Raw genomic sequence first — 57,671 nt, forward strand, 5'->3', positions numbered from 1 at the left:
TTTACCGGTTGCCGTGGCGTCACGCTGCTGCCGCACATGTGGACCCGGTTGCCGCGGCCGGAGCTGTTCCTCGCCGCGCTCAAGGAGAAAGCCGGCATTCCGCTCGAACGCCCGGTGGACGGGCTGATGGCGGCACGCTACGGCGTCAGCAGCTGGCGCAGCGACGGGAAGCCCGCATCGTGAAGCTGCGCCACACTCCGCTCAGCATTCCGGCGCATGGCGACTGGCTGACCGGCATGCTTGCCCACGCACCGGACGTGCGGGCGCTGGCGCTGTGCATCCATTCATCGGGCCGCTCGCTGGAGCAGTCTCCGCTCGACGGCGCACCCGGACCGCTGGGGCCGGCACTGCAGGCCGCCGGCTTCGCGACGATGACGGTCGAACTGCTGACCGGCGACGAAGCGCTGCACGATGCCGATGCCGCTTTCAACATTCCGCGCCTCACCGAACGCATCCTCGCCGCGGTGGACTGGGCCATCCACCAGCCATCGCTCGACCGCCTTCCGCTCGGCCTCGTCGCTGACGGCACCGGGTGCGCCGCGGCGATCCGCGCGGCAGTCAACGCACCGGAAAGCTTCACCTCGATCGCCTGCCTCGGCGGACGGCCCGACCTCGCCGGCGCAGCCCCGCTGCGTGCGGTCCGCACGCCGGCACGCTTCGTCGTCGTGCCGGAAAGCCCGGATGCGCCGATGCTGGCATCCGCCTACGCGCTGCTCCAGGGCGAGCGCGACTGGCTGGCGCTGCCGGCTGCCGGCGAGCACGATCGGCAGCGGCACGCCGCACAGGCCGCCAGCGACTGGCTGGCATCCCATCTCCCGCCGGCGGACGAAACCGATCCCGGGCAGCCGCCTCGGTCCGCCTGAGCGCCCGGCATCCCCCTCAGTCGCGGAAGCTGACCCACTCGTCGAGCGCCATGCGTTCCGTGCGCAAGGCATTCTCCGGCGCCTCCGGATCGGCGTGGCCCATCGACATCGCGCAGATCAGGACTTCGCTGTCGGGAATGCCGAGCTCCTGCTTGATGATGCGATGGAACTGGATCGGCGCGACCTGGGGGCAGGTGTCCAGCCCGCGCGCCTTTGCCGCCAGCATGACGTTCTGCAGCAGCATTCCGCTGTCGAGCCACGAACCCTGCTCCATGATGCTGTTGACGCTGAAGATCAGGCCGACCGGCGCGTCGAAGAATTTGTAGTTGCGGGCGAACTGCTCGTGCATGCGCTGCGCATCGCCTTTCTGGATGTTCAGCAGGCTGTACAACTGCCTGCCGACCTGGCGGCGGCGCTCGACGTAGGGCGACACCCACTCCCTGGGGTAATAGACATAGGGCTCGACGTGGGTCGCGGCCTCGCCGGGATCGTCGAACACGGCGAGTATCTTGTCGGACACCCTGGCCTTGGTTTCCCCGGTCAGGACCCAGACCTTCCACGGCTGGATGTTGGTGCCGGACGGCGCGCGCGAAGCCACGGCGAGGATCTCGGCAATCGTCTCCCGAGGCACGGCGCGCGGCAGGAAGGCGCGGCAGGAATAACGGCTGTTGATGACTTCGTCGACTGCTGACTGGAGGGAGCTGCTCATGCGAGGAACCTCGGGAACGGACAGGATTGTTGAAAGCCGCCGCCTTCAGGCGACGCCGTCGAGAAAACGCGAAACCAGTCGGATCACCTGCTCGGGGCATTCACGGTGAGGCACATGCCGTATGCCGGGCATGATCTCGACACGTGCCGGACCGCCGGCAAGTTCGCCGATCAGCTCCGGGTGGCGCGGGCTGCCGTATTCATCCTCCGCGCCATGAATGGCGAGCAGTGGACACTCGACCCGAGGCAGCACCGGCCTCAAGGACCAAGGCGCGAACACGGGGCTCAGCCAGGTGCCGATCCAGGCCTCCAGCACCCACTCTGCCTTGTCTCCATGGTATTTCGCCAGCCGTTCGCGCTGCACCGGGTCCTTGAACAGCTCGCGGGCCTCCTCGAGGCCCGCGACGGTCCGGTCCTCGACGAAAGCCTGGGCCGACTCGGTGATGAGCGCCGCACAATCACCGGCATGGCGGACGGCGCAATTCACCGCCATGCCGCCGCCGACGCTGTGGCCGAACAGGATGAAACGGCCGATCTCCAGTTGCCGCAGCAGCGCTGCAAAGCCCGTCTCCGCCTCGGCCGCGATGAAGTCCAACGGGAGTCTGCCCGAATACGCATCGGAACGGCCGAAGCCGAGGCGATCGTAGGCCAGTACCCGCCTGCCGGTGCCGGCGCACAGGGCCGCGGGGAAATCCCGCCACAGCTCCACGCTGCCGAGCGAATCGTGCAGCAGCACGATCGGGGTGCGATCGCGGCCCGACGGGGGCGGCGACCATTCACGTGCATACAGGCGGGCGCCGCCGGCCTCGATCCAATGGTCGCGGGTGTCGATGTCGTGAAGCACTCGAATCGTTCTCCTGGGCTGGGGGGTGGGGGGCCGCATGATGGCGCCGGCACATCATGCACCACCCTTCTTGTTTTCGTTCGCGGGATGATGTGTCGAAAATTACGTTAACGTCAACGTAATGAAAGCAGGCAATGGCCGCTCCATGATGAAAAACCCGCTGGCGGACGAAGGCGGCGGGCAACGGCCGCCCGGGCACTCTCTATAATCGCGTCTCCAGAACGCGCAACACCGGTGCAATGCCCTCCCCTCAGTCCCCTTCCCAGCTCCCCTCCCCCCTCGATCCGCTGCTGCCCCTGCTCGCCGCCTGTGCGCTGCCCAGGCCCGGCGCCCGCCTCGAGCTTCCCGCCTTCGCCGGCTCGGCCGATGCGCTGGCGGTCGCCGCGCTGGCGGCACGCGCCGGCCGGTTGCTCGTCGTCACCGCCAACCCGCTCGACGCCCAGCGCCTGCAGGACGAGATCCGCTGGGTCGCGCCCGAACTGCGGCTGCACCTGTTGCCCGACTGGGAGACGCTGCCCTACGACAACTTCTCGCCCCATCAGGACCTGATCTCCGAGCGGCTGTCCTCGCTGTACGCGATCAGCCGCGGCGAGGCCGACGTGGTGCTGGTGCCCGCCTCCACCGCGCTTTACCGCATGGCGCCGCCGTCCTACCTGGCGGCCTACACCTTCTTTCTGAAGCAGGGCGAGCGCCTCGACGTCGAGGCGCTGAAGGCGCAGATGACGCTGGCCGGCTACGCCCACGTCACCCAGGTGGTCAGCCCGGGCGAGTTCTCGGTGCGCGGCGGCCTGGTCGACCTGTATCCGATGGGTTCGCCGCTGCCCTTCCGCATCGACCTGTTCGACGACGAAGTCGAGAGCATCAAGACCTTCGATCCGGACACCCAGCGCACCGTCTATCCGACCACCGAGATCCGCCTGCTGCCGGCGCGCGAGTTCCCGCTCGACGATGCCGGGCGCACCCGCTTCCGCAGCCGCTTCCGCGAGACCTTCGAAGGCGACCCGACGCGCGCGGCGATCTACAAGGATGTCTCCAACGGCATCGCCCCGGCCGGCATCGAGTACTACCTGCCGCTGTTCTTCGACGAAACCGCCACGCTGCTCGACTACCTGCCCGCCGACACCACGGTGCTGCTGCACCGCGACGTGCCGGCGGCGATCGCCGAGTTCTGGCGCGACACCCGCTCGCGCCACGACCTGCTGAAAGGCGACCGCAGCCGGCCGGTGATGCCGCCGGAACAGCTCTTCCTCAGCGACGAGGACTTCTTCGGCGCGCTGAAGGCGCGCCCCCGCCTGGTGCTGGGTGCCGTTGCCGGCGCCGAAGGCGGCGAGGCCATCGCCCGGCCGCTGCCCGAGCTGTCGGTCGAGCGCAAGGCCACCGACCCGCTGCACAAGCTGAAAGCCTTCCAGGCCGGCGACTGGTACCAGCGCGGCGGCCGCATCCTGCTGCTGGCGGATTCGCCGGGACGGCGCGAGACGATGGCCGAATTCCTCGCCGAGTTCGGCCTGAAGCCCGAGGCGATGACGGATTTCGGCGCCTTCATCGAAGGTGACGTCCGCTTCGCGCTCGGCACATCGCCGCTCGCCAGCGGCTTCCTGCTGTCCGAGGCCGGGCTGGCGATCGTCACCGAAGCCGAGCTGTACGCCGCCACCGCCCGTACCCGCACGCGCCGCGACAACCGCAAGGCGGCGACGATGGAAGGCTGGCTGCGCGACCTGTCGGAACTGAAGGTCGGCGATCCGGTGGTGCACGTCTCGCACGGCATCGGCCGCTACCTCGGCCTGATCCACATGAACCTCGGCGAGGGCGACACCGAGTTCCTGCATCTCGAATACAGCAACGGCGACAAGCTCTACGTGCCGGTATCGCAACTGCACGTGATCACCCGCTACGCCGGCGCCGACCCGGAAGCGGTCGACCTGCACCGGCTCGGCTCCGGCCAGTGGGAAAAGGCCAAGAAGAAGGCCGCGATGCAGGTGCGCGACACCGCCGCCGAACTGCTGGCGCTGTACGCCCAGCGCGCCGCCCGTCCCGGCCACCGCTTCGACTTCCAGCAGCACGACCTCGAAGCCTTCGCCGAAGGCTTCGGTTTCGAGACCACGCTCGACCAGCAGTCTGCGATCGACGCCGTGGTGGCCGACATGAAGTCCGGCCGGCCGATGGACCGCCTGGTGTGCGGCGACGTCGGCTTCGGCAAGACCGAGGTCGCGCTGCGCGCCGCCTTCATCGCCGTGCAGGACGGCAAGCAGGTGGTCGTGCTGTGCCCCACCACCCTGCTCGCCGAACAGCACTACCAGACCTTCGCCGACCGCTTCGCCGACTGGCCGGTGCGCATCGCCGAGCTGTCGCGCTTCAAGTCGGCCAAGGAACAGGCCGAAGCCCTGCAGCAACTGGCCGAAGGCAAGGTCGACATCATCATCGGCACCCACCGCCTGCTGCAGAAGGACGTGCAGTTCAAGCGCCTGGGGCTGGTCGTCATCGACGAGGAGCACCGCTTCGGCGTGCGCCAGAAGGAGGCGCTGAAGCAACTGCGCTCGGAAGTCGACATCCTGACCCTGACCGCGACGCCGATCCCGCGCACGCTGGGGCTGGCGATGGAAGGCCTGCGCGAATTCTCGGTGATCGCCACCGCGCCGCAGAAGCGGCTGTCGATCAAGACCTTCGTGCAGCCCTCCAGCCGCGGCACGATCCGCGAGGCGGTGCTGCGCGAATTCAAGCGCGGCGGCCAGGTGTACTTCCTGCACAACGAAGTCGACACCATCGAGAACATGCGCAACGACCTCGAGGAACTGCTACCCGAGGCCCGCATCGTCGTCGGCCACGGTCAGTTGCCCGAGCGCGAGCTGGAGCGCGTGATGCGCGACTTCACCCAGCAGCGCGCCAACCTGCTGCTGTGCACCACCATCATCGAGACCGGCATCAACATCCCCACCGCCAACACCATCATCATCAACCGTGCCGACCGCTTCGGCCTGGCGCAGCTGCACCAGCTGCGCGGCCGCGTCGGCCGCAGCCACCACCAGGCCTACGCCTACCTGCTGACCCAGCCGGGCGCCAAGCCCTCGGCCCAGGCGCAGAAGCGGCTGGAAGCGATCACGATGATGGAAGACCTCGGCTCCGGCTTCTACCTGGCGATGCATGACCTGGAGATCCGCGGCGCCGGCGAAGTGCTGGGCGAGAACCAGTCGGGCGAGATCCAGCAGGTCGGCTTCAGCCTCTACACCGAAATGCTCAAGCGTGCGGTCAAGGACCTGCAGGCCGGCAAGGAGCCCGACCTCAGCCAGCCGCTGGAAGTGGTGTCCGAGATCAACCTGCACACCCCGGCGCTGCTGCCGACCGACTACTGCCCCGACGTGCAGGAACGCCTGACGCTGTACAAGCGCCTGGCCAACTGCGAGACCGACGAGGACCTGCGCGCGCTGCAGGAAGAGCTGATCGACCGCTTCGGCGAACTGCCGCCGCAGACCACCGCGCTGCTCGAAACCCACCGCCTGCGCATGCTCGTCAAGGACTACGGGGTACAGAAGCTCGATGCCTCCGACGCCCAGATCAGCGTGCAGTTCGCCAAGGACGCGCCGATCGACCCGGTCAAGGTCATCTTCCTGATCCAGAAGGACCGCAGCATCAAGATGGCCGGCCCGGAAAAGCTCGTGCGCCGCACCGCGCTGCCGAACCTGAAGGACCGCGCCAAGGCCGTGAAGGATCTACTCGACGCGGTGAAAGCCTGACCGACCGGAGGCCGCCATGCTCATCAACTGCACCGCCTACCAGCACGGCCGCAAGCTCGTCGACCTGCCGGTCGAGCGCATCGGCGACTACCTGACGCGGCCGGACACTTTCGTCTGGGTTGCGCTCGAGGACGCGACGCCGGACGAACTGGCGGTGATGAAGCGCACCTTCGACCTGCACGAGCTTGCCGTCGAGGATGCCAACCACGGCCACCAGCGGCCCAAGGTCGAGGAATACAACGATGGCGACGACGGCAGCACCAGCCTGTTCGCCGTGATGCATCTGATCGACGAGCGCGAAGGCAGCCTGCACATCGGCGAAGTCCATGTCTTCGTCGGCGCCAACTACATCCTGTCGGTGCGCAACGACAGCCCGCGCGACTTCGCCGGCGTGCGCGCCCGCTGCGAGCGCGAGCCGCGGATGCTGGCCAAGGGCCCGGGCTACGTGCTCTACGCGCTGATGGACGCGGTGGTGGATCGCTACTTCCCGCACATCGAAAAGCTCGAGACCGAAGTCGAGGCGCTGGAAGAACGCATCTTCACCAGGGGCGCCGCACGCTCCAACATCCGCCGCCTGTACCGCCTCAAGCGCAAGGTCACGCTGCTCAAGCACGCCGTCACGCCGCTGATGGAAGCCGCCGGCAAGCTGCACAGCGGCCGCGTGCCCGACGTCTGCAGCAAGAGCCGCCACTATTTCCGCGACGTCTTCGACCACCTCGTCCGCATCAACGCCTCGCTCGACGGCATCCGCGACACCATCGCCACCGCGATCCAGGTCAACCTGGCGCTGGTCACCGTCGACCAGACCGAGATCAGCAAGCGCCTCGCCGCCTGGGCCGGCATCTTCGCCGTCGCCACCGCGCTGGCCGGCATCTGGGGCATGAACTTCAAGTACATGCCCGAGCTGGAATGGAAGTACGGCTACCCGCTGGCGCTGGCCACGATCGCGGCGCTGGGCGGATTCCTGTACTGGCAGTTCAGAAAGGCGAAGTGGCTGTAGCGCCGGGCGAACTCATGAGTCCCGTTTCGCCACCGTCGCACCGCAGTCCTCGATATTGACGTAGACCTTGTCGCCGACCTGCAGGCTCGCATCTGCCGCTGCCAAAGGCGCGGCGCGTGCATAGGGCCGGCCGTTGCGCAGGAAGGCGACGACGACATAGGGTTCATCCGCCTGGCCGGCAGCCGGACCGCGCCGGCAATCGTAGTACGAGGGCCGCTCCAGCGCCCGGGCCGGGCCAATCTCGACCACCGTCCCCGCACGCCAGCCCGCTTCCCGCGGATGCTTGTCCACATCGGCTCCCGCGCCGGCATGGGCGGCGAGGCCGGCCAGGACAAGGCCTCCGATCATCGATTTCATCTGCATTTCCGTCTCCGGTCGAGCCGCCGCCACGGTGCTCGCGTAGCGGCGGCAGGTTCTCAGTTCAGCGAGAAGCGCGCCGTCGCCGCCGGCTTGCCCGGCAGGCTGAGGACGGCCACCAGCTTGGTGCCGGCGCCGACGTTGAAGGTGCCCGTCGCTTCCAGGTAGTCGCCGGCCGGCTTCAGTTCGACGTCCTGCTTGCCGGCGGCGGAAAGCAGCGTGAGCTTGGCGCTGCCGCTGGAGACATCGACCGGCGTGCCGTGGTCGCGGACGTGAAGCCGGATGCGGTCGGGCGCGGCGACGAGCTCCAGGTCGAGGCCGCGGGCCTCGGCCAGCACGCCGCCGTGCAGCGCCGCGTGCTCGTGCGGATGGTCGTGGTCGTGACCGTGGTCATCGGCGGCGAAGACCGGTCCGGCAAGCGCCAGGGCGGCGATGGCAATGAATTTCGAGAGTTTCATGTCTGCTCCTTTCGGGGTCGTGTGTCGTCGGGGGGTACTGCGCTCAGAATGCCTCGGCGTTCCGGTCGTCCAGCAGGCGCTCGACATCGCGCCGGCCGAAGAGCCAGAACATCGCGGGGGTCAGGAAGGTGTCCAGCAGGGTCGAGCTGATCAGGCCGGAGAAGATCACCACCGCGACCGGATGCAGGATCTCGGTGCCCGGCCGTTCGGCCTCGAACAGCAGAGGGGCCAGCGCAAAGGCCGTCACCAGCGCGGTCATCAGCACCGGCGACAGGCGTTCGAGCGAACCGCGCAGGATCATCGCGTGGTCGAAGTTCTCGCCCTCGATGCGCATCAGGTTGATGTAGTGGCTGACCTTGAGGATGCCGTTGCGCACCGAGATGCCGGCCAGCGTGATGAAGCCGATGAGCGCCGCGACCGACAGCGGCTGGCCGGACAGCCACAGGCCGATGACCGCGCCGACCAGCGCGAGCGGGATGTTGGCCATGATCAGCGCCGACAGCCGTACCGACTTGTAGCGGCTGTAGAGCACCACGAACATCAGCACCAGCGACACGATCGACAGCATCCCGACCAGGCGGGAGGCTTCCTCCTGCGCCTGGAACTGCCCGCCCAGCGTGATGAAGTAGCCTTCCGGCAGCGTCATGCCGGCCACCGCGGCGCGGATGTCGGCGACCACCTCGGACAGCGGACGCTGCTGCGCGTTGGCCGACAGCACGATGCGGCGCTTGCCGTCGTCGCGGCTGACCTGGTTCGGACCGTCGCCATCCTCGATCGATGCCAGCTTGGACAGCGGCACATGCCCGCTCGGCGTTTCGATGAGGATCTGCGCCAGGCCGTCGATCGAACGCGCGGATTCGGGCAGGCGCATGACCAGCGGGAAGCGCCGGCCGCCTTCGACGATCTGGGTGATGCGCTCGCCTTCGACCAGGCTTTGCAGTACAGCCAGCACCTGAGGTGCCGGCACGCCGTAGCGGGCCGCCGCCGCATAGTCGATGCGCACCTTGATCTGCGGCGCCAGCACCTGTTTCTCCACTTCCAGGTCGGCAACGCCGGGAATGCCGGCCAGCCGCGCCTGCAGCGCATCCGCCTGGCCGCGCAGCACGTCGAGGTCCTCGCCGAAGATCTTGATCGCGATCTGCGAGCGCACGCCCGACAGCATGTGGTCGATGCGGTGTGAAATCGGCTGGCCGATGGAGATCGCGGCCGGCAGATTCACCAGCCGCGAGCGGATGTCGGCGGTGATTTCCCCCATCGAGCGGGTCAGCTCCGCTGCCGGCTGGAGGCCGACGTCCAGTTCGCTGACATGCACGCCTTCGGCATGCTCGTCGAGCTCTGCCCGGCCGCTGCGGCGGCCGACGTGCGTGACCTCGGGCACCTGCGACACCAGCACTTCGGCCTGCTGGGCGAGCGCGGTGGATTCCGCCAGCGTCACGCCGGGGTTGAGGCGCATGCCGATCAGCAGGGTGCCTTCGTTGAACGGCGGCAGGAAAGTCGTCGGGAAGAAAGGCACCGCGGCCGCGGCGACCACGACCGCTAGCCCACCGGCCGCGACGGCCGCCCGCGGGCGATCGAGCACGCCTTGCAGCGCTGCACGGTAACGCGCTTTCAGCCAGGCCAGCAGGCGCGTATCGCCATGGTCGAGCGACTTCATCCGCGGCAGCAGATAGAAGGACAGCACCGGCGTCACCGTCACCGAGACCACCAGCGAGGCCAGCGTCGACACGATGAAGGCCACCCCCAGCGGCACGAACAGGCGGCCTTCCATGCCCGGCAGCGCGAACAGCGGCAGGAACACCAGCACGATGATGATGGTCGCGTACAGGATCGCCGAACGGACTTCCATGGTCGCGCGCGCGACGAGCTCGATCGGGTGCAGGCGGTGGGTCGGATGCCTTGCCCGGTCCTCCTTCAGCCGCCGCAGCACGTTCTCGACGCCCACCACCGCATCGTCGACCAGCCCGCCGATCGCGATTGCGAGCCCGCCCAGCGTCATCGTGTTGATCGACAGGCCGAAGTACTTGAACACCAGCGCGGTCATGAAGATCGATACCGGGATCGCGGTGAGCGCGATCACCGTCGGGCGCAGCGTGCCGAGGAAGAAGAACAGGATCGCCGCGACGAACAGGGATGCGGCGATCAGCTTGCCCTGCAAGGTGCTGATCGAGGCTTCGATGAAGCTTGCCTGGCGGAAGGTGACCTCCGGCGCTTCCATGCCCTCGGGCAGCGAGCGTTTCATCTCGTCGAGCGCATCCTCGATCAGCCGCGTCAGGTGGATGGTGTCGGCGGTGGGCTGCTTCTGGATGCCGAGGATCACCGCCGGCTTGCCTTCGAAGCCGGCATCGCCGCGCTTGAGCGCCGGCGCGAAGGTGACGTCGGCGATCTGGCGCAGCAGGATCGGCTGGCCGTTGCGCGCCGTGATGGCGAGGTTCTTCAGGTCGTCCAGGCTGGACGTGCGGCCGAGGTGGCGAATGAGGTATTCCCGCCCGGAGAGCTCCAGGAAGCCGCCCGAGGTGTTCGACGAGAAGCCGCGGATCGCCGCTTCCAGCTGGTCGAGCGAAATCTCCAGCGCCGCCATGCGCCGGGTATCCGGCTGGACCTGGAACTGGCGCACTTCGCCGCCGATCGGAATCACCTGCGCGATCCCCGGGATCGCCATCAGGCGCGGGCGCAGCACCCAGTCGGCGTATTCGCGCACCTGCATCGGCGTGCTCTTCGCCGTGTCGACCGGGATCGCGATCTGCATGATCTCGCCCATCACCGAGCTGATCGGCCCCATGCGCGGAATCACGTTCTCGGGCAGGCCTTCCTCCATCGCCGACAGACGTTCGGACACCATCTGCCGCGCCAGGAAGATCTCGGTGCTCCAGTCGAAGGTGACATAGATGAAGGACAGCCCCGCGCTCGACACCGAGCGGACGGACTCGACGCCGGGCAGGCCGTTCATCGTCGTCTCGAGCGGAAAGGTGATGAGCTGTTCGACCTCCTCGGCCGCCATGCCGCCCGCTTCGGTCATGATCGTGACCGTCGGCTTGTTGAGATCGGGGAACACGTCCACCGGCGTGCGCGTGAGCGTGAACGCGCCATAAGCCATCAGCACCAGGCTGGCGATGATCACCAGCATGCGGTTGCCCAGGCTGTTGTCGAGTAGCCACTTGAACATCGTGCGGACGCTCCGTCAGCGAATCTGGTTGATCAGCGTGGCCGCGCGCGTGGCGACGCGCTCGCCGGCAGCGAGGCCCGAGGTCACCGCGACGTTCGCGCCGTCGAGCGGCGCGATGGTCACGGTGCGCGGCTCGAAGCGCTCGGGCGCGGTCTTGACCCACACGATGGCCTGGTTCGCCGGGTTCTTCAGCACCGAGGCCGCCGGCACGCTCACGCCGTACTGGGTGCTGCGCGTCTGCACGATGACTTCGACCGGCTGGCCGACCGTCAGCGCATGCGCGGCTCCGTCAGCGACCGCGAAGCGCAGCGGCAAGGCCTGTTCGCGCAGGCTGCGGGCGGCACCGATGAACGACAGCGGCACGCGCCGTTCGCCGGCGGCGAGGCTCGCACCCGCGACGTCCCCGGCCAGTTCGGCGTCGTAGGCCAGCGCCTCGACGTGCAGGCGTTGCGGATCGACGATTTCGAAGATGAGTTCGCGCGCATCGACGACCTGGCCGGCCACCGCGCTGCTCGATGCCAGCACCCCCGAAACCGGCGCGGCCAGCACGTCGCGATTGCTGAGTCCGGCATTCAATACCGCCATGCGGGCGCCGAGGCTGGCGAGCTCACTTTCGGCGGCTTCGATGTCCTTGCGCGGAACCGTATCGGCCAGGGCTTGCAGCCGTTCGGCGCGCTTCTGCGCAAGTGTCCTGGCCGATTGCAGCTCGGCCAGCTGCGCAAGCTGGTTCGAACGTTCGATCTGCCCTGCCGACGGCAGCACGTAGGCGAGGACGTCTCCCTTCTTCACTGCTTGGCCGACGCTGGGCAGCCCTTTCGGCCCTGCTTCCAGGCGGCCGGCCAGCATCGCCTGCACCCGGCCGCCGGCATTCGGGTCCATGACGACGCGGCCCGCGAGCGCGATCGAGCGTGGCAGCTCTCCGGCTTCCGTCAGCTGCGTGAGGACGCCGATCTGGCGCTGTGCAGGCTTGGGCAGAAAGACGCTGCCGTCCGGCAGCCGCCGCGGGCCATTGCCGCTGGCCTGCACCGGGCCTTCGTCGCCGTGGTCGTGGCCGGGGCCCGCCAGGGCGTTCGACGACGCACCGGCCAGCGCCAGGCTCAGCATCGCGATCAGGATCTTCGCCTTCATGCCGCACCTCCGGCGGAACGCTTGGCCACAGCATCCTTGCGCAGCGCTGCCCGGGTCACGCCGCCGAGCGCCAGCAGGCCGGCCACCAGCCAGCCGGCGTAGCGGGTCATGTCTGCCGCGGTCTCCACGCCGTGTGCTTCCTCGTCGTCGTGGATGTCGAGCTCTCCGGCCAGCAGGTCGGCCTCGTCGCCGGCGACCACCATCGCGGTCACGGGCAGCACGCCCGGCGCCGGCGGCTCGGCCAGCACGGCTGCGAAAGTCCCGTCCGGGCGGGTTTCGAGGGGGACGGGCGCGCCGTCGATCTCCAGTTCCAGCGTTGCCTCCAGCACCGGAGCGTTGTCGGCGAAATGGTCCAGGTAGAGGGTGAGGTTCCTGCCGTCGACCACGCCGACCAGTTCGAACAGCTCGGAAACGGCGGTGAAGCGCGGCAGCGCCGGGCCGGACATCCGGGCCGGCTCGTCGCCGTGGTCATGGTCGTGTCCGGGGCCGGCCAGGACGGGGGCGGCAAAACCCGCCAACGCGGCAGCCATGCTCCAGGCCGCCAGGGTATGGACGATCTTCATGTGGGGAATTCCTGTCGTTTATCGGGGCAGCAGACCGAGGGCCTGGCGCTGGGTGGAAATGGCGGCAGCCAGATCAATGCGGGCGCGGGCGAGCTGGCGTTCGGCTTCGTCCGCTTCCAGCTCGATGCGCAGCCGGGTCGGCAGGTCGGCCTCGCCCAGGCGGAAGGCGTTCTGGAAGAAGCCGCGGGACTCGCCGGCAAGCCGGGCGCGCCGCTCGGCGGCCGTCAGTTGCGTGCGCGCCGATGCGACGCGTACCTGCGCCAGATCGAGGTCGGCGAGCACACGCTCGCGCTCGATCAAAAGCTGGGCTTCGGCTTCGATCGCTGCGACACTGGCTTCGGCGACACGCGCACGATGGCGCGAGCCGCCGCCGAACGGAATGCTTACGGCGAGCGTCACGGTCTGCTCCCAGTCTTCGCCTGCTGCGCCCCGTTCGCGGGTGGTCGTCAGGCTCAGCTCCGGGTTCGCACGCCCCTGGATGTTGGCCAGCTGCATGGCGCGTCGCGCGACTTCGGCCTTGTCCCTCAGCTCGGCCACGACCGGATGCGCGGCTTCGGCCATTCCGTCGACTGCGGCCGGGCCCGGGTCGGCCTCCGGCTGCGGCATGTGGCCCGCATCCAGCGTCGGCGTGATCCCGGTCAGCGCACGCAACTGCCGGATCGCCTCGGCTTGCGCACTGCCGGCCTCCGCCGCCGTCGCTTCGGCCGCCGCCACCGCACCGTCTGCCTGGTGCTGGTCGGCGCGCGCCAGTTCACCTGCCTTGACGCGGCGTGCCACATCCGCGGCCAGCTCACGCGCGCTGTCCAGCCGTTTCCGGCCCAGTTCGGCCTCGACCACGGCGCATTGCCACGCCCAGTACGCTTCCCTGACCTCGGCCGCCGTGCGCAGGCGGGCTGCGTGGCTGCGGCTCTCGCCGGCACTCAGCTCCGCCGCGGCGAGGCCGGCCATTCTGCCGCGTTCGCCCGGCAGCCAGATCGGCATGGCGATGCCGATCTCGTATTCGCGGCTACCGTGATTGCCGTCGAAGCGATCCGTCTTGCCCGCAACTTCCAGCGCCGGCGGCTCGGCCAGCCAGTTGTCCGCGCTCTCCCGCCGTGCGCGTGCCGCCGCCTGCACGGCGTCGAACGACTGCGCTTCGGGCTGCCGCGCCCAGGCGGCTTCGAAAGCCCGTTCCAGTGTCAGCGGCGCCTGGCTCCAGGCGCCGCCGGCGGCGAGGCTCAGCAAGAGCCCCGCGATCCAATCGATACGTTTGATTTGAAGCATCCAATTCTCCGCAAGGGACGAGGTACGGAAAATCGGCAAGGCACGATCATGCGGGCCGCGACGGACGCGCGGCACCACCGTCCACGACGGTCGAAGCACGGGATCGAGGAAAAAGGGATGCCCTGCCGATCAGGCAGAGCGGGACCACTTGGGGCGTTCAGGCTCGGAGAAGAGCCCGGCGGGCAGCCAGGTTCGCAACTCCCCGCCGGGGAGCACGGCGACGATGCTGGCAGGCACGACGCCCACATCGGCTGATGGGACCGTCATGCAACTGAGCGCATGGCAGAAGCTGCAGTCGGGGGCGACCCCGCTGCTCTCGCCGTCGGCGGTGCTGGCGGAGTCCGCCTGATGGGGATGGGCGTGATGCCCGAGATGGCTGGCCGCTGCGCCGGTTTCGTGCTGGCAATACGCACTGGCCGCGGCCCAGCTGAACTGGAGCGGCAGTACGAGCAGGAAAAGGATGGAAAGCCAGCGGCGCATGGTGGCGGATTGTAGCGGCAGGGACAGAAACAAAAAACTGAGTTGTCAGCGTAGTCATTACGGGTCGCCGGCAAGGCCCGGCACGTTTCCGCGACCCGGCTCCGCGCTTGTCGAAACCGGGCTACGGCACTCAGGAACCGACGTAGATGCCTCTCAGTTTCACACGCTCGGACGGCGGAATGCTCTTCAGTTCGTCGAGCACTTCCTGGCGCGTCTTCCCCGGACCGGCATGACGGGACGGCACCGGGAGGCCACGCGAGACGTAGAGATAGCTCCCGTCGGCCTTCGCCTGCTCCAGCTCGCGCATTACGTCTGCGCGGGTCTTGGTGCTCTTCACGTGATTGACGAACACATGCTCGCCATTGACGACATGCCAGTCGGAATCCGCCAGCGCAGTTCCGGGCAGCAGGCAGGCGGCAGCCAGCAGCGATACGAGAGTGGATGTTCGGGCTTTGGACATGACGGGGCTCCTTTCTTCGATATGAAATGTGCGTCGCCGGCCTGGCGGTCTCGAATGCCATGCGCTGGACACGGGTCGTACTGTAGGGAAGCGTCCACGTCGAAACGCGAACAGCCCGATTACGAATTCGTAATCACGAACGGCTGCATGCTCCGCGATAATCGGTGCATGAAGATCCTGGTTGTCGAAGACGAGCCCAAGCTCGCCGAATACCTGCGCAAGGCACTCACCGAAAGCAGCTACATCGTCGACGTCGCGCTCGACGGCATCGAGGGGCGCTACCTTGCGCTCGATGGCCATTACGATCTCGTCGTGCTCGACGTCATGCTTCCCGGCCTGGATGGCTTCGGTCTCCTGGCCGCCTTGCGCCGCGAGAAACGCGTCCCGGTACTGATGCTCACCGCGCGCGACAAGGTCGAAGACCGCGTGCACGGCCTGCAGGCCGGTGCCGACGACTATCTCGTCAAACCCTTCGCCCTGTCCGAATTGCTCGCTCGTGTGCAGGCCCTGCTGCGGCGCAGCGCGATTTCGCCGGCTGCACAGGATCCGACGACGCTCGAACTGGCCGACCTGGAGCTGGATCTCGTGCGGCGCAAGGCATCGCGCAGCGGACAGCGGATCGATCTGACCGCCAAGGAATTCGTGTTGTTGACCCTGCTGCTGCGCCATACCGGCCAGGTGATATCGCGCACGGCGCTGGCCGAACAGGTGTGGGACATGAATTTCGACAGCAACACCAACGTCGTCGAAGTGGCGGTACGCCGCTTGCGCGGCAAGATCGACGACCCCTTCGAGCTCAAGCTGCTGCATACGGTGCGAGGCATGGGTTACGTCCTCGAAGACCGGAGCGCCTGAGCATGCTCCCCCGGCGCTCCCTCGGCCGCTGGCTGTCGTCCTGGCTGGCGGTACAGAGCTTCGCTGGCCTCGGGCTCGTCTGCCTCCTCGTCTACAACGCCAGCAGCTTCAGCATATCCGCCAGGCAGGCCGAGGAGCTCCAGCACAAACAGGAGCTGGTCCGCCATCTCGTCGACGAGATGGCGAGCCTCGACGATCTCCCCAGTCTGCGCCACAAGCTCGACGATTTCTTCGTGGGGCATGTCGATATCGGCCTGAGCCTGGCCGACGAAACCGGTACGCCGGTGTACCTGATGCGCCCTGTCCGGAATGCAGGCAAGGATCTGCACCGGTTCGCATTCGAAATGCCTGCGCCGTGGCTGCCGACGTCCACGCTGAAAGCAGAGTTGACGCTCGACGTCAGCGCCGACACCCGTTTGCTGAATCAGTTGGCCTGGACCCTGCTGGCAAGTGCGCTCGTCGGCGCGCTGCTCATCTCCGCGGGTGGTGCATGGCTCGTGCGGCAGGCCTTGCTTTCCGTTCATGACCTCGCCCGCCAGACTGCCGCGCTCGCCCCGGAGAACGTGGGACGGCCGCTCGACGGCTCCGCTCAGGTGGAAGAACTGCAGCCCCTGGTCACCCAGTTCAATGCGCTCCTTTCCCGCCTGGATGGGGCTTATCGGCAACTGGAGGGATTCAACGCCGATGTCGCCCATGAACTGCGCACCCCGCTGGCCATCCTGATCGGTGAAACCGAGCTTGCACTGAACCGCAAGCGCAGCACCGAAGAACTGAAGGAGGTGCTCGCCTCCAATCTCGAAGACCTCCATCGGCTCGCGAGCCTCGTCAACGACATGCTGTTCCTGTCGCGCGCGGACCGGGGGGAGCGTGCCCGTCGCAGTCCGATAGAGAGCCTCGCCGCCCTGGCGACCGATGTCGTCGACTTCCACGAGGCTGCGCTACTTGAAGCAGGCATCCGTGCTCGCGTACGTGGCGACGCTGCCGGCACCTTCGATACGGCGCTGCTGCGCCAGGCCTTGTCGAACCTGCTCGCCAACGCGACCCGGTTCGCCCGGCACGGAAGCACGGTCGATATCGACATCGCCACGGATCTCGCGGGAAACGTCCAGCTCTCCGTCACCAACAGCGGCCCGAGGATTCCCGCCGAGCACATCCCCCGCATCTTCGAGCGCTTCTACCGTGCCGATCAGGCCCGCGAGCATGGCGGAAACAGCCATGGGCTCGGTCTGTCGATCGTTGCCGCGATCGCACGCATGCACGGCGGCTCGCCGTTCGCCCGCTCTGTTGCAGGCTCGACGACGATTGGTTTCAGGTTCCCTGCCCAGGCGGAAGAATCCCGTGGAGATCGCAGCCAGGCGCCCCGGCATGGCCAGGGTGCCTGAACGGTCGGCTCAAGGCTGAAGCTTCGCGACCTCCTCGGCCACCAGCCGTGCAAGCTGCTCCGGGCCGAAGCTGGGCAGGCTGCGTCCATTCACGAAGAAGGTCGGCGTCTTGCTGACCTGCAGCGCGTTCAGATCCTCGACGTCCTGCGCGAGCACGGCCTGGATCTCCGGGGTTTCCATGTCCTGCCGCGCCCGCTCCATGTCCAGGCCGGCCCGCGCCGCAGCCTCGAAGGCGACGCCGATGTCGGGCCTGGCGTGGTCGGCCCACTCCGGCTGCGCCGCCAGCAGCGCTTCGAGCACCGGGATGTAGAGGCCCTGCTTGCGCGCGGCTTCCAGCAACTTCACGACCTGGTCCGAACCGTGGTGGAAAGGCGCATAACGCAGCGCGAGCCGTACCTTGTCCGGGTATTGGGCCATGATCTGCTTGACGATCGGGTAGAAGGCGCGGCAGGTCTCGCAGGCGGGATCGAAGAACTCGACGATGGTGACCGGCGCGCTCCGCGGCCCGATGATCGGCGTATGCATTCTGATGAGGCGGCTTTTTTCCGCGCCGACGCGCGCATCCTGTTCGGCCTGTGTCTGGTCGCGGTAAGCCCCCATGCCGAAGTAGAAAGCCAGGCCGAGGATGAGCAGCACACCGAGTGCCACCAGTTTTCTTGCATTCACGGGCGCGTCCTTTGTAGATGAACCGTCAGCGAAACGGCGATTGCGAGGAAGGCGGCCAGCGACAGCCAGGGAATCTGGATGTCGCCGAGGATGACCAGCGCCTGCCGGCTGCATGAGGGGCCGGTGCCGCAGGGGACCCACCACTGCGGCACCCAGCCGGCAATCAGCGCGCTTTGCCAGGCCGCCAGGGCGGCGCCGGCCAGGGCAAAAGGCATCGCATACACCGCACCGCGCCGATCCCCGGCGAACACGGCGATGCCGAGGATGATGGCCAGCGGGAACATGGCGATGCGCTGGTACCAGCACAGCACGCAGGGCGTCATGCCCATCACTTCGCCGATGAACAGGGCGCCCAGTGTCGCGGTCAGCGCGACGGCCCAGGCGGCCATCAGCCACCACCACGTCCTTGATTTATCGTGCATCGAACCGCTCTCGCAGCTTGTATTGCGTACTGCCCTCCTCGGCATGCACGCCCCTCAGCAGGCGCAGGCCGTTGAACACCACCAGCAGGCTGGCGCCCATGTCGGCGAACACGGCCATCCACATCGTCGCATTGCCGAAGATGGCCAGCACGAAGAACACGGCCTTGATCCCGAGCGCAAGCACGATGTTCTGCCACAGTACCGCGTGGGTCTTGCGCGACAGCCGGATGGTCTCGGGCACCTTGCGGAGATCGTCGTTCATGATGAGCACGTCGGCGGCCTCCTTGGCCGTGTCGGTGCCTGCGGCCCCCATGGAGAAGCCCACGGCGGCGACCGCCAGGCTCGGCGAATCGTTCACGCCATCGCCGACCATGCCGACGGTCTCGCCGGCGCTCAACTGCGCCACGATCTGCTGCTTGTCCTGCGGCAGCAGGTTGGCTCGTACCTCGTCGATGCCGACCTGGCGTGCGATGGCCTGCGCCGTCGAAGGGTTGTCGCCGGTGAGCATCAGCGAACGCACCCCCAGGGCATGCAAGTCCTCGATCGCCTGGCGGCTCGTTTCCCGCGTCGTATCGGCCACCGCGAACAGCGCCAGGGCATCGTCGCCGCTGGCGAGCAGCGACAGCGTGCGGCCCTGGGCCTCCTGCGCCTGCATCAGTGCTTCCAGTTCCGGCGAACACAGGCCCCGCTCGTGAATCCAGCGATGGTTGCCGAGCACGTACTCCCGGCCATCCACCACACCGCATACGCCGCGTCCCGGCTCGGCGCCGAAGTCGCCGACGCTCAGTGGCTCGGTGCCCAGGCCGGTCGCGATCGCCTTGGACACGGGATGATCGGAACGAGCGGCCAGGCTCGCGGCGATGCGCAGCACCTGCTGCTCGGGCAAGCTGTCGGACAGGACTCGATGCGCCACCAGCGCGGGCCGGCCTTCGGTCAGCGTGCCGGTCTTGTCCAGGGCGATGACCTGCAGCTTGCGGGCCTGCTCCAGATGGACGCCGCCCTTGATCAGGATGCCCCTGCGCGCTGCAGCCGCCAGTCCGCTGACCACCGTCACCGGCGTCGAGATCACGAGCGCGCAGGGGCAGGCGATGACCAGCAGCACCAGCGCCTTGTAGATCGCCTCCAGCCAGGGCCAGCCCAGCATGAGCGGCGTGCCGACGGCCACCGCCAGGGCCATCACGAACACCGCCGGGGTATAGACGGCGGCAAAGCGATCGACGATGCGCTGGGTGGGGGCCCGCTGGCCCTGGGCCTCCTCGACCGCGTGGATGATGCGCGCCAGCACCGTGTCGGCGGCCGGCTTGGTGACTTCGAATTCCAGCGCGCCGCTCTGGTTGATGGTGCCGGCAAAAACCTCGTCGCCGGCCTCCTTGTCCACCGGGATGCTCTCGCCGGTGACGGGGGACTGGTCCACCGCGCTGCGTCCGGCGAGCACGCGGCCGTCCAGCGCGAAACGCTCCCCCGGCTTGACGCGCGCGGTCGCGCCGACCGCCACGGCCTTCGCATCCACCAGCATCCAGCTGCCGTCGGGCTGGCGCACTTCCGTCTGCGGCGGCGACAGCGCGAGCAGGCCGGCGATGGCGTTGCGCGCGCGCTCGACCGAACGCGCCTCGATGAGCTCGGCCAGCGAGTACAAGGCCATGACCATCGCGGCTTCGGGCCACTGGCCGATCAGGAAGGCACCGATGATGGCCACGCTCATCAGCGCGTTGATGTTCAACTGCCAGTGCAGCAGCGACGACAGGCCCTTGCGGAAGACCTCCGTGCCGGCCAGGGCGATGGCCGCGGCCGCGACGCCCATGCCGGCCAGCTTCCAGACCAGCGTCTCGGGCGCGAAAAAATGGAACATCTCGGCGGCAAGCGCCACGGCGAGCGCAGCCAGCAGGCGCTGCAGCTCGGTGCGCTGGCGTCCGGCGACGTCCTCCGCACGTGGCGGTGCCGCCAGGGTTTCCACCTTGAAGCCCAAGCGCTCGATCGCGGCCACGATGGTCGCCATCGTCCCGGCGGGCGCGTCGACGGCCAGCACCCGGGCAGGCAGGTCGAAGCGCAGGCGGGCGATGTCCGGCATGCCTTCCAGCGCACGCCGGATCTGCCCCTCCTCGACGGCGCAGTCCATCGCCGGAATGCGCAGCAGCTGCATCCCCTGGGCGTCATCCATGGCAGGCGCAGCGACGGTGATGCCAGGCGCTGCGCAGCAGTGATCGTCCGGGCAGTGATCGGCTGTCGAGGAAACCGTGGCCGCTGCGGTGCCGGTGCAGCAAGCCGACTCCTGCCGGGCACGCAGCCTGGCAGGTGCCTCGCCAGCGTGGCCACCGGCCGAAGAACCGCAGCAGGTGTCCTGTGAGGCGGAAGGCGTGGAAGGACGCAGCATGGGTCGTTCACAACACGCGTCGCCGGCATTTCCAGCCTGTGCGCCCGAAGCGTATTTCGAATCTGAAGTGGTCATGGCGAACTGATCCAGCCGTTTCGATGACAGCTATTGGAAACCCTGTAGCAACTAAAGAGTCAAGCCCTATAATCCAACAGTGGATTTCTGGAGAACGTCATGAAGATCGGCGAGCTTGCGGCCTCATCCGGTACGCCGGTGGAGACCATCCGCTACTACGAGCGCGAAGGGCTGCTCCCCGAGCCCGCGCGCACGGAAGGGAATTTCAGGCGCTACGAGCCGCCCCACCTGGAGCGGCTGCAGTTCATCCGCCATTGCCGCAGCCTGGACATGTCGCTCGATGAAATCCGTGTGCTGCTGGGCGTCAAGGATGGCGGCGCGGAAAACTGCGCCAACGTCAATGCGCTCATCGACGCCCACATCGGGCATGTCTCGGCGCGGATCAGGGAATTGCGCGCACTGGAGAAGCAACTGCGTGAGTTGCGCCGGCGCTGCTGCAGCCCGAGCACCGTGGATCAGTGCGGCATCCTCGCGGAGCTGTCGGTCGCCGCGCAGGAGCCTGTCGCCGTCACGCGGCTGGGGGTGCATTCCCGCTAGCATTGCGTTCCGCCGACGGCCTTGCCAGCCGGCCGCCGCCGATCGGCGCGGAATTGGCAGAAGCCTCGCCACCTGGGCGCCTTCATGTCGCGGCGGTTCGGGAGGGCGAAGTGGTTGCGGGAAGGAAGCGGGAAGAACGGACGGCGATTGCGCCGGACATCAGGTCCGGCGCGATGGGCGGAAAACTATTTCGCTGCCCTGTCCCACGCCGTGCCCGTATCGGGCGACAGCTTGTGCTTCTGGATGCGCTGGCTGGGCGTGAGATCGAAGCGGTCGATCTTCATGAAGTAGCGCGGCAGCTGGAAGGCCGCCAGGCGCGGCCTGGCCCATTCGACCAGTTCGGCCCAATCGACCGATTGGCCTTCGTTGAACTTCACGTACAGGAAGATCTCCTGCTCGCCGATGGCGCTCTTGACGCCCATCGCGGCCGACATCTCGATGCAGGGGTGGTCGGCGAACACCCGCTCGACCTCCCAGGCCGACACGTTCTCGCCGCGCACGCGCATGCTGTCCGATGCGCGGCCGATGAAGAACAGGTCGCCGTCGGCATCCTGGCGGGCCATGTCGCCGGTATAGAGCCTGCCGTTGCGCAGCGCCTTGGCGGTCGCCTCGGGGTTCTTCCAGTAGCCCGGCAGCAGCGTGCCCTCCAGACTGCTCTCCACCACGATCTGGCCCGCCGCGCCCACCGGCACCGGCTGGTCGTTGTCGTCGAGCAGGCTGAGCGTGATCCACGGCAAGGGGCGGCCGATGGAGCCCGGCTTGCCGGTCTCGTTGAGCGTGGCGAAGCTGGAGCCTTCGGTCATGCCGTAGCACTCGCGCAGCTCGCACCCCAGCCGGTCGCGGATGGGCTGCCAGTTGCTCGCCGACACGCCCGCGCCCCACGCGACGGGGATGTGCACATCGGCCGGCTTCGCGTCCTCGGGCAGTTGCATCAGGATGTCCAGCACCCCGCCCAGGTAGTGCAGATGGGTGGCGCGGGATTCCTGCCACTGGCTCCAGAAACGGCTGGCGGAGAAACGCTCGACCACCAGCAGCGTGACCTTCTCGAGGAAGGGCATCAGCAGCATCTGGGCGCCGCCGATGTGGCACAGCGGCTCCCACAGGAAGGCGCGATCGCCCGCCTTGATGTCGGCCACGCGGATCGCCGCCTCGGTGGCGATCCGCATCATGCGATGGGTGAACACCACGCCCTTGGGCGCACCGGTGGTGCCCGAGGTGTAGATCAGGCACAGGGTGTCGCCGACTTCGCAGGGCGTGTGCGTCAGTTCGCCGGGCGGGACGGCGTCGCCGCGGCTGGACACGCGCCAGTCCTGGTCTGCGACATTGACCACCCGTGCATTGCCTTCGAGACGCCCGCCGGGCGCCTCGGCTCCCTCGAACAGCGGCGCGAACTCGTCGTCGAGCATCAGCAGCGTCGGCTCGGAATGCTCGAGGATGTATTTCAGCCCCATTCCGCGCAGCTTGGTGTTGATCGGCACCCACACCAGCCCGGACAGCACGATGGCGTAGATCAGCGCGATGTGCTGCACCGAGTTGCCGAGCATGACCGCCACGCGATCGCCCTTCTCCAGGCCTTCGGCCGCCAGCCAGGCCTGGAAGGCGGCGACATCCTGGCGCAAGGCCTGGGGCGACAGCTGCTGTCCCTGGAAATCGATGACGGTATGCGGATCGTCGCTCAGCAAGCCTGCGTAAAGCAGCGGCGCGACGTCGAACCGGTCGTTGTCGATGCGCTGGGGTAGATATTGAAGTCGGGTCATCACCGGCTACCTTTGGATTTGATGTACGAGGACAGGAAGATGATCAGCGTGATCAGCAGAATCATGAGCGTGGAGACCGCCGCCAGCGTGGGCGATACCGCGAGCTGGATGTCGTCCCACATCTGCTTGGGCAAGGTGGTGTTGACGCCGCCGCTGACGAAGATGGCGATGGTCAGGTCGTCGAATGAGACGATGAAGGCGAACAGCAGCGCCGAGGTGATGCTGCCGGCCAGCAGCGGCAGCAGTACGGTGCGCAGGCGGGCGAAGCCGGAAGCGCCCAGAATGCGCGCCGCATCGTCCAGCCGCCAGTCGAACTGCCGGAAGCCGGCCGCCAGCGTCACGACCACGTAGGGGATGGCCAGCACGGTGTGGCCGATCACCAGCGCCACGTCGCTGCCGGTCAGGCCCAGGCTGGCGAACAGGTACAGCAGGCCGATGGCGACGACGATGCGGGGCACGATCAGCGGCGCCACGTACAGCGCGAACAAGGGCTTGACCCAGCGCGAGGACACCTTGGTCAGCGTATAGGTGGCGCCGAAGCCCAGGACCACGGCCAGTACCGCGGTGACCGCGCCCACGCTCAGCGAACGCACCATCGCGGCATGCCAGACCGGCGATTCCAGGAAGTCCTGGAACCAGCGCAGGCTGAAGAGCTCGGGCGGGAACGCCACCACCGCGGTCTTGCTGAAGGCGATGGGAATGACGATCAGGATCGGCAGCACCAGGAAGCCCACCACCGCCAGGCAGTAGCCCACCAGCACACCGGCCTTCTGCGCGCGGATGCTGCGCGCGGCGAAGGCCCGGTCGATCAGCCCGCCCAGCGCATAACCCAGCCGCGAGAACCAGCCTGCCCCGCCGCCGCCGTTCTGGCTGGTCTCGCCGGCCAGCGAGGTCAGCCCGGCCAGCCGGTCATATACGTAGAACACGATGATCGAGCACACCAGGATCAGGATGGACAGCGCCCCGGCCATGCGCATGTCGAGCAGCTCCAGCACCGAGGAAATGACCATCTGCGCGATCATCGATTCGCGCGGCGTGCCCAGCAGCGCGGGCACGATGAAGAAGCCCAGGCAGGTGATGAACACCAGCAGGCCGGCGGCCGCCACGCCGGGCAGCGACAGCGGGAAGAACACCGTCAGGAAGTTGGTGGCACGGCCGGCGCCGAGGATTTCCGCCGCGCTGCTCAACTGCCGGTTGATGCCCTGCATGGTCGGCAGGATGGTGAGCACGGCCAGCGGCAGCATGGCATGCACCATGCCGACCAGCACGCCCAGCATCGAGGGCGCCAGCGTATCGTTGCCGTCGATCAGGCCCAGCAGTGTCGCCACCGTGGTCAGCAGGCCGGTCTTGGACATCAGCAGCATCCAGGCATAGGTCTTGACCAGATAGCTGGTCCAGAACGGCAGCAGGATCCACAGCACCCAGCGGTTGCGGCGGCGCTCGCTCAGCATGCTGAGCAGGTAGGCCAGCGGATAGCCGAGGGCCACCGACAGGAAAGCGGTGGCGAATGAAATGCCGAAAGTCGTCCACAGCACCTTGACGTACACCGGCGCGGACACCAGCCGCTCGAACGGCGACACGTCGAAGCCGCCCTCGTCGGCGACGAAGCCGCCCCACAGGATCTGCAGGACCGGAATCAGGAAGAACACCGCCAGGAAGGCGATGGCGGGAACGGCAGGCAGCCAGATCCGGGCGAACTGGCGCTGCGGCGAGGCCGGCGCGGCGGCCGGCGGCAATGTGGTCGTCTGCATGCGAGTCTCCTTGCCGCGCTCAGGCGCGCAGCACGCGCGAACGCGCCAGGTCCCAGTGCAGCCCCACCCGGTCGCCCAGCGCCAGCTGGCGCTCGCGGCCGCAGCGGGCGATGAAGGCCGCGGAGGTCGCCGCATCATCGGCCTGTTCCAGCGTCACCACGGCACGCACTTCGCTGCCCAGGAACACCGCCTCGCTGACCGTGCCCGAAAGCCAGCCCTGCCCCGGCGACACCAGCTCGACCGCCTCCGGGCGCACCATCAGCGTGGCTTCGCTGCCGGCGGCAGGCGCGTCGTCCTGCGGATGGACGGGAATCGTGGCCTGGCCGACCTGGAACTGCCCGGCGGCCTGCATGTGGCCGTCGATCAGGTTGGACTGGCCGATAAAGTCCGCCGCGAAGCGCGTCTTCGGCTGGTCGTACAGGTCCATCGGCGTGCCGAGCTGCTCGATGCGCGCGTGGTTCATCAGGCAGATCCGGTCGCTCATGGTCAGCGCCTCTTCCTGGTCGTGCGTGACGTAGATGAAGGTGGAGCCCAGTTCCTGATGCAGGCGGCGGATCTCCAGCTGCATGTGTTCGCGCAGCTTCTTGTCGAGCGCGCCCAGCGGCTCGTCGAGCAGCACCACCGAGGGGTTGTAGGCGAAGCAGCGGGCCAGCGCCACGCGTTGCTGCTGCCCGCCGGACAACTCCTTGGGATAGCGGTGCCCGTACTCCTTCATCTTCACCATGCCCAGCGCGTTCTCCACCTGCCCGGCCAGTTCGCGTTCGGGCACCTTGCGCATGCGCAGCCCGTAGGCCACGTTGTCGCGCACCGTCATGTGCGGGAACAGCGCATAGCTCTGGAACACCATGCCGATGCCGCGCTCGCCCGGCGGCGCGTAGGTGGCATCCTTGCCGTCGATGAGCAGCTTGCCGCCGGACGGGGCGACCAGTCCGGCGATCATCATCAGCAGCGTGGTCTTGCCCGAGCCGGACGGCCCGAGCAAGGTCAGGAACTCGCCTGCACGCACCTGCAGGTCGGTCGGCAGCAGCGCGTCGAAGTCGCCGTAGCGCTTGGCCAGGCCGGTGGTTTCAAGCTTGAACATGGCAAAGACCCCGCGCTCAGGAAATCAGGAAGTTGTTGAAGCGCTCGGTCACCGCCTGGCGGTTCTCGGCCCACCACTGCGGGCTGGGCGACACCATGCCCTTGATGTTGTCCGGCGCGCTGGGCAGCACCGTGGCGCGCTGGGGATCGATGAATTCCATCGACTTGGTGTTGGTCGGGCCATACGGCAGGTCGGACGTGAACTCGGCCTGGCGCCGCGCATCGGCGCAGAAGCGCACGAACTGCTTGGCCAGCTCCGCGCGCGGCGTGCCGCGGGGGATGCCCCAGCCTTCGATCGCGTAGAGGCCTTCGTTCCAGACGATCCTGACCGGTGCGCCATTGTCGATGGCAGTCTGGGCACGGCCGTTCCAGGTGGCCACCATGTCCACGTCGCCGTTCTGGATGATCTGCATGGCCTGCGCGCCCGAGGTCCACCAGATGCTGATGTGCCGCTTGATCTTTTCCAGGCTGCGGAAGGCGCGGTCCACGTCGAGCGGATACAGCTCGCTGGCCGGCACCCCGTCGGCCATCAGCGCCTGCTCGAGGGTGTCGATCGGATTGCGGCGCAGGCTGCGGCGGCCGGGGAATTTCTCGACGTTCCAGAAATCGGCCCAGTTCTTGGGGCCGTCGTCGCCATACTTGTCGGTGCGATAGGCCATGATCGTGGCGTACACATCCACGCCCAGCCAGTTGGGGGTGATCGCATCCGGCATCAGCTCGGGAAACTCGGCATTCGTCAGGCCGATGGGCTCGAGCAGGTTGTTCGCTTCCAGATAGGGGATGTCGGCCGACAGCGTCAGCGTGGTCACGTCCCAGATGTAGTTCTTCGACTTGACGATGGCGCCGATCTGGGCGGTGGGCTGGGCTTCGCGGGCGACGTTGACGACCCTGATGCCCGTGGCCTTCTCGAACGGATCGTAGAAGGCGCGGCGATAGGCGGCGGTGTACGGACCGCCCGGGTCCGATACGACGATCTGCTGCTTGCCTTGCGCGAAGGCGAGCGGCGCGACCTGGGCCAGCACCAGGCCACCTGCGGTGGCTTTCAGGAATCGACGACGATCACTGCTGTTGAGAATTTTGCTCATGGCGTACTCCTATCGACGCAAGACGTCCGGGGATCGGGGACGGCGTGGCGGCCCGCGGGCCGCCGCTGGTTGTACCGCCGCCCCGCCAGGGGGCGGGATCGGCGGCGGGTCCGGAGGATTACTTTTGGCGCTTGGCCAGGAAGGCGGCCATCATCTGCTGCGGCTCGCCGGACCTGTAGGCATCGGCGTGGATGCGGATCGCGGCGTCGATGGTCTCGCGGAAGCTCGCCTCGCTCATCTCGCGGAAGCGCTGCTTGTCCAGACGCATCGTGACGGGCGGCTTGGCAGCCAGCTCGCGCGCCACTTCGAAGGCACGGGTCATCACCTGATCCTGCGGCACCAGATGGTGCAGGATGCCGATGTGGCGGCATTCCTCGGCATCCATCAGGCGGCCGGTGAGGGTCAGCTCGATGGTGCGCGACATGCCCAGGACCAGGTTCATGATCCAGGGGCCGGTAACGCTGGCGATGCCGGAATTGATCTCGGGCTGGCCCATCTTGACGCCGGGGTGGCCGACGCGCACGTCGCCCAGCAGCGCCACCTGGAAGGCCGAGCCGGCGGCGGTGCCGTTGAGCGCCATGATCAGCGGCTTGTCCAGGCTGCGCAGGGTGTCGTAGTACTCCTCCCAGGTACGGATCCAGGCTTCGGAGTCGGTCTCGTCGAAATGCTGGGCCTCCTCCAGGTCCTGGCCGGCGCAGAAGGCACGGTCGCCGGCACCGGTCATGATGATGGCGCGGGTGGCCGCGTCGGCATTGAAGGCGCGCAGCGCCTGCATGATCTCGGCGCGCATGGCGCCGTTCCAGGCATTGAGCTTCTCTGGACGATTGAGCCGGACCAGCCCGATGTTGTCGTGTTGCTCGGTTTCGATGAATTGATAGGTACTCATGTTTGCTTCTCCGTTGCGCCGATAGAACTGTATTTTTATAAAATATAAATCTGTGTAATGGAGATAGAAAATAAGTGAATACCCTAACGAACGGTGCGCAAAACAGGAAAACATCGCCTCACTTCGCGCCTGACAGGCATCTCGGAGGCATCTCCGTAGCCAGGAAATCCGCTAATTTATTTCTATTCACTAAAACAATACTGAATTTTCCGATGGAACAGGACATCCTTAGCACGAGCTGTGCCAGGCCTTGAATCGGCTTGAAAACCCCGTTTTCAGGGGTCGGGGCCCTGGTTCGCCAGGTGACCGATGCACCTGAGAGGTGAGTTGCAGCTCGACCGTGCCTGCTCATGGTGCAAAGGCAAGATTTATTTATTTTTATGCAATAAGATACGCACCAAGAAAGAACGCCCGATCCGAGCCCATGCCAAGAAAGCCTTCCTCCCCTCCCCCCACGCTCTTCGACCCTGCCGCCGGCGCCGAGGAAAAGCGCAGCAAGAGCGGCGACCCGCGGTCGTCGCCGCTCTTCGTAAACTCGGTGGAGAAAGCCTTCCAGATCCTGGCCGTCTTCGGCCCCAGCCGCAGGCAGCTCACGCTCACCCAGATCGTCGCGCAGTCGGGCATGGACATGAGCTCGGTCCAGCGCTTCACGCACACGCTGGTCACGCTCAACCTGCTCAGAAAGGATCCCCGCAGCAAGTCGTACGAACTGTCGCCCGGCATCCTGAGAATGGCGCACCAGTACATATCGTCGAACGACCTGGTCAGCCGGGCCATGCCCTACCTCCAGCACCTGGCCATGGAAACCGAGGCGGCGGTCAACCTGACCATCCTGGACGGCACCGACATCGTCTATCTGCAGCGCATCGTGAGCCGCTACGTGCTGTCGCCGGAAATCATCATGGGCACGCGCCTGCCCGCCTACTGCACCTCGTCGGGCCTGGCCATGCTGGCCGCGCTTCCCCGTCACGAGGCCGAGGCCATCCTGGACCGCTCCCAGCTCATCAAGTACACCCGCCACACGGTCAATGACCGCGAGCAGATCCTGGCCCGGCTCGACACCATCCGCGACCTGGGCTATTCCCACGTGGAAGACGAGATGTACCTCGGCGACATCGCGCTGGGCGTCGCCATCACCGATTCGAGCAACAAGGTCGTCGGCGCGATCAACATCGGCATCGCCCGCCCGCAATGGAAGGGCGAGGAAGACAAGGAGAACATGCTGTCGCTGCTGATCGCGGCAGGACGCGCGATTTCCAGCCGGGGATGACGCCGGAGGCGGCGCGTGGATGAATCTGGCGGCCGCTTGCCGACCTGCCTGCGCTCAATTCACGGTGGCGGCGTCAGAAGTTGTGTCGCAGCATCAGGCTGGCTTCGGTCTGGCGGAAACCGAAGGCCCAGTCCAGGTTGCTGCGGTTGATGCTGTGGCGCAGCCGCAGCTCGGGCACCAGCCCGGCGACCTTCCAGCCGTTGGCGCCCAAGCTGACGATGTAGACCTGCTGCTTGTCGTACCGCCGCTCGCCGAGAAAGCCGTCGAAGGCGTCGTTGCGCAGCGCGCGGTAGATGCCCAGCACGTTCATGAACAGGCCCGCCTCGCCGGCAAACTGGTGGTAGATGCCGGCGCGCAGCGCCCAGTCCTTGCTGCTGGCCTGCGCCACCTCGTATTTCTTTCGTGTCAGGTCCAGCCCGCCATAGAGCGCAGTCGCCGGCTGCGGCGAAAAGCTCGCGCTCACACCCCACTGGTACTGCTTGTAGTCCGCGCCGGCCAGTTGTCCTCGCGACGTGTACTCGTAGCGCTTGGCATCCAGGCTGGTGCCCACCTGCCATCGCGGGCTCAGCGCATGGCGCCACTCCAGTTGCAGGCCGTGCGCCAGATATTCACCATGGCGGTTGCGGTAGTAGTGCTCCAGGTAAGGCGTCAGCGTGACGTTGTCGCGCGCGTCCAGATACTGGTAGCCCGCCTGCAGGATCGCCAGGTTGGTGCTGTAGTCCTCGATCCTGGCCGTGTCCGAAGGATTGGCGCGCGAGTAGTAGTTGCCATAGCTGAGCGGACGCACATGCAGATTGTGATTGCCCCGCAGGTTGAAGCGGCGCTGCATGGACAGCTCGTAATTCACCATCTGCGAACCGATGGCCTCCGGCATCACCCGCTCGAAGGCGCAGACGTTCCATATCGGAATGTAGCTTTCGCAGCTTCGGTGGCCGTTGGCCTGGTTGATGTTGTCGTTGTAGCCCCAGCCCACTGCTGCGGTGCCATGCCAGCCGGCGCGGATGTCCAGGGCCTGATGGTATTGCTGCACCATCGCCTGAGCATCGGGCGGCAGACCGGCTTCGAGCGCGCGGGCAAAGCCTGCCTGCGCCCGCTTGTCCTGATTGTCCTCGAACCACAGCCGCGCCAGTTCGAGGCGGATGCGGGCATCGTCGGGCTCCAGCGCGCTGGAGTCCTGCATGCGGCGCACCGCCGTCGGATAATCGCCCCGGAAGCGCGCCAGCAGGCTGTCGGCCATCGCCACCAGGGCCGGGCGGTGCCCGCGCAGCAGGCGGTAGCGGGAGATGAAATCCGGCAGATGCGACCATTGCCCGGTGTTGATGGCCACGTAGATGGCCGGCTCCAGTTCTTCCAGCGTATTGCCGACTTCGTACACCTTGCCCTCGTACAGCAGCGAGCCCGGCGGCGCGGCCAGCGCCTCCTCGGCCTGCGACTGCTGCCCCGCAGCGCGCTGGGTCTGCTCGAGCAGAAAGCGGGTATCGTCGTCATCCGCCCAGGCGGGCAGCACGAAAGCGGCCGCCAGGGCGAACCCCAGGGCCTTGAAGCGATGGAACATCGGAATTTCCCTGACAGGAGGATGGTTGGGAAATAGAATCGAGGCCGGCGGGGCCGGCCTCGACTTGCTTACATCACTTTCCTAGTGGCGCACGCCTCACCGTCTGCCACCGAAAGCGACGTTGCCGCCGGCTCCGCCACCCGTGTAGATGCCGGCCAGGGCATTGGCGTTGTTGTAGAAGCGGCCCTGGATGGTGCTGCCGTTGCTGAACGTGCCGGCGGCAGCAATGCTGGTGCCGGCGAAGTTCACGCTGTCGCTGCCACGCACAATGGAACCGGTGATCGTGCCGCTACCGCCAGCATAGTTCGCCACCAGCGCGCCGGTGTACAGCGCAGGCGCATACGGCTGGTTGCCAGCGCTGGTGCCCACGCCGCGGATGCCCACCACGTTGTAGGTCACATTGGCCAGCGTCGGCATGCTGGTCGTCGGGTTGTCGCCCACGTACCAGACCGTGCGGCCGCTGCTGCCCATGTTCAGGTCGGTGCTGGGCGCAGGCAGCGCGCCGCCGGTACGCGCCGGCGACCATTCGCCGAAATATACGCCGTTGGTGTCGCCGGTGCCGGCCACACGCCCGATCACCAGGCCGCCGAAATGCGGCCAATTGGCTGCCGTCGGATAGCTCAGTTGGCGCAGGCTGAAGGTTTCCGCCGTCGCGTTGTAGCTGGTGTTGGTACGCCACACTTGCGCGATGTTGGGCATCAGGATCGGAATGCCGGCAATGTAGGTGCCGTTGGTATTGGCCGTGGCTGCGCCGATGGCGAGATTCACGGGCGCGCGCAGCGGGATGGTCTTGGACAGAACACCATCATTGCGCTTCATGGCGAGGCCGGCGTAGCCATTGGGTGCAATCGGCAGGTTGGGAAAGTCCGAGGTCCCGGGTTGGACATTGCCTGGAGTCGATGAACCGCCTGCGGGGGCGGCCCAAGCGGCCGACGTACCAATCACGGCCAGGACGGCTGCGGCAATCATTTGCTTTTTCATCGAGAAAAGTCCTTGTAGGTTGGTTGACGAACACACTGGTTTTTCCAGAAAAACCAGCAAAAAGCCTTCAAATCCGGTCGAAGTGTCAGAAGCGCACATTCAGGTCGAGCATGGCGGTGCGGCCGGGCGCTGGCGCAGTCAGGCGGGTCAGCGGGTCCATGTAGTAACGGTTGGTCAGATTGTCGACCGACAGGCGCACGGTGGCGTCGCGGGTGATGCGGTATTCGGCATACAGGTCGAGCAGCGTGACCGGATCCCAGAAATAGGGGCGGTTGTTGCCATTCAGGCCGACGATGGGGTAGTCGTAGCCATGGGCGCTGAAGCCGCCGCTCTGGTGCCGGGCCAGCATTCGATCCATGGAATCGTTTTCGGCCTTGCTGTGGTGGCGAACGCGCATGCCGAGGTCCAGCTTGTGCTCCAGCAGACGCGTGCCGAGGTCGAGGTTCACCGAATACTTGGGTTGCAGCGTCGAGTAGCTCAGGGTGCCGATCAAGCCGCCGTCCATGCACTCGGGCACGCGGTTGTAGTGCGGGTCGAGCTGGACGGCATAGTCCTTGTCGCACATCTCCTGCTTGAGGCGGTAGGTTGCGCCCAGGTTGCCGTAGAAACGTCCGGTGTCGAAACGACCCTGCAGTTCGATGCCGCTGCTGATCTTGCGGTCGAACTGAATGGTGGTCAGCGCGATGCTGCGGTCGTAGTAGTCGTGGATGGTGTTGCGGTACCAGGCCAGCTTCACGTCGGCGCGCTGCAAGTCGAACAGCAGGCCGCTCAGATCGTGGTGGTAGCCGATCTCCCAGGCCTTGTTGCGCTCCGGCCGCAGCTTCATGTCGGCGAATTCCATGTCGCCGAAACCCAGCCGGTTGGCGGTTTCGAGCAGGCTGGCGAAACGCGCCATGCTGGCATAGCGGACGTAGACGCGGGAACGCTCGGTCAGCAGGTAGGAGGCCGCCAGTTGCGTGCTCCAGGCCGTGGCTTTCTGCGTTTCCGGGCGCTTCCAGGGATCGGTATCGCTCTTGTAGGCGTAGGAGTCCTGAACGTTACTAATAGCTATGTATTTTTTATAGATGCCGGGAACGATAATGGCGGAGGAATCACTCCCTTCCATTCCCGTGGGGTTGGTGACGGTTTCCTTTATGTCGATGCTGCCGTTGTGGAACGGGTTCTGGCTGCGGTCGGCCTTGCCGTTGTTCAGTGGGATGGGGGTATTGATGCCTGCGTACAGGAGGCCGTTATTGTTCCCGTCGTTGTCGGCGCCCCACTGTATAGCTCCGGTCATGTTGTTGGCGGCCTTGTAGGCTTCCCATTCCTCATACCTGCCAACGTCGGAGTACATCGCCAACTCGTCAGCGTTCATCAAGCGCATCATCTGCGGATTTTGCGCTACCGCTTCGTTGCGCACGCGCCATTCTTCGGTTTTGGCGGCGCGCTGCCTGGCGGTTTCGTCGTCGAAGCCCCAGTAGCCGCCGTAGCGTACGCCGGCACTCAGTTGCAGACGGTCGGTAGCCTGCCATTCCAGGTTGCTGCTGACGCCGTATTCGCTGCGCCGGCCCGAGGCCGGCCCGTAGGCCTGGGCCAGCGAGCCGTTGAGGATGACGGCCACGTCCTTCACCGGCTTGTTGTCGCGCACTTCCTCATACTGGTAGTCGATGGCGGTGGTCAGGCTCAGGCGCTCGCTCAGGCGGAAGCGGTTGCTGAGGTCGAAGCCGGTGCGCACCGCGTGGCTGTCGATGCGGTTGCCGATCTTCAGGTTGTAGCGGCCGTCGGTGTTGGGTTGGCGCTCGGGGGCCGGCCCTCCGGGGGAAATGCCGGGGCAGTACATCTCGTAATACCAGGGCATGCTCTCCCTGACTTCCAGCAGGCTCTGGTCGTAGTTGCATTGCACGTGCTGGTCCCAGGCCATGTCGCGATCAGTCACGCCGTAGGCGTAGTCGCCGGTCTGGTAGCGGCTGCTCCTGCTGTCGGTGCGCCACAGGTTGGCTTCGAGGTCGAGCAGGCGCGAGCCCGCAGGCTTGAGTTCGTAGCCGAGACGCCAGATGTCCTGTTTGACCGTGGTGTCGGGGTTGGGGTATTCGAGGTGAGTGTTGGCGCCGTCGATGCCCCGCCAGTCGTCACCGGCGGCTTGGTTAACGAAATAGTCCACCACGGGCACCGGCAGTTCGCCGAACTGAAGCTTGTTGCGGGTGTAGCCGAAGCTCAGCTTCTGGTCCTGGTCGATTTTCCAATTCGACTTCAGCAGATAGCTTTCGGTATGGCTGCTGGTATAGGGCACTTCGTAGCCGGCGGGGAAAACCTTGCCGATGTCCGGATACATGTTGCGGGTGTTGTGCACGCCAAGCTGGTCGCGCGCGGTGTTGTCGATGTACTTGTCCGCGCCTTTTTTGCCGGCGTAGTAGTTGCCGCGTTTCTGGTCGCTGTAGGCGGCCATGACGTCGAACGCTTCGTGTTGGTAGCCGCCAGCCAGGAAAACGTTGTAGGCATCGCCGTTGAAGCTGGAGCCGCCTTTTTCGCGCGGCCGCGTCGGCGACCGATAAAACCCCACGCCCGGCGTGCCGAACAGGGTACTACCGCTTGCCGCGCCTTCGATGTCGCGGTAATCCCGGCCTTCGTAGCTGTGTGCATTGAACGATGGCTCGCGCGAGTTGTTGGCGGTGCCGGCCTTGATTTCCAGCCCCCAGCTCTTGCCGGGTTCGATGATGTCCGTCGCATCGATGGTGCGGATGTTGACCGAGCCACCGACGCCGCTCTTGATGCCGCGCGTCATCGACGGCCCTTTCTCGACCTCGATGCTGCGGAACAGGTTGGGGTCGACGTAGCTGCGGTTGCTGATGCCATGCACCGCCTGCCACACATCCAGCGTCTGCACCGTGCCATCCACCGTGATCGGAATGCGGCCGTTGCCCGAAAAGCCGCGGATGATTGGCGACAGCGCCGAGCCGTTGCGGTTGTCGATGTTGTACACGCCGTTGGTACCCGCGAACACGTCGCCGGTGGACACGCCCTTGTAGCGGTCCATGTACTTGCGGTCGACGTACAGGTTGGAGATGTCCTTCTCATACACGTTGTCATGCCCCACCTCGTCCTTGGTCCGTTCGCCCGTCACCAGAACGCTTTTCATCTCGGTCGCATTGCGGGCGGGGTCGTCTTCACCGGCAATGTCGGGCAGCAGCGGGCGCAGCATGTAGCGGTTCGCTCCGGTGGCGACGGCCTGCAGGCCGCTGCCGGCAAGCAACTGGCGGAAGCCCTCGCCCACTGCATGGCTGCCCTGCACGCCGCTGGAATGCCGCCCCTGCAGCGCCTGGGCATCGAAGGACAACAGCACGCCCGCCTCGCGCGCGAAGCGGTTGAGCACCTCGGCGAGCGGCCCGGGGCCGATGTCGTAGCTGCGCACACCCTGTTGCTGAGTCGTGCCGGCGGTTTGCGCCTGGCTGGACTCCGGGGCCAGGAAGGCCGCCAGGATGCACAGCAGCGTGGCATTGAGGCGGAGGTTTCGCCGTCCATGGCTGGAGAAGCGGCGGGACGAAGGGTGGTGTTTGCGGACTTGGGCGACTCCGGGCATCTCGATTCCAGTGAATGAGTGAAGTTAATGAGAACTATTACAACTGAAAGGACACGCGAGCTGCACCGAAAGTGCACCCGAAGGCATCGATGATTCGAGCGGAATTTTCTACGGCCCGGCGACGGTGCCGGGATGAGACCGCGAACCCGGCCGGCCTGCGCTGCAAAATGGTCCGGGAGACCTGCGCAGTTGCGTCAGGGTTTTGAAGCGGGCAGCACGGTTGCGTAATAGCGCGTGAAGCTTCGCACCCGGACGGGGAAGGCATCGGCCAGCATGGCGAGCGCCTCGTCGGTGTCGTCCAGCGGGAACACGCCGGATACGCGCAGCGGGGCAAGTCCGGAATCGAAGCCCAGGTAGCCCTTGCGGTGGCGCGAGAGTTCGGCAATGAAGTCCGGCAGCGGCATGTTCACGACACTGAGCCGCCCCTCCCGCCAGTCGCCCGCCCCTGCCGGCTGCATGTGCGGTGCGCCGGCACTGTGGCTGTCGAAGACGATCTCCTGCCCTTCGGACAGGCGGACGGGCTGCGCCATCGACAGCAGTGGACGCACTTCGACCGCGTCCTGCAGCACCTGCACGCTGGAATGGTCGCCATGCAGCCTGACCACGAAGCGCGTGCCCAGGGCCCGCACCCTGCCATGCGGGGTATGCACGACGAAGGGGCGCGCGGCGCCGGGGAGCTTGTCGGGCCGCGTCTCGACGAGGATTTCGCCCGCACGCAACAGGATGCCGCGCTCGCTGGGGCCGAAGGCCAGGTCCACGGCGCTGCCGGTGTTCAGGTACAGCAGCGAGCCGTCGGCCAGCACGTGCCGGCTGCGCTCGCCGGTGCCGGTGCGCAGGCCGGCATGCAGCTCGGGCGAGGACAACTGGCGCCAGGTCCCGGCGCCCGCCAGTCCGGCACAAACCAGCACCACCGCGCTGCGCAGCACCGCGCGCCGCGAAGTCTTTTGCGCCAGCACCGGCGAGGCAAGCCTGCCCGGGACCTTGTCGAACAGGCTGCGGACCTCCTGGATCCGCGCCCATGCCTGGCGGTTGGACGGACAGGCGTCGAGCCAGCCCTGCCAGCGGCGGCGATCCTGTTCGGTGGCGTCTTCCGCCTGCAGGCAGGCATACCAGAAGGCGGCTTCTTCGATGGAGCTGGAGGACTTATTCACACCCTGCCCCGCTTTCACGCCGGCATGCGGGAGCGCTGCGCGAGATGGCTTTGGTATTCAAGGCATCATCTCGCAGCAATGCACCATCGCGCGCGCCACGTAGTTCTTGACGGTGCGCAGCGACACGCCGAGGCGTTCGGCGATCTGCGCATACGGCATTTCCTCGAACTGGGCGAGCAGGAAGGCCTGCTTGACCTTGATGCCCAGGCCATCGAGCATCTGGTCGATTTCCAGCAGCGCTTCCTTCATCAGCGCCTGGGTTTCGAGCGAAGGGATTTCGTCCTGCGGCAGCGTCGCCAGCACTTCGAGATAAGCGCGTTCGATCGACTGGCGGCGGTAGAAGTTGGCCATCAGCCGTCCGGCGACGGTGGCGAGGTAGGCCCGTGGTTCGCGCAGCGCCATCTGCACATTGGCATGTGCGCACAGCACGCGGATGAAAGTGTCCTGGGCCAGGTCGTCGGCATCGGCCTTGTTGCCCATCCTGGCGCGCAGCCACGCACTCAGCCAGCGATGATTGTCGTGGTAGAGCGTTGCGACATCCTGCGCGGGCGCGCCAGCCTCGGTCATACCCATGATAGGACTGTATCAGGCCATCAAGATGATAACGCTTCTCATTATATATCCACTTGCCGCCGCCGGCTCCTGTTTTCTTTGGCTGGAAGCCCGCCGGCAGTGTTGCAAGGATCGTACAGCAGCCACATCCGGGAGTTAGAATTTGTGGTTTTCCGTCCCAGCCGTACACCGGAGTCTCAGCAATGCCCGCCGCCCTGACCGAAAACCTCAACATCGCCGCCTTCGATCACATGCCCTCGCCGGAGGAGATCAAGGCCAGCGTACCGCTCACCGAGCAAGCCGCCGCTTCGGTCGTGGCCGGACGCAGAGCGCTGATGGACATCCTCGACCGCAAGGATCCGCGCGTCTTCGTCGTCGTGGGGCCGTGTTCGATCCACGACCCGGTGGCCGGGCTCGACTATGCGCGCCGGCTGAAGAAGCTCGCCGACGAGGTGTCGGACGTGCTGCTGCTGGTGATGCGGGTGTATTTCGAGAAGCCGCGCACCTCGACCGGCTGGAAGGGCTTCATCAACGATCCCTTCATGGACGACTCCTTCCGCATCGACGTCGGCATGGAGCGTGCGCGCAAGTTCCTGCTCGACGTCTGCGAGACCGGCCTGCCGACCGCCACCGAGGCGCTCGACCCGATCGCGCCGCAGTACTACGGCGACCTGATCTCGTGGACGGCGATCGGCGCCCGGACCTCCGAATCGCAGACCCACCGCGAGATGGCCTCGGGCCTGTCGACGCCGGTCGGCTTCAAGAACGCCACCGACGGCGACCTCGACGTGGCGATCAACGCGATCATCTCGGCGGCCAGCCCGCACAGCTTCCTCGGCATCAACAGCCACGGCAAGTCGGCGATCACCCGCACCCGCGGCAACCGCTACGGCCACGTCGTGCTGCGCGGCGGCGGCGGGCGGCCGAACTACGACACGGTGTCGGTGTCGCTGGCCGAACAGGCGCTGGCCAAGGCCAAGCTGCCGCAGAACATCGTCGTCGACTGCTCGCACGCGAACTCCTGGAAGAAGCCCGAATACCAGCCGCTGGTGATGAAGGACGTGATGCACCAGATCCGCGAAGGCAACGAGTCGGTGGTCGGCCTGATGGTCGAAAGCAACATCGAGGCCGGCAACCAGCCGATTCCCGCCGACCTGTCGCAGCTCAAGTACGGCTGCTCGGTGACCGACGCCTGCGTGGGCTGGGACACCACCGAGGAGATGATCCGCAATGCGGCGGCGATGCTGCGCGAAGTCGTGGGCAGGCGCGGAGCATGCGCATGAATCTCGTCGTGCTGGCCGAGGACGTCGACAGCATTGCGCTGAAGAACGTCGCCAAGCTGACGGGCGCGCGCGAGATCGAGCAGATCACGCCACGCTCGTTCCGTCTGGTCGCCGCCCAGGCCCATCCCGACCTGGCGAAGACCTGCGCCGCGGGCGGCCTGGACCATGCCTGGCTGCCCGACGGCCGCCAGTTGCGCGACTTCGGCCTGTTCGTCACCGACATGGATTCGACGCTGATCAACATCGAATGCATCGACGAGATTGCCGACATGCAGGGCCTGAAAGCCCAGGTCGCCGAGATCACCGAAGCGGCGATGCAGGGCGAGATCGATTTCCGCGAGTCGCTGACCCGCCGCGTGTCGCTGCTGGCCGGCTTGCCCGAAAGCGCGCTAGAAGAGGTTTACGTCCATCGCCTGCAACTGAACCCCGGCGCCGAACGGCTGATGAAGGGCCTGCAGCGCGCCGGCATCCGGACGATGCTGGTATCCGGCGGCTTCACCTACTTCACCGAACGCCTGAAGCAGCGCCTGGGCTTCGACCATGCCCATGCCAACGAGCTCGAAGTGGCCGGCGGCCGCCTGACCGGCCGCGTGGTGGGCGGGATCGTCGACGGCGAGGCCAAGGCGCACCATCTGCTGCGCCTCCGCGATGCGCTCGGCCTGGAGCCGCGGCAGGTGATCGCGGCCGGCGACGGCGCCAACGACATCCCGATGCTGAAAGCCGCCGGCTTCGGCGTCGCTTTCCACCCCAAGCCGGCACTGCGCCAGGTGGCGGACTGCTGCATCGAGCACAGCGGGCTGGACGGGGTGCTCGACCTCTTCGGCTGAGGCGCTTCAGCCTGCGGCCAGCGCAGCGCTGGCCGCTTCCTCGCGCAACCGCCCCGCCGTCATCCGCAGCACGCGCCCGCAGCGGCGGGCGAGCGACTCGTCGTGGGTGACGAGGATCAGCGTGGTACCGGCTTCGCGGTTGAGCGCGAACATCAGTTCGATGACGGCGCGGCCGGTTTCGGCGTCGAGGTTGCCGGTCGGCTCGTCGGCCAGCAGCAGGCGCGGATCGGGGGCGAAAGCCCGCGCCAGCGCGACGCGCTGCTGCTCGCCGCCGGACAGGTGCTTGGGATAGTGGCGCAGCCTGCTTTCCAGGCCGACGCGCTGCAGCCATTGCGTGGCCACTTCGCGCGCCTGCGGCATCCCGGCCAGTTCCAGCGGCAGCATCACGTTCTCCAGCGCGGTCAGCGCCGGCAGCAACTGGAAGGACTGGAACACGAAACCGATGGCCTCGCCGCGCAGCGCCGCGCGCGCATCCTCGTCGAGGGCGAAGAAGTCCGTGCCCTGCAGCCTGACCGAACCGTCCGATGGAACGTCCAGCCCGGCGAGCAATCCCAGCAGCGTCGATTTGCCCGAACCCGACGCGCCGACGATGGCGACCGACTCGCCCGCGCCGACAGCGAAGCCGACATCCTGCAGAATGTGCAGATCACCCTCGTCGTCGGCCACCTTCACGCGCTTCGACAAGCGCTCGACTTCGATGACCGGAATGGAGATTTCAATGCCGCTGCGATCCATCGCTACCTTCTTTGTCATGCTGCTGTTCATGAGTGCCGCCCAGGCGGCGACGATCCTGGTGTGGGGCGACAGCCTGTCCGCCGGCTACGGCCTGAAACCCGGTGAAGCCTGGCCCACCTTGTTGCAGACGCGCCTGGAGGAAAAAGGGTTCCGCCATACCGTCGTCAATGCCAGCGTATCCGGCGAGACTTCGGCCGGCGGCCGCTCGCGCCTGCCGGCCGCGCTCGAACGCCACAAGCCCGACATCGTCATCCTCGAACTCGGCGCCAACGACGGCCTGCGCGGCCTGAAGCCGCAACTGCTGGCCGAGAACCTCGAAGCGATGATCGCCGCATCCCGCGAAGCCGGTGCCCGGGTGCTGCTGATCGGCATGCAGATGCCGCCGAATTATGGTCCCGCCTACACCCGCCGGTTTGCCCAGGCTTTCGACGAAGTCGCCAAAACCCAGCAGGTGCCACTCGTTCCCTTCCTGATGGAAGGCTTCGCCGACCAGCCCGAGCGTTTCCTCGCCGACGGCATCCATCCCACGGCCGACGCGCAGCCGCTGGTGCTGGATACGGTGTGGAACGGCCTGGAGCCGATGCTGGGCAAGCGCTAGCGCAGCCTCAGACCACCGTCACGATCGCTTCACCCGCCACCATCCGCCCGATCACCGTGCCGGGCTCGCCCTGCGCGCCGGCGATCGCGGCCTGCACCGCGTCCAGCGCGCTCTCGTCGCAGGCGATCAGCAGGCCGCCCGAAGTCTGCGGGTCGGTGACGAGCTTTTGCTGCCATTCCGGCGCGTTCTCCGGCAAGCGCACACCGCTGCCGTAGCTGGCCCAGTTGCGCGTCGAGGCGCCGGTGGCGATGCCGTCCCTGACCAGGGCCGCGGCTTCGTCGATGAGCGGCAGCGCGTCGATGCGCACTTCCGCGCCCAGCTTGCCGCCGCGGCACATTTCCAGCAGATGGCCGGCCAGGCCGAAGCCGGTGACGTCGGTGACGGCATGCACGCCGTCCAGCTCGGCAAGCGCGGTGCCGGCGCGGTTCAGCGTGGTCGTCCAGCGAACCATCTGCCGATAGCCCTGCGGCGACAGCAGCCCCTTCTTCAGCCCTGCCGACAGGATGCCGATGCCGAGCGGCTTGGACAGCACCAGCACGTCGCCATCGCGCGCGCCGGCATTGGTCTTGACCTTGGCCGGATCGACCACACCCAGGCCGACGAGGCCGTAGATCGGCTCCAGCACGTCGATCGAATGGCCGCCGGCGATCGGGATGCCGGCCTCGCGGCATACCTCCGCTCCGCCCTGCAGGATCTCGCCGATGACTTCGCGCGGCAGCTTGTCGAGCGGCATGCCGACGACGGCCAGCGCGAAGATCGGCGTGCCGCCCATCGCATAGACGTCGGACAGCGCGTTGGTGGCGGCGATGCGGCCGAAGTCGCGTGGATCATCGACGATCGGGGTGAAGAAATCGGTGGTGGCGACGACGGCCTGGCGCTCGTTCAGCCGATACACCGCGGCGTCGTCCGAAGTATCGGTGCCCACCAGCAGTTCGGCCGGCACCAGGCCGGCCGGCATCGCCGCGAGCAGTTCGGTCAGCACTCCGGGCGCGATTTTGCAGCCGCAGCCGCCGCCGTGGGAAAATTGCGTGAGTTTGATTTCGTTCATATCCGGAAAGAGGAGCAGCGGGCGCGCGGGGAGGATTGGAAACGTGCCTGCGAAAACATGAGAAAAGGCGTCACGACCGTAGCACAGCTATCCGGCTTTGACGAGATCATCGATGCCCGCAGCCCGGCGGAGTTCGCCGAGGACCGCATTCCCGGCGCAGTCAACCTGCCGGTGCTGGACAACGAACAGCGCATCGCTGTCGGCACCTTGTACAGGCAATCCCCCTTCGAGGCCCGCCGGCTGGGCGGTGCGCTGGTCGCAGAAAACATCGCCCGCCATCTCCAGGGCCATCTCCAGGACAAGCCGAAAAAATGGCGGCCACTGGTGTATTGCTGGCGCGGCGGACAGCGCAGCGGCTCATTCACGACCTGGCTGCGCATGGTGGGCTGGGACGCCCATCAACTGGAAGGCGGCTACAAGGCCTTTCGCCACCACGTTATTTCCGAGATCGAACACTACGCCTCTGCGCTGCGCTGGCGGGTCGTCTGCGGCCCCACCGGCAGCGCCAAGACGCGGGTGCTGGAAGCGCTGGCGCGCGCCGGCGCCCAGACGCTGGATCTGGAAGAGCTCGCTGCCCACAAGGGTTCGGTGCTCGGCGCCCTGCCCGGCCGGCCGCAGCCCGCGCAGAAGCACTTCGAGACTCGGTTATGGGCCAGGATGGCGGCGCTCGACCTGGCACGCCCGGTGCACGTCGAAGCCGAAAGCCGCAAGATCGGCGCAGTCTTCGTGCCCGAACCACTGATCCTCGCGATGCGCCGCGCGCCCTGTATCGCCATCGAGACCAGCCGCGGGGCGCGGCTGGAATTCCTGGTGCGCGACTACGCCTACCTCGGCGACGACATCGCCCGCCTGCGGGCCAACATCGACCGCCTGACCCAGTTGCAGAGCCGCAGGACCATCGAGCACTGGCATGCGCTGGCCGAAGCCCGCGCCCTGCCCGAGCTGTTCGGCGAACTCATCGACCTGCACTACGACCCGCTCTACCGCCGCTCGCAGCACGGCAACTACGCCGGCTTCGGCGATGCGCCGCGGCTGGAAACCGATGACCTGAGTCCAGCCGGCATCGATGCGCTGGCGCGGCGGATACTGGCGCTCGGCAGCGTGGGCGATCCGCGTTCGGCCTGAGCAGCCGGTCACGGCGCCTCCCATGTCCCGGCCGCAGATCCCGCCAGTGCGGGGCCGGCGGACATCAGCGGGGAACTTCGAAGCTGAGCGTGGCCGTGTGGCGCACGTCGTCGTACTTCCTGCCGTCGACCGTCACGCTGCCGTTGTTAACCCGGGCGGTGACTTCCAGCACGTACAGTCCCGGGAAGGCAGGCGTGAAGCTCACCGTGCCGTCCTTGGCCGGCGTGAGCACGCGGTACCAGCCTTCGCTGGTATCCACGTTCACCTGGCTGGCTGCCACCGGACGGCCCTTGAACATCAGGCGGAAGGTGTTGCCGCCCGGCTCGGTGGGCACGAGTTCCAGATCGTTGACGGCCTGGGTTTCCGTGCGGCCGAAGCGGGCCTGGTAGTAGGTCAGCACGCCGTCCGGCCCGGGGCGCGTCGCGGCGAAGCGCACATCGCCCGCGCCAGCCTCGGGAAGGCTGAAATGGTCGGCCGCCTGCTCGTAGGCGGCACTCCTGCCCTCGGCAAGCACTACCTTGGTGTCCTGCAACACAGGCAGCCTGCCGAGCGGCTTGTGCAGTTCGCCCGCATAGACCGTGGTCCGGCCGCCTTCGGATTGCAGCCAGAGATAGTCCGCGTGGGCGAGCGAGGCGGCAAGCGCACCGGCGGCGATGGCAAAGCACACGCCGATCCGGCGAAGAACCTTGTGTTTGGGCGAACGGGACTGCTGCATGGGCTCTCCTGCCTCCTGTTTTTACTGCGTACGCATCCAGCGCGGCACGCGGCCGGGCGGCGGTACGGTGATCTCTTCCTGTTCGACCGTGACCTGCAAGCCGGGGCCGATGTCGAACAGCACGTAGAAAGGCTGTTCAGGCTTCTTGAATGTCCACGTGGAATTCGCCCCCAGCTTGCCTTCGAGCAGCGTGCCGCCATCCACGGCGATGACTTCCATGCGCGAATCCGGCATCTCGTCGCCATCGTTGGTCGCGCCCCGGCAACGCACGCTGCCCTCGTCGAGCAGGAAGCAGCGCGCCACCGGCTCATGGGCAGCAGCTCCCGCGCAGCCCAGCGCCAGGCCGAGGGCCAGCAGCCAGCGGGGGATACGGTGTTCAGTGCCTTGCATGTCTGCTCCGCTGTTCGTCGAACCACGCCACGGTGGCGGGAGAGGCCCGGTCCATGCGCATCATGGTCTGGTGGACGCTGCCGTCCTTGCCCACCACGGTGAGCCACAGTTCGCTGTCCGCCCGTGTCGTCGACGGCAGCGGAATCTCCACCCGCCGCTCCCAGCGCTGCCCCATGAAAGCCATGCCGGTCGCGCGCTCCGAGCGCGGCTTGTTCACCTTCAGGTAGACGCGCTGGATGTCGTCGTCGCAGGCCTCGCAGAAGCGCAGGCGGAACTCCTTCATCGGCACGTCCATCTCCATCACCTCCGGCACGTCGCGATGGGCCTCGGCAAAGGTGAACTGCCACGGCCCCACTTCGCCCTGGATCGCATCGGTGCGCTTGAGCAACTGGACTTCCTCACCGGCGAGGCCGGCCGAGAACACGGCGACCGTGGCGACCAGCAAGCCGGCGGCGATCCAGCGGCGGATACGAGGCTCGGCAACGACATCCGCCTCTGTCGGCTCGAGTTTCGCCCTGCCGCGCCCGGCGTGCTCACGTGGCTTCGGCTGCCAGGGCCACTTGGGGAAGGCGAACACCAGCGCCAGCGCCGCCACGCTCAGCCAGCCCAGCCACAGCGTGATGCCCACACCGCTGCCCAGCTCAGCAATGCCCAACACCAGTGCGACCACCAGCAGCAGCCAGCCCAGCACCCGCGCCGTGCGCTGCCAGTTCGGTGCAGGCGGGCGCCCCAGCAGGTGCCTGCCATGCCGTTCCGTGGCGAAAGCCAGCGCGAAGAAGCCCAGTCCGCTCAGCAGCAGGATGCCCAGATGCATCCCGCTCAAGCTCCATACGGCGTTCATGCGCCACCTCCCCGCTCTGCGAGCCAGAGCAGCCAGGAGATTCCGGACAGCAGCAGCGTGCCGAAAACCATGCCTGTCCAGGCACGGGCTGCGCTACGCGTGTGGAAAGCCCAGATCACCGCCACGGTGTAAACGGTGAAGCTGATCATCGTCGCCCACAGCACGCCCTGCGCCCGCGGCGCCGGCCACAGCAGCGACATCAGCACGGTGGCCGCGGAAGTGAGCGCGTAGCCGCCCAGCGCGGCGGCAGCCACGCGGGAGGCCACCGACCAGCAATAGGCCGGCGTCAAGGTGCTTTCCTTTTTCATGCCACTCCCTTCCTCGGCATGGCGCCCGCCGCAGCCTGCACGGCCTGGCCCGCCGGGGCCAGGCGGCGCCGCACCTTGATCGCCGTATAGGCAAACATCGCCGCCAGCGCCCACATCGTCAGATCGAAGCCCGCCAGCACCCAATCGCCGGACGGCAGAGTCTGGCCGAGGTGGCGATCCGACGTCAGCGCATTGATCACCGGCACCAGCGCATAGGCTGCGCAGGCGCCCCACAGCAGTTCGACCCAGGCGCGGGCAAGCGGCCGCGCCCGGGCATAGAACAAGGTGCCCAGCCACACCGCGAACAGGGAGTGAAACTCCCAGGCCGCCCGATCCGCGATGTCGACCGGCAGCAGGCGGTTCGCCCAGAAGTAGGCCGCCACCGCCAGCGGCAGGCCGGCAATGGTGGCGACGTTGAGCGCCTCGACCAGCCGCACGCCGAAGTGCTCGGCACCTTCGCGGCCGCTGCCCAGGTGATGCCTGCGCCGCTTGACGCTCCACAGCACCAGCCCGGTGCCGATCATGGCGCAGCCCAGCAGGCCGGCCACGAAATACAGCCAGCGGCCCCAGATATCGGCAAACAGGCCTTCGTGCAGGTTGAACATCACGCTCTGGGTCAATCCGGCGCTGCCGCCGGGGCGGGGTTCCGGCTCCAGCCGCTCGCCCGTCCCGGCATGGAAACGCAAGGTGGCCGGATTCCAGAAATCCAGGCTGCCGCCGGGAACCTGCGCGACGAGGATTTCGGGCGGCTCGCCTTCGTGGCGCTCGATGGTCACCGAAGCCACCCGGCCCGCCCCCCATTCCGCCTCGGCCTGCGCGACCAGCGGCGCCAGCGCCACCGCCGGCTTGCCGATCGGCTCATGCTTGTGTTCGCCGCGCTCGAAAAGCTCGTCGTAATACGCCGACTGCTCCGCCGGGCCGGTGCCATACAGCACGTCCCGGCCGGCCGGCATGTAGGTGAACAGGAAGAACACCAGCCCGCTGTAGGTGATCATCAGGAAGAAAGGCAGCGCCATCACGCTCACCGCATTGTGCGCATCCAGCCAGCTGCGCTGGCCCTTGCCGGGGCGGAAGGTGAAGAAATCCTTGAAGATCTTCTTGTGCGTGATCACGCCGCTGACGATCGCCAGCAGCATCAGCATCGTGGCGATGCCGACAATGCGGATGGCCCAGTCGTAGGACATGTAGTGCAGCGCGTAATGCATCCGGTACAGGCCGCGGCCGCCCGCGGTTTCGCGCGGCTCCGGGCCGGCGGGCAGCAGCGCGCCGGAGGCCGGATCGAGCTTTTCGCTGCCGCTCGCGCCCCACTCATGGCCCGGCAAGGGCATCTCTTCCCAGCGGATTTCGAGGCCGCGCCACTCGCGCGGCGCCATCGCCTCGTGCGGCAGGGTGATGCGCCAGCTCGCGGCCACCGGCGCCACCTGCTCCAGGCGCTGCAGCGCGAGTTCGAGCATGTGTCCGGTCGCGACGCCCTCGCCCGGATTGTCCAGCTGCATGGTGCGCTCCGGCTCCATCCAGCGGGTGATCTCGTACTGGAAGTAGCCGGCGGTGCCGGTGACGAAAACGAAAAACAGCAACCAGCCGGCCACGAGGCCGACCCAGGTGTGCAACCAGGCCATCGACTGGCGGAGATGCTCTTTCATGCCTGTCTCCAGGCATGGCGGGCACACCCGCGTGGGAAGAGAAATTGTCTGTGCATCGGTAATGGTGAGAAAAAGGAAGGGGCATGAACGCCCTGGATTCGCGCGGCGGGCTCGAAGGCGACTCTTTTCGCCGTCTTCTGCGCTCTCATCTGGTATGTCGTTTGAGGCGGCAAAAAACGGACATTTCTTACTTATTGTTACAAGTACACTAGAAAAGGAATGCCTCGATGCGTATGGCAGGCGCGATTGACGGCCCCGTCTCCAGCAAATGAAAATAAGAAGGATTAACAACACCCTTCTGTGCTCGTTCGCACCGAGCAAGGGTCTTCGCCCACCGGAGCACGCCGTGCCTGTCGCCCCAGCCCACCCCGTTGCCAAGCTGTACACCGAGCATCACGGCTGGCTGCACGCCTGGTTGCGCAGGAAGCTGGGCTGCTCGAACCACGCGGCGGACCTGGCCCAGGACACCTTCCTGCGGCTGCTCAGCCAGGAGCGCCGCGGCACGCCGGTCGAAACCCTGCGCCAGCCGCGCGCCTACCTGGCGACGGTCGCCCATGGGCTGGTGGTCAATCTGTGGCGCCGCCAGGAGATCGAACGGGCCTGGCTGGAAACGCTCGCCAGCCGGCCCGAGCCGCTTGCACCCTCGCCGGAAGAGCGTGCCCTGCTGGTCGAAGCCCTGTGCGAGCTCGACGCCCTGCTCGATCGCCTCAACCCCAAGGCCCGCAGCGCCTTCCTGATGGCACGGCTCGACGGCCTGAGCTACGTCGAAATTGCCGGGCAGCTGGGCGTTTCCGAACGCATGGTGAAGAAGTACATGGCGCAGGCCATGCTTCATTGCCTGCAGTCGGGGCTGGCACCATGAGCCCGGCGGCCGGGAGCAGCGGCAATCCGCCGGATGCTTCCGACTTCGAGGTACTGCAGCAAGCCGCCGAATGGTTCGCCGTTCTCGGCGCACCTGCCGTCAGCCCCGCCCAGCGCCAGGCCTGGCAAGCATGGCGGGACGCCGATGCCCGCCACCAGGCTGCCTGGCAGCAGGTCGAGAACATCTGCGGCGCCTTCAGCCATCTCCCCACGGCCGACAAGGCCGGCGCACGCTGCGCCCTCGACACGGCCTCCGAGCGGCAATTGACGCGCCGGCGAGCCGCCAAGATGCTGCTTCTGCTGTGCGGCACCGGTACCTTGGGCTGGGCCGCCGTGCGCCACACCCCCTGGGCCACCTGGAACGCGGAATACAAGACCGCCACCGGCGAACGGCGCCAGGTCATGCTGGCGGACGGCGGCGGCATCTGGCTCAACTCCGCCAGCGCCATCGACGTCGATTACAGCGGCAGCCTGCGCCGCATCCACCTCCACGCCGGTGAAATCCTGATCCAGACCGCGCTCGACCTCCACCAGCCGCCGCGCCCCTTCGTCGTCCACACCACCCACGGCCGGATGCGCGCCCTCGGCACCCGCTTCAGCGTACTGCAGCAGGATGCGGCAACCCAGGTCACGGTGTTCGAGGGCGCGGTCGAACTGCAGCCGAAAGCAGCCAGCGCACCGGCCCTGATCGTGCACGCCGGCCAGCAAAGCCGGATGAGCCGCCACGGCGCCTCCCCGCCCGCCGACGCCGACAGCGCCCGCCAGGCCTGGAGCCAGGGCCTGCTGCTGGCGGAGAACATCCGCCTGGCCGACTTCATCGCCGAACTCGCCCGTCACCGCCCCGGCTATCTCGGCTGCGCGCCCGAGATCGGCGAGCTGCGCCTGGTCGGTGCCTACGAGCTCGGCGACACCGACCGCGTGCTGGCCGCGCTCGAAGCCACCCTTCCCGTCCGCGTGCGGCGCGTCCTGCCGTGGTGGGTCGTCGTCGAAGCGCGGCAGGAACCGGCCGCCAGGTAATTTTTTTCGGCGCCGAGGTTCCCTTTTCGCCCCGCTCGATTGGCTTACCGGATGAAACCCTTTCATCCACCCCTTTCGCGTGCAGGCAACTCATGTTCAAGCCCTCCAGCCCCCTCCCCCCGAACCGCCGGCGCCAAGCGCTCGCCCTCGCCGTGCGTGCCGCGCTGCTCGGCTTGCCGCTGCTCATCGGCCTGCCCCAGGTACGGACTGCCGCCCACGCGGCGGAAACCATCGCCCGGCAGAGCTACGAGGTGCCGTCAGGACCACTCGCCGGCGCCCTGCTCCAGTTCGCCCGCCAAGCCGGCATCCAGCTTTCGGTCGACGCCAGCCTCACCGCGGGGCACGGCAGCAAGGGTTTGCGCGGTCAGTACAGCATCGACTCGGCCTTGAGCGCGCTGCTTGCAGGCACGAAGCTGGAAGCGGTGAATCGGGGCGGCAACGAATACACCTTGCGCAAGCTGCCGGTACGGCAGGGAGAAACGACGCTGGCGCCCGTGGCGGTCACCGCCAGCGTGGAGCGCAGTGCCATCAGCGAAGGCACGGGCAGCTACGGGGCACGGGGTGCGAGCATCATGAAAGGGGTGCAGTCGCTGAAGGAGACTCCCCAGTCCGTCACCGTCATCACCCGCCAGCGGATGGACGACCAGGGACTGGACACGCTGGAAAACGTACTCGCCAACACCACCGGCGTCACCCTGCGCCGGCGTGTGGGCGGTGGCAACGACATCGTCATCCGCGGCTTCGAGACCAACACCATCCAGTACGACGGCATGCCGCTGCCGCGCTCCTACACCAACGGCAACATGCTGCAGGCCAGTTCCGTCCATCTCGACCGAGTGGAAGTGCTGCGCGGCGCCCAAGGCCTGCTGGAAGGCGCCGGCAGCCCGGCCGGCGCGGTGAATCTGGTGCGCAAGCGGGGCACGGCCGAACGCCGGTTGACGGTGGAAGGCCGCGCCGGCTCCTGGGACAACTACGGCGCCCGCGTCGATGCCGGCGGCCCGCTGAACGAAGCCGGCACGCTGCGCGCCCGCGCGGTGCTGGACTACGAGGACAAGAGCGCCTACGTGGACAAGGTGTGGGACCGCAACCTGAGCGCCTATGCCGCGCTGGACCTCGATGCCACGCCGGACACCACCCTCGGCCTGGGGCTGGCCCATACCCGCTTCAAAGGCAACAGCGGTATTTACAACGGCCTGCCGCGCCATGCCGACGGCACCATGCCGGATATCTCCCGCCGCGCCAACATGGACGCCGACTGGAGCGAGGCGACGCGGGAGGAAACCCAGCTCTTTGTCGATTTCGAGCACCGTTTCAATCCGGACTGGAAGCTGAAGGCCAGCGGCATCTACATCGACGAGACCTTCGACGGGGCCACCGCCCTGTCCTACTTCCGCCTGATCCCGGTCGGTGGCAACTCGATGACGGCGCCTGGTTTCGCCTACGATTTCGGCGGCCGGAGCAAGGGCCTGGATATCAACCTGAGCGGCGCATTCCAGGCGCTGGGAATCGCCCACGAAATCGTCGTCGGCGGCAGCTACTCCAACCAGGAGCGCGACGACGCCTTCCACGAGTACTCGAACACCACCATCGACATCTTCGACAGCAAGGCCGACATCATCCCGCTCGGCGCCCGCGCGCTCAGCCGCATGCGCGATCTCGGTTCCAAGACCACCCAGCGCGGCCTCTACGGGCTGTGGCGCGGGCATCTCACCGATCGCGCCACGCTGATCCTGGGCGGCCGTACGAGCTGGTACGACTATCGCAGCGCCATCGTCAATCCGGTCAACGGCGCCATCGTCACCCGTTCCCGGGAGAAGGAAAGCGGCGAATTCACCCCCTACGGCGGTCTGGTCTATGCCCTGACGCCGCAGTGGTCCGCCTATGCCAGCTACGCCGAGATCTTCGAGCCGCAAAGCGTCACCGACGCCGGGTTCAAGGTCCTGCCGCCGATGACCGGCGTCAATTACGAACTGGGCATCAAGGGCGAACTGTTCGACGGCGCGCTCAACACCTCGCTGGCAGTATTCCGCGTCGACCAGAAAAACCGCGCCGTCACCGACTACGATTCGCCCATGCTGTGCGGCGGCTGGTACTGCTCCCGCGCCGCCGGCAAGGTACGCAGCCAGGGCGTCGAGCTGGAAGCCCACGGCACGCTGGCGCGCGGCTGGCAACTGAGCGGTGGCTACACCTACAACCGCAACAAGTACCTCGAGGATGCGGACGAAAGCCTGGTCGGCAAGCCGTTCAGCGACGAAACACCCAGGCACATGCTGCGCCTGTGGTCCGACTACCAGTTGGCCGGCGAGTTGGAAAAGTGGCGCATCGGCGCCGGGGTGAACTACCGCAGCAAGCAAAAGACCGACAGCGCCACCATGAAGAACCCGGTACAGGGCGGCTACGCCGTCTGGAACGCCCGAGTGGCCTACCAGATCGACAAGACCTGGAGTGCCGCGCTCAACGTCGAAAACCTGTTCGACAAGCGCTATTACTCCAACATCACCGCCAATTACCTGCACAGCTACGTGGGCGAGCCACGCAGCTTCCTGCTGACCGTGCGCGGCAGCTTCTGACGCCGATACCGAGCGCCCCTGGCTCTGCACACATCAGCCACGGCGGCACCCGCTTGCGGGTGCCGTTTCCTTCAGCACGCGCAGGACGCTGCGCATATCGTGCCCGACCTTCGTATTAGTCCTCTATGGTTTGCAGCACATAGCGCGGCCTTCCCCGGTCCGTGATGAATACCGGCCCGGAAGCAGCCGCCCGCTTGGCGGCTCCGACATCACGGATGAACTGACCGCTTGAAACAGCGTGGATGGTCATTTCTGCCCCCTGCGCACCACCGATGTCTGTACGTTGGAACATTGACTGAACGCATGCCAGCGGCCGAGAGAACAGGAATTCAAGCCAGTCGCCTGAACAGGCAGCGGTGCTATCATTTGCGAATGATTCTCATGACAAGCCTCGCACCTTTCCGTACCTGAATGGTACGGATCGAGCGCCCGGCCTGTCCGGCACGGAGCCTGCCTTGCAGCACAAAGCGACAGAACAAACCCACTTGATCGGCGAACTGTATTCCAGCCATCGCGGCTGGCTGCAGGGCTGGCTGCGCAAGAAGATCGGCTGCCTGCACCAGGCTGCCGACTTGGTGCAGGACACCTTCGTCAAACTGCTGTCGTCCGCCAACCTGCCGGCCCTGCGCGAGCCGCGCGCCTACCTGCTGGTGATCGCCAGCCATCTGATGATCGATCATTACCGGCGCCGCAAGCTGGAACAGGAAAGCCTGCAAACCATGGCGGTGCTGGCCGAAGACGCGCTGGCCGCCAGCCCCGAGGAGCAGGCCGCGACCCGCCAGCTGCTGGGCGAGACCCTGCACGTCCTGGCCCGCGAACTGGGCGACAAGCCCTGCCGGGCCTTTCTGATGGCGCGCGTGGATGGCATGTCCTACGCGGAGATCGCCGCCGCGCTCGGCGTGTCCGAGAGCAGCGTCAAGCAGTACCTGAGCAAAGCCCTGGCGTATTGCCATGCCCGCCTCTACACCCATGACTGACGCGGCGCTGAACGAATCCGCGATCCGCGAACAGGCCGCCGAGTGGATCGTGCGCCTCGACGACGCACTGGACGACGCCCAGCGCCAGGCCGTGCAGGCGGCCTGCCGGGCGTGGTGTGCGCAGGACGAGCGGCACGCGCGCATCTTCCGCCAGATGCAGCAGATGTGGCAGGCCGCAGCCCAGCCCGCCAAACCGAAACGCGGCGGAAAAACCGCCGCCGCGGCCGGCCTGCTCGCCCTGCTCGTGCTGTGCTGGCTGCTGCCGCTGCAGGCCTGGCTGGCCGACGTGCGCGTGGCGCCGGGTGAACTGCGCCAGGTGACGCTGGAGGATGGCAGCCGCCTGACGCTCGACAGCGGCGCGAGCATCGATATCCGCTTCGACGGGCAGATGCGCTCGGTGCATCTGCATGCCGGCCGCTTGCTGGCCGACGTGGCCAAGGACCCGCAAGGCCGCAGCTTCCGCGTCGTCGGCCGCGACGGCACGGCAACGGCGCTGGGCACGCGCTACATCGTCGATCAGCAGGCCGCCGACACGACGGTCAGCGTGCTGGAATCCTCCGTCGCGGTGGCCAGCCGCGCCCGGCCGGACCAGCCGGTCGTCCTGCAGGCCGGACAAACCGTGCGCTATACGCGCGCAGCGCCGGGCTCGCCGGAGACTCTGGCACCCACCGCCACCGACGCGGCCTGGGCCAACGGCCAGCTGATCTTCAACGCCACGCCGCTGCCCGAGGTCGTTGCCGAACTGGCGCGCCACCGGCGCGGCATCCTGACCCTGCGCCGGGCCGACGAACTGGCCGAATTGCGCTTCACCGGCATGCTGCCGCTGCAGGACAGCGATGCCGCGCTGCGCATCCTGGCCCGGTCGCTGCCCGTGTCGGTGGAACAGGCCACGCCATACGTGGTCTGGCTGGCGCCGGAGGAAACCCGGACGCAAAAATAATTTCACGATGGACTGCCCGATTTTTTCCGGCGCCAGTCATGGAGGTTGAGCAGCAGCTTTCATCAACCATCAGGAGTTCATCGTGCATCGTCTTCATCACGGTCGGCTGCCCGCGCGGCTGTCGCTGATCGCCCTGTGCCTGGGACTGGCTGCGCCGGCCTCGGCACAGACCGGCAGCCCCTTGGCGTCCCCGCTTCCCCTGTCCATCTCCGCCCAGCCGCTGGACAAGGCGCTGACCGAACTGGCCACCAAGACCGGCCTGCTGATCGGCGTGGACAGCAGCCTGCTGGCCGGCAAGCAGGCACCGGCCATCAACGGCAGGTATACGCCGACCACCGCGCTGGACAAGCTGCTGGAAGGCTCGGGCCTGGAGGCGGTGAGCCAGGGCGGCAACGAATACACCTTGCGAAAGCTGCCGGTACGCTCTGGAGAAACGCGCCTGGCGCCGGTGACGGTGAGCGCCGGGGTGCTGCGCGACGCCACCAGCGAAGGCACCGGCGCCTACGCCGCCCGCGGCGCCACACTCTTCAAGGGCGCCCAATCGCTGAAGGAGATTCCCCAGTCCGTCACCGTCATCACCCGGCAGCGGATGGACGACCAGGGGTTGGACACGCTCACCGAGGTGCTCGAACAGACGCCCGGCATCACGCTGAGAAAGCGGCCCAACGGCGGCAGCGACATCTATGCGCGCGGCTTCCTGACCGAAACGCTCCAGTACGACGGCATCCCTTTGTCGCGCTATCACAACTGGGGGAATTCCCTGACGGCAAGCTCGGTTCACCTCGACCGCGTCGAAGTGCTGCGCGGCGCGCAGGGACTGCTGGAAGGCGCGGGCAGCCCGGCCGGCGCGGTCAACCTGGTGCGCAAGCGCGGCCTGGCCGAGCGGGCACTGACCGTCGAGGGCCGGGTCGGCTCGTGGGACCACTACGGCACCCGCCTGGACGTCGGCGGTCCGTTGAACCAGGAAGGCACGCTGCGCGGCCGCGCGGTGCTCGATTACGAAGACAAGCAGTCCTTCCTCGACACCGTGTGGGACCGCAACCTCAATCTCTACGCCGCGCTTGATTTCGACGCCACGCCGGACACCACCATCGGCGTGGGCGTGGCCCATGCCCGGCTGAAAGGCAACAGCGCGCTCTACCCCGGTGTGCCCCGCTACGCCGATGGGCGGGACCTCGGCCTGCCGCGCTCGGCCTATGTTGCCGCAGGCTGGAACGAGGCCGACCGGCGCGAAACCCAGGTCTTCCTCGATCTGGAGCATCGCTTCAGTGAAAACTGGAAGCTGAAGGCCGCGGCGGCCTACGTCCGCGAAAACTACGATGCAGTCGAGTCGCACGCGAATGGGCGCGTCGCCGTGGGCGGCAGCACGGTCAACGGTGTCGGCTATGCCTACGACGATGCGGCGAACAGCCGGGGACTGGACATCCATCTCAGCGGCAAACTCCAGGCCCTGGGGCTGGCGCACGAGGTGGTCATCGGCGGCAACTACACGAAGCAGAAACGCGACGATGGCTATGTCCAGTACTGGAATTACACGACCTACGACGTTTTCAACCCGGATCACGACACGCCGCACCTTTCCGCCTACACGCCTTCAGACATTTGGGAGCAGCAGGCGGACACCACGCAAAAGGGGTTGTACGCGCTGCTGCGCAGCCACTTGACCGAGCGCGCGACCCTGGTGCTGGGCGGACGGGCGAGCTGGTACGAATTCAACGACATGGGAATCAGCCGCGTGGATGGCTACACGTTCTCCTCGGCAAAGAAGGAGAGCGGTGAATTCACGCCTTACGGCGGACTGGTCTATGCCCTGACACCGCAATGGTCGGCCTACGCCAGCTACGCGGAGATCTTCAACCCCCAGAGCGCCACGGACGCCCAGCGGCGCCTGCTGGAGCCGATGACCGGCACCCATTACGAGGTTGGCGTCAAGGGCGAACTCTTCGGCGGCGCCTTGAACACCTCGCTGGCGGTCTACCGCGCCGAACAGAAAAACCGTGCCGTCACCGACTACGATTCGCCGATGCTCTGCGACGGCTGGTACTGCTCACGCGCCGCCGGCAAGGTACGCAGCGAAGGCGTCGAGATCGAGGCGCACGGCGAACTCGCACCGGGCTGGCAGCTCAGCGGCGGCTACACCTACGGCCGCAACGAGTATCTCGACGACGTCGACCCGGCACGGGTCGGCAAACCGTTCGACTACATCTCTCCCAAGCACATGCTGCGCCTGTGGTCCAACTACCGGCTGCCCGGCGAGCTGCATCCATGGCAGGTCGGCCTCGGCACCACCTACCGCAGCCAGCAGAAGACCAGCAGCAGCACCATGCTGAACCCGGTGCAGGGCGGCTACGCGATCTGGAACGCCCGCGTGGCCTACCAGATCGACAAGACCTGGTCGGCCGCACTGAACATCGACAACCTGTTCGACAAGAAGTACTACGCGTCCATCGATGACCAGTACTACTACAACCACGTCGGCGAGCCGCGCCGCTTCCTGCTGACCGTGCGCGGCAGCTTCTGAGCGGAGTGGGCCGAGCCAAAGGTGAAATCCATCATGTCATGCAGGCCGTGACTGATGGGTTTCGCTACGCTCTACCTATGCAGCCCAACCCATCCACCGGCCTGCGCCCACGCAGCGCCCAACACGACGGAACTACGGCACATACACGCCCACGGATCGGCCAAACCAACGCCACTGTTCTCGAAGTCCTTCGTATTCCTCGTCACTCGAGGATGCAGATTCACTCACCGCCAGCGGGTCGAGCAGATTTGAAAGCGATGAAGCAGAACAAGGTGCGGGAGCGGTCATGGCAGCAAATGAAACCAGAATTCGACTTCGTATCTTACTCGATAACGATATCAATTCCTATTTACAAACCAGGGCGATATACTCCTGCGGCCATACACCGACACCTTGCTCGCCGCGCCCGATCCAGCGTCCGGCTGGGCTGGTTTGCCCGCCATGTACGCCAAGGACGCTTCCTCCTCGCTGGTCGTCACCCTCGCGCATCATTACGACGGCCTGGTCGCCTATCTGTGCCGCAAGCTCGGTTTCGCCCAGGGCAACGCGCGCGCCACCCGCGACCTCGCTCACGAGGCGCTCCATGAAGTTTGCCTGCAACTGCTGAAGGAAGAACCGCAGCTCGGCAAGGTGCGGGTGCCAATCGCCTTCCTGCGTACCCTCAGCCAGCGGCGCGCCATCGACGTACTGCGCCGCGAAGCGGCCTGGAACAGGTTTGCGGTTTGTGCCGACGAGCATCCCGAATTCCTCTCGCACTCTGCACCGCGCACGAGCGAGGCCGAATACCAGCTCGATGCACGCCAGCGCATCGCCCTGCTCGCCCAGGCCATCGAATCCCTGCCGCCGCGCTGCCGCGACGTGTTCGTGCTGCACAAGGTGCACGAATGGACGCAGGCCGATGTGGCGGCGCACCTCGGCATTTCGGTGAAGGCGGTGGAGAAGCACATCCGCGTCGGGCTGGCCTGCTGCCGAGTCGCCATGGCGGGTTATCTCGACGATGAAGCCTGAACAGCCATGAGCAAGTGCCCCGATCCGCGCCCTTCCCGCAGTAAAACGCTGCGTGCAGCGGGCAATGCTACCCAGGCGCCCCCCCGCGCCGCGGTCGAGGACACGATCGATGCACATCGCAGCGTGCTGCAGGCGATGTTCCCCATTCCACCGGCACGCCCTCGAAACAAGCGTGCGGCCCGCAACGCCGGCACGGCAGCGGCCGTGCTGCTGGCCGCTGCCCTGTGGTGGGCGGATCCCGCCTATCGAAACGAGCACTTCGCCACCGCCATCGGTGAGTTGCGTGAAATCCCGCTGGCCGACGGCAGCCGCCTCGTGCTCGATACCGCCAGCGCAGCCCAGGTGAGCTGGCATCTGCGCTCGCGCCGCGTCGAGCTGCAGCAGGGCCGCGTCCATTTCGACGTCGAACCCTCGACCTTCCGTCCGATGACCGTCGCCGCAGGCGAAATCCGCGTGCGTGTCGTCGGCACCCGCTTCGATGTCTGGCGCCAGCCCACCGGCACCCAGGTCGTCGTCCAGCAAGGTACGGTCGCGGTATGGCATGCCGCACACGAGCAGGATTCCACCCTGTTGCCGGCCGGTCAGCAGATCCGGTTCGATGACGCTTTCCAGGCCGAACATTCGCCGCCGTCGAGCACTCGGGTCGACGCAGAAAGTCTCGGCACCTGGCAGACCGGCTTGCTCGTGTTCCAGAACACGCCGCTGAACGAAGCCCTGGCCGAGATCCAGCGCTATCGCCAGGCGCCGATCCGCCTGCAAGGCAAGTTCGGCAGCGACACCAACGTCTCGGGCGTATTCGACAGCCGCAGCACCGATCAACTGCTCGACCGGCTGCCCGACATCCTGCCGGTGCAGGTCGTGCGCCACCCCGGCGGCGAAGTGGACGTCCAGCGCCGCTGAGCAGCGTGGCGTGCTTGCCGGCCGTCCCAGCCGCTCACGCGGGCAACAGCCTCTGTGCCCGGCAGGCTGCAATTTTTCCGAGGGAAGGTAGGGGTCGGATGAGGCCCATACGACATGTGTTCATCACCCACCCACGGCAACGCTGGAGCCCTGCATGAGCACAGTCCGACCTTTCCGCCCTTCCCGGCAGCACGCCTTATCCCTGCATGCACTGGCGCTGGCATGCGCCCTTGCAACAAGCCTGATGGCCGCGGCCCCATCCGCGCGTGCGCAACAGAGTACCGGCACCACGACACAGGCCGTACTGGCCTTCGACCAGCCCGCCCAGCCGCTTGGCGAAGCCGTCAATGCGCTGGCGCGCCATGCCCGGGTGCAGATCATCTTCGCCGCCTCGGCCACCGAAGGCTTCAGCGCACC

Annotated in this window: 51 protein-coding genes (2 of these 51 running past the window's edge); 21 read left to right on the forward strand and 30 right to left on the reverse strand. The window is 66.8% G+C overall.

Annotated features, from left to right (window positions below; all coding sequences use genetic code 11):
* Both amrA and NX068_RS02235 read left to right on the forward strand, forming a co-directional pair.
* Positions 1-183, forward strand: partial view of an AmmeMemoRadiSam system protein A gene (gene amrA, locus NX068_RS02230; protein WP_263459660.1) — the final stretch only. Its footprint begins 411 nt before the window's first position; only the last 183 of its 594 coding nucleotides appear in the window; its start codon lies beyond the left edge, outside the window; its stop codon occupies positions 181-183.
* On the forward strand, positions 180-863 hold the full coding sequence (locus NX068_RS02235) for a dienelactone hydrolase family protein (protein ID WP_263459661.1): 684 nt from the start codon (positions 180-182) through the stop codon (positions 861-863). The genes amrA and NX068_RS02235 overlap by 4 nt, the downstream gene beginning before the upstream one ends.
* 16 nt (positions 864-879) lie before the next feature.
* On the opposite strand, the gene NX068_RS02240 is transcribed toward NX068_RS02235, so the two are convergent.
* Together NX068_RS02240 and NX068_RS02245 are read right to left on the reverse strand one after the other, a co-directional pair.
* Complete coding sequence (locus NX068_RS02240; protein ID WP_263459662.1) at positions 880-1,572, reverse strand: nitroreductase; 693 nt, start codon at positions 1,570-1,572, stop codon at positions 880-882.
* 45 nt (positions 1,573-1,617) lie between these two features.
* Entirely contained in the window at positions 1,618-2,415 is a 798-nt protein-coding gene (locus tag NX068_RS02245; RefSeq protein ID WP_263459663.1) for an alpha/beta fold hydrolase, read from the reverse strand.
* A 239-nt stretch (positions 2,416-2,654) separates the two neighbouring features.
* On the opposite strand from NX068_RS02245, the gene mfd reads away from it, so the two are divergent.
* Positions 2,655-6,143: a transcription-repair coupling factor gene (gene mfd, locus NX068_RS02250; protein WP_263459664.1), complete on the forward strand. Its 3,489-nt coding sequence runs from the start codon at positions 2,655-2,657 to the stop codon at positions 6,141-6,143.
* A gap of 16 nt (positions 6,144-6,159) precedes the next feature.
* Entirely contained in the window at positions 6,160-7,143 is a 984-nt protein-coding gene (locus NX068_RS02255; protein WP_263459665.1) for a magnesium and cobalt transport protein CorA, read from the forward strand.
* A 12-nt stretch (positions 7,144-7,155) separates the two neighbouring features.
* Here the strand turns inward: NX068_RS02255 and NX068_RS02260 are convergent, their stop codons facing one another.
* From NX068_RS02260 to NX068_RS02295, 8 genes are all read right to left on the reverse strand, one after another.
* Complete coding sequence (locus NX068_RS02260; RefSeq protein WP_263459666.1) at positions 7,156-7,500, reverse strand: hypothetical protein; 345 nt, start codon at positions 7,498-7,500, stop codon at positions 7,156-7,158.
* Between the two features lie 59 nt (positions 7,501-7,559).
* Positions 7,560-7,958, reverse strand: a complete 399-nt coding sequence (locus NX068_RS02265) for an ATP-binding protein (RefSeq protein ID WP_263459667.1) — start codon at positions 7,956-7,958, stop codon at positions 7,560-7,562.
* 43 nt (positions 7,959-8,001) lie between these two features.
* On the reverse strand, positions 8,002-11,121 hold the full coding sequence (locus NX068_RS02270; RefSeq protein WP_263459668.1) for an efflux RND transporter permease subunit: 3,120 nt from the start codon (positions 11,119-11,121) through the stop codon (positions 8,002-8,004).
* A gap of 15 nt (positions 11,122-11,136) precedes the next feature.
* Positions 11,137-12,249 carry an efflux RND transporter periplasmic adaptor subunit gene (locus NX068_RS02275; RefSeq protein ID WP_263459669.1) on the reverse strand — a complete coding sequence of 371 codons (1,113 nt, stop codon included), beginning with the start codon at positions 12,247-12,249 and terminating at the stop codon, positions 11,137-11,139.
* The gene (locus NX068_RS02280; RefSeq protein ID WP_263459670.1) at positions 12,246-12,812 is read right to left on the reverse strand and encodes a hypothetical protein; all 567 of its coding nucleotides are present in this window, start codon (positions 12,810-12,812) and stop codon (positions 12,246-12,248) included. The genes NX068_RS02275 and NX068_RS02280 overlap by 4 nt, the downstream gene beginning before the upstream one ends.
* An 18-nt stretch (positions 12,813-12,830) precedes the next feature.
* Positions 12,831-14,075, reverse strand: coding sequence for a TolC family protein (locus NX068_RS02285; protein WP_263459671.1), 1,245 nt, complete (start codon positions 14,073-14,075; stop codon positions 12,831-12,833).
* Between the two features lie 129 nt (positions 14,076-14,204).
* Positions 14,205-14,555, reverse strand: a complete 351-nt coding sequence (locus NX068_RS02290) for a hypothetical protein (RefSeq protein ID WP_263459730.1) — start codon at positions 14,553-14,555, stop codon at positions 14,205-14,207.
* Between the two features lie 130 nt (positions 14,556-14,685).
* A complete protein-coding gene (locus NX068_RS02295) occupies positions 14,686-15,015 on the reverse strand; it encodes a DUF4148 domain-containing protein (protein ID WP_263459672.1) in 330 nt (109 codons plus the stop codon).
* Between the two features lie 168 nt (positions 15,016-15,183).
* Here NX068_RS02295 and NX068_RS02300 point away from each other — a divergent pair, with 168 nt between their 5' ends.
* Entirely contained in the window at positions 15,184-15,870 is a 687-nt protein-coding gene (locus NX068_RS02300) for a heavy metal response regulator transcription factor (RefSeq protein WP_263459673.1), read from the forward strand.
* A gap of 2 nt (positions 15,871-15,872) precedes the next feature.
* The gene (locus tag NX068_RS02305) at positions 15,873-17,252 is read left to right on the forward strand and encodes a heavy metal sensor histidine kinase (RefSeq protein WP_263459674.1); all 1,380 of its coding nucleotides are present in this window, start codon (positions 15,873-15,875) and stop codon (positions 17,250-17,252) included.
* A 9-nt stretch (positions 17,253-17,261) separates the two neighbouring features.
* Here the strand turns inward: NX068_RS02305 and NX068_RS02310 are convergent, their stop codons facing one another.
* From NX068_RS02310 to NX068_RS02320, 3 genes are read right to left on the reverse strand one after another with little or no spacing between them, the layout of a single operon-like run.
* The gene (locus NX068_RS02310) at positions 17,262-17,918 is read right to left on the reverse strand and encodes a DsbA family protein (RefSeq protein ID WP_263459675.1); all 657 of its coding nucleotides are present in this window, start codon (positions 17,916-17,918) and stop codon (positions 17,262-17,264) included.
* Positions 17,915-18,340 carry a disulfide bond formation protein B gene (locus NX068_RS02315; RefSeq protein ID WP_263459676.1) on the reverse strand — a complete coding sequence of 142 codons (426 nt, stop codon included), beginning with the start codon at positions 18,338-18,340 and terminating at the stop codon, positions 17,915-17,917. Before NX068_RS02315 ends, NX068_RS02310 begins: the two co-directional genes overlap by 4 nt.
* Positions 18,330-20,498: a heavy metal translocating P-type ATPase gene (locus tag NX068_RS02320; RefSeq protein WP_263459677.1), complete on the reverse strand. Its 2,169-nt coding sequence runs from the start codon at positions 20,496-20,498 to the stop codon at positions 18,330-18,332. Before NX068_RS02320 ends, NX068_RS02315 begins: the two co-directional genes overlap by 11 nt.
* Positions 20,499-20,885: 387 nt before the next feature.
* On the opposite strand from NX068_RS02320, the gene cadR reads away from it, so the two are divergent.
* A complete protein-coding gene (cadR, locus tag NX068_RS02325) occupies positions 20,886-21,323 on the forward strand; it encodes a Cd(II)/Pb(II)-responsive transcriptional regulator (protein WP_263459678.1) in 438 nt (145 codons plus the stop codon).
* Positions 21,324-21,508: 185 nt separating this feature from the next.
* On the opposite strand, the gene NX068_RS02330 is transcribed toward cadR, so the two are convergent.
* From NX068_RS02330 to NX068_RS02350, 5 genes are all read right to left on the reverse strand, one after another.
* Positions 21,509-23,080, reverse strand: a complete 1,572-nt coding sequence (locus NX068_RS02330) for an AMP-binding protein (protein WP_263459679.1) — start codon at positions 23,078-23,080, stop codon at positions 21,509-21,511.
* Positions 23,080-24,831: an ABC transporter permease subunit gene (locus NX068_RS02335; protein ID WP_263459680.1), complete on the reverse strand. Its 1,752-nt coding sequence runs from the start codon at positions 24,829-24,831 to the stop codon at positions 23,080-23,082. The genes NX068_RS02330 and NX068_RS02335 overlap by 1 nt, the downstream gene beginning before the upstream one ends.
* Before the next feature lie 19 nt (positions 24,832-24,850).
* Entirely contained in the window at positions 24,851-25,912 is a 1,062-nt protein-coding gene (locus tag NX068_RS02340) for an ABC transporter ATP-binding protein (protein WP_263459681.1), read from the reverse strand.
* A 16-nt stretch (positions 25,913-25,928) separates the two neighbouring features.
* Entirely contained in the window at positions 25,929-26,996 is a 1,068-nt protein-coding gene (locus NX068_RS02345) for an ABC transporter substrate-binding protein (protein ID WP_263459682.1), read from the reverse strand.
* Between the two features lie 118 nt (positions 26,997-27,114).
* Complete coding sequence (locus tag NX068_RS02350) at positions 27,115-27,882, reverse strand: enoyl-CoA hydratase/isomerase family protein (protein ID WP_263459683.1); 768 nt, start codon at positions 27,880-27,882, stop codon at positions 27,115-27,117.
* Between the two features lie 424 nt (positions 27,883-28,306).
* On the opposite strand from NX068_RS02350, the gene NX068_RS02355 reads away from it, so the two are divergent.
* A complete protein-coding gene (locus NX068_RS02355; protein ID WP_263459684.1) occupies positions 28,307-29,152 on the forward strand; it encodes an IclR family transcriptional regulator in 846 nt (281 codons plus the stop codon).
* A gap of 73 nt (positions 29,153-29,225) precedes the next feature.
* On the opposite strand, the gene NX068_RS02360 is transcribed toward NX068_RS02355, so the two are convergent.
* The 5 genes from NX068_RS02360 to NX068_RS02380 all read right to left on the reverse strand — a co-directional run bounded on the left by NX068_RS02360 (position 29,226) and on the right by NX068_RS02380 (position 36,968).
* Entirely contained in the window at positions 29,226-30,707 is a 1,482-nt protein-coding gene (locus NX068_RS02360; RefSeq protein WP_263459685.1) for a porin family protein, read from the reverse strand.
* 96 nt (positions 30,708-30,803) lie between these two features.
* Entirely contained in the window at positions 30,804-31,787 is a 984-nt protein-coding gene (locus NX068_RS02365; protein WP_263459686.1) for a HupA family protein, read from the reverse strand.
* Positions 31,774-35,244: a TonB-dependent receptor gene (locus NX068_RS02370; RefSeq protein WP_263459687.1), complete on the reverse strand. Its 3,471-nt coding sequence runs from the start codon at positions 35,242-35,244 to the stop codon at positions 31,774-31,776. Before NX068_RS02370 ends, NX068_RS02365 begins: the two co-directional genes overlap by 14 nt.
* 194 nt (positions 35,245-35,438) lie before the next feature.
* The gene (locus tag NX068_RS02375; RefSeq protein ID WP_263459688.1) at positions 35,439-36,395 is read right to left on the reverse strand and encodes a FecR domain-containing protein; all 957 of its coding nucleotides are present in this window, start codon (positions 36,393-36,395) and stop codon (positions 35,439-35,441) included.
* Between the two features lie 57 nt (positions 36,396-36,452).
* Complete coding sequence (locus tag NX068_RS02380) at positions 36,453-36,968, reverse strand: sigma-70 family RNA polymerase sigma factor (protein WP_263459689.1); 516 nt, start codon at positions 36,966-36,968, stop codon at positions 36,453-36,455.
* Positions 36,969-37,150: 182 nt separating this feature from the next.
* Between NX068_RS02380 and NX068_RS02385 the strand changes: the two genes are divergently transcribed.
* Positions 37,151-38,230 carry a 3-deoxy-7-phosphoheptulonate synthase gene (locus tag NX068_RS02385; protein WP_263459690.1) on the forward strand — a complete coding sequence of 360 codons (1,080 nt, stop codon included), beginning with the start codon at positions 37,151-37,153 and terminating at the stop codon, positions 38,228-38,230.
* On the forward strand, positions 38,227-39,057 hold the full coding sequence (gene serB / locus NX068_RS02390) for a phosphoserine phosphatase SerB (protein ID WP_263459728.1): 831 nt from the start codon (positions 38,227-38,229) through the stop codon (positions 39,055-39,057). Before NX068_RS02385 ends, serB begins: the two co-directional genes overlap by 4 nt.
* A gap of 6 nt (positions 39,058-39,063) precedes the next feature.
* On the opposite strand, the gene NX068_RS02395 is transcribed toward serB, so the two are convergent.
* On the reverse strand, positions 39,064-39,792 hold the full coding sequence (locus tag NX068_RS02395) for an ABC transporter ATP-binding protein (RefSeq protein ID WP_263459729.1): 729 nt from the start codon (positions 39,790-39,792) through the stop codon (positions 39,064-39,066).
* On the opposite strand from NX068_RS02395, the gene NX068_RS02400 reads away from it, so the two are divergent.
* Complete coding sequence (locus NX068_RS02400; RefSeq protein WP_263459691.1) at positions 39,776-40,390, forward strand: arylesterase; 615 nt, start codon at positions 39,776-39,778, stop codon at positions 40,388-40,390. The two genes, NX068_RS02395 and NX068_RS02400, sit on opposite strands and share 17 nt — an antisense overlap.
* A gap of 7 nt (positions 40,391-40,397) precedes the next feature.
* On the opposite strand, the gene selD is transcribed toward NX068_RS02400, so the two are convergent.
* Complete coding sequence (selD, locus tag NX068_RS02405; protein WP_263459692.1) at positions 40,398-41,438, reverse strand: selenide, water dikinase SelD; 1,041 nt, start codon at positions 41,436-41,438, stop codon at positions 40,398-40,400.
* Positions 41,439-41,495: 57 nt separating this feature from the next.
* Between selD and mnmH the strand changes: the two genes are divergently transcribed.
* Positions 41,496-42,563, forward strand: coding sequence for a tRNA 2-selenouridine(34) synthase MnmH (gene mnmH / locus NX068_RS02410; protein ID WP_263459693.1), 1,068 nt, complete (start codon positions 41,496-41,498; stop codon positions 42,561-42,563).
* A 64-nt stretch (positions 42,564-42,627) separates the two neighbouring features.
* Here the strand turns inward: mnmH and NX068_RS02415 are convergent, their stop codons facing one another.
* From NX068_RS02415 to NX068_RS02435, 5 genes are read right to left on the reverse strand one after another with little or no spacing between them, the layout of a single operon-like run.
* Positions 42,628-43,278, reverse strand: coding sequence for a DUF4198 domain-containing protein (locus tag NX068_RS02415; RefSeq protein WP_263459694.1), 651 nt, complete (start codon positions 43,276-43,278; stop codon positions 42,628-42,630).
* Between the two features lie 21 nt (positions 43,279-43,299).
* Positions 43,300-43,668 (reverse strand): RodZ domain-containing protein, encoded by a 369-nt coding sequence (locus NX068_RS02420; RefSeq protein WP_263459695.1) that lies wholly within the window; start codon positions 43,666-43,668, stop codon positions 43,300-43,302.
* Positions 43,655-44,509, reverse strand: coding sequence for a DUF3325 family protein (locus NX068_RS02425; RefSeq protein ID WP_263459696.1), 855 nt, complete (start codon positions 44,507-44,509; stop codon positions 43,655-43,657). Before NX068_RS02425 ends, NX068_RS02420 begins: the two co-directional genes overlap by 14 nt.
* A complete protein-coding gene (locus NX068_RS02430) occupies positions 44,506-44,817 on the reverse strand; it encodes a DUF3649 domain-containing protein (RefSeq protein WP_263459697.1) in 312 nt (103 codons plus the stop codon). Before NX068_RS02430 ends, NX068_RS02425 begins: the two co-directional genes overlap by 4 nt.
* Positions 44,814-46,460, reverse strand: coding sequence for a PepSY-associated TM helix domain-containing protein (locus tag NX068_RS02435; protein ID WP_263459698.1), 1,647 nt, complete (start codon positions 46,458-46,460; stop codon positions 44,814-44,816). The genes NX068_RS02430 and NX068_RS02435 overlap by 4 nt, the downstream gene beginning before the upstream one ends.
* A 346-nt stretch (positions 46,461-46,806) precedes the next feature.
* Between NX068_RS02435 and NX068_RS02440 the strand changes: the two genes are divergently transcribed.
* From NX068_RS02440 to NX068_RS02480, 9 genes are all read left to right on the forward strand, one after another.
* Complete coding sequence (locus tag NX068_RS02440; RefSeq protein WP_263459699.1) at positions 46,807-47,322, forward strand: sigma-70 family RNA polymerase sigma factor; 516 nt, start codon at positions 46,807-46,809, stop codon at positions 47,320-47,322.
* A complete protein-coding gene (locus tag NX068_RS02445) occupies positions 47,319-48,338 on the forward strand; it encodes a FecR domain-containing protein (RefSeq protein ID WP_263459700.1) in 1,020 nt (339 codons plus the stop codon). Before NX068_RS02440 ends, NX068_RS02445 begins: the two co-directional genes overlap by 4 nt.
* Positions 48,339-48,430: 92 nt before the next feature.
* Complete coding sequence (locus tag NX068_RS02450) at positions 48,431-50,908, forward strand: TonB-dependent siderophore receptor (protein WP_263459701.1); 2,478 nt, start codon at positions 48,431-48,433, stop codon at positions 50,906-50,908.
* A 455-nt stretch (positions 50,909-51,363) separates the two neighbouring features.
* Entirely contained in the window at positions 51,364-51,885 is a 522-nt protein-coding gene (locus NX068_RS02455; RefSeq protein WP_263459702.1) for a sigma-70 family RNA polymerase sigma factor, read from the forward strand.
* On the forward strand, positions 51,878-52,825 hold the full coding sequence (locus NX068_RS02460; protein WP_263459703.1) for a FecR family protein: 948 nt from the start codon (positions 51,878-51,880) through the stop codon (positions 52,823-52,825). Before NX068_RS02455 ends, NX068_RS02460 begins: the two co-directional genes overlap by 8 nt.
* An 82-nt stretch (positions 52,826-52,907) precedes the next feature.
* Entirely contained in the window at positions 52,908-55,346 is a 2,439-nt protein-coding gene (locus tag NX068_RS02465; RefSeq protein ID WP_263459704.1) for a TonB-dependent siderophore receptor, read from the forward strand.
* Between the two features lie 441 nt (positions 55,347-55,787).
* Positions 55,788-56,354: an RNA polymerase sigma factor gene (locus NX068_RS02470; RefSeq protein WP_263459705.1), complete on the forward strand. Its 567-nt coding sequence runs from the start codon at positions 55,788-55,790 to the stop codon at positions 56,352-56,354.
* Between the two features lie 6 nt (positions 56,355-56,360).
* Positions 56,361-57,254 carry a FecR family protein gene (locus NX068_RS02475; RefSeq protein WP_263459706.1) on the forward strand — a complete coding sequence of 298 codons (894 nt, stop codon included), beginning with the start codon at positions 56,361-56,363 and terminating at the stop codon, positions 57,252-57,254.
* 154 nt (positions 57,255-57,408) lie between these two features.
* Positions 57,409-57,671: the start of a TonB-dependent siderophore receptor gene (locus tag NX068_RS02480; protein ID WP_263459707.1), read on the forward strand. Its footprint extends 2,200 nt past the window's final position; the window shows 263 of its 2,463 coding nt (coding positions 1-263); it begins with the start codon at positions 57,409-57,411; the stop codon falls past the right edge of the window.

It is taken from the genome of Thauera carbonicopians, assembly GCF_025699485.1.
GTDB lineage: Bacteria > Pseudomonadota > Gammaproteobacteria > Burkholderiales > Rhodocyclaceae > Thauera.

Bases quoted from the DNA above. Each gene is read 5' to 3' on its own strand.
- NX068_RS02360 (WP_263459685.1), bottom strand. From the start codon at position 30,707: ATGTTCCATCGCTTCAAGGCCCTGGGGTTCGCCCTGGCGGCCGCTTTC.
- NX068_RS02385 (WP_263459690.1), top strand. From the start codon at position 37,151: ATGCCCGCCGCCCTGACCGAAAACCTCAACATCGCCGCCTTCGATCAC.
- NX068_RS02425 (WP_263459696.1), bottom strand. From the start codon at position 44,509: ATGAACGCCGTATGGAGCTTGAGCGGGATGCATCTGGGCATCCTGCTG.
- NX068_RS02420 (WP_263459695.1), bottom strand. From the start codon at position 43,668: ATGCAAGGCACTGAACACCGTATCCCCCGCTGGCTGCTGGCCCTCGGC.
- NX068_RS02430 (WP_263459697.1), bottom strand. From the start codon at position 44,817: ATGAAAAAGGAAAGCACCTTGACGCCGGCCTATTGCTGGTCGGTGGCC.
- NX068_RS02370 (WP_263459687.1), bottom strand. From the start codon at position 35,244: ATGCCCGGAGTCGCCCAAGTCCGCAAACACCACCCTTCGTCCCGCCGC.
- NX068_RS02270 (WP_263459668.1), bottom strand. From the start codon at position 11,121: ATGTTCAAGTGGCTACTCGACAACAGCCTGGGCAACCGCATGCTGGTG.
- NX068_RS02315 (WP_263459676.1), bottom strand. From the start codon at position 18,340: ATGCACGATAAATCAAGGACGTGGTGGTGGCTGATGGCCGCCTGGGCC.
- NX068_RS02340 (WP_263459681.1), bottom strand. From the start codon at position 25,912: ATGTTCAAGCTTGAAACCACCGGCCTGGCCAAGCGCTACGGCGACTTC.
- NX068_RS02400 (WP_263459691.1), top strand. From the start codon at position 39,776: ATGCCGCTGCGATCCATCGCTACCTTCTTTGTCATGCTGCTGTTCATG.
- NX068_RS02305 (WP_263459674.1), top strand. From the start codon at position 15,873: ATGCTCCCCCGGCGCTCCCTCGGCCGCTGGCTGTCGTCCTGGCTGGCG.
- NX068_RS02265 (WP_263459667.1), bottom strand. From the start codon at position 7,958: ATGAAACTCTCGAAATTCATTGCCATCGCCGCCCTGGCGCTTGCCGGA.
- NX068_RS02470 (WP_263459705.1), top strand. From the start codon at position 55,788: ATGTACGCCAAGGACGCTTCCTCCTCGCTGGTCGTCACCCTCGCGCAT.
- NX068_RS02445 (WP_263459700.1), top strand. From the start codon at position 47,319: ATGAGCCCGGCGGCCGGGAGCAGCGGCAATCCGCCGGATGCTTCCGAC.
- NX068_RS02415 (WP_263459694.1), bottom strand. From the start codon at position 43,278: ATGCAGCAGTCCCGTTCGCCCAAACACAAGGTTCTTCGCCGGATCGGC.
- NX068_RS02365 (WP_263459686.1), bottom strand. From the start codon at position 31,787: ATGTGCGCTTCTGACACTTCGACCGGATTTGAAGGCTTTTTGCTGGTT.
- mnmH (WP_263459693.1), top strand. From the start codon at position 41,496: ATGAGAAAAGGCGTCACGACCGTAGCACAGCTATCCGGCTTTGACGAG.
- NX068_RS02380 (WP_263459689.1), bottom strand. From the start codon at position 36,968: ATGGGTATGACCGAGGCTGGCGCGCCCGCGCAGGATGTCGCAACGCTC.
- cadR (WP_263459678.1), top strand. From the start codon at position 20,886: ATGAAGATCGGCGAGCTTGCGGCCTCATCCGGTACGCCGGTGGAGACC.
- NX068_RS02475 (WP_263459706.1), top strand. From the start codon at position 56,361: ATGAGCAAGTGCCCCGATCCGCGCCCTTCCCGCAGTAAAACGCTGCGT.
- NX068_RS02290 (WP_263459730.1), bottom strand. From the start codon at position 14,555: ATGCGCCGCTGGCTTTCCATCCTTTTCCTGCTCGTACTGCCGCTCCAG.
- NX068_RS02240 (WP_263459662.1), bottom strand. From the start codon at position 1,572: ATGAGCAGCTCCCTCCAGTCAGCAGTCGACGAAGTCATCAACAGCCGT.
- NX068_RS02450 (WP_263459701.1), top strand. From the start codon at position 48,431: ATGTTCAAGCCCTCCAGCCCCCTCCCCCCGAACCGCCGGCGCCAAGCG.
- NX068_RS02255 (WP_263459665.1), top strand. From the start codon at position 6,160: ATGCTCATCAACTGCACCGCCTACCAGCACGGCCGCAAGCTCGTCGAC.
- selD (WP_263459692.1), bottom strand. From the start codon at position 41,438: ATGAACGAAATCAAACTCACGCAATTTTCCCACGGCGGCGGCTGCGGC.
- NX068_RS02295 (WP_263459672.1), bottom strand. From the start codon at position 15,015: ATGTCCAAAGCCCGAACATCCACTCTCGTATCGCTGCTGGCTGCCGCC.
- NX068_RS02330 (WP_263459679.1), bottom strand. From the start codon at position 23,080: ATGACCCGACTTCAATATCTACCCCAGCGCATCGACAACGACCGGTTC.
- NX068_RS02280 (WP_263459670.1), bottom strand. From the start codon at position 12,812: ATGAAGATCGTCCATACCCTGGCGGCCTGGAGCATGGCTGCCGCGTTG.
- NX068_RS02355 (WP_263459684.1), top strand. From the start codon at position 28,307: ATGCCAAGAAAGCCTTCCTCCCCTCCCCCCACGCTCTTCGACCCTGCC.
- NX068_RS02260 (WP_263459666.1), bottom strand. From the start codon at position 7,500: ATGAAATCGATGATCGGAGGCCTTGTCCTGGCCGGCCTCGCCGCCCAT.
- NX068_RS02345 (WP_263459682.1), bottom strand. From the start codon at position 26,996: ATGAGCAAAATTCTCAACAGCAGTGATCGTCGTCGATTCCTGAAAGCC.
- serB (WP_263459728.1), top strand. From the start codon at position 38,227: ATGAATCTCGTCGTGCTGGCCGAGGACGTCGACAGCATTGCGCTGAAG.
- NX068_RS02350 (WP_263459683.1), bottom strand. From the start codon at position 27,882: ATGAGTACCTATCAATTCATCGAAACCGAGCAACACGACAACATCGGG.
- NX068_RS02275 (WP_263459669.1), bottom strand. From the start codon at position 12,249: ATGAAGGCGAAGATCCTGATCGCGATGCTGAGCCTGGCGCTGGCCGGT.
- NX068_RS02335 (WP_263459680.1), bottom strand. From the start codon at position 24,831: ATGCAGACGACCACATTGCCGCCGGCCGCCGCGCCGGCCTCGCCGCAG.
- NX068_RS02435 (WP_263459698.1), bottom strand. From the start codon at position 46,460: ATGAAAGAGCATCTCCGCCAGTCGATGGCCTGGTTGCACACCTGGGTC.
- NX068_RS02460 (WP_263459703.1), top strand. From the start codon at position 51,878: ATGACTGACGCGGCGCTGAACGAATCCGCGATCCGCGAACAGGCCGCC.
- NX068_RS02300 (WP_263459673.1), top strand. From the start codon at position 15,184: ATGAAGATCCTGGTTGTCGAAGACGAGCCCAAGCTCGCCGAATACCTG.
- NX068_RS02285 (WP_263459671.1), bottom strand. From the start codon at position 14,075: ATGCTTCAAATCAAACGTATCGATTGGATCGCGGGGCTCTTGCTGAGC.
- NX068_RS02320 (WP_263459677.1), bottom strand. From the start codon at position 20,498: ATGGATGACGCCCAGGGGATGCAGCTGCTGCGCATTCCGGCGATGGAC.
- mfd (WP_263459664.1), top strand. From the start codon at position 2,655: ATGCCCTCCCCTCAGTCCCCTTCCCAGCTCCCCTCCCCCCTCGATCCG.
- NX068_RS02395 (WP_263459729.1), bottom strand. From the start codon at position 39,792: ATGGATCGCAGCGGCATTGAAATCTCCATTCCGGTCATCGAAGTCGAG.